The sequence below is a fragment of the Burkholderia sp. Ac-20344 genome (assembly GCF_017104975.1).
Taxonomy (GTDB): domain Bacteria; phylum Pseudomonadota; class Gammaproteobacteria; order Burkholderiales; family Burkholderiaceae; genus Burkholderia.
Genome location: NZ_JAAGPP010000067.1, coordinates 1 through 45,844 on the forward strand (window position 1 = coordinate 1; position 45,844 = coordinate 45,844).

Consider the following 45,844-nt stretch of genomic DNA (forward strand, 5'->3'; position numbering starts at 1 on the left):
TCGAAGCGGCGCTTGCCGCCGAGCTGGCCGAAATCGCCGGCCGCCACCTGAACGGCGCGCCGTTCACCGCGGGCGCGCAGGTGCCGGGCGGCGTCCACTTCAGCGGCGGCTGGGCCGCCGGCATGGCCGCGAACCTCCATTCGCGGATCGCGAGCCGGGTCCTGCTGAAGATCGCGCATCGCGCATACCGCAACGAGCAGGACGTCTACGCGCTCGCGCTCGAGCAGCCGTGGGAGCGCTGGTTCGCGGCCACGCAGACGCTGCGCGTCGACATCACCGCGATCAAGTCGCCGCTGAAGAGCCTCGAATTCGCGACGTTGCGCGTGAAGGACGCGATCTGCGACCGGATGCGCGACAAGACCGGCGCGCGCCCGAGCATCGACACGGGTGCACCGGACGTGCGCGTGTTCGCCTTCCTGACGGCGGGCGAGTGCACGCTGTACCTCGACACGTCGGGCGAGCCGCTGTTCAAGCGCGGCTGGCGGCTCGACAAGGGCGCGGCACCGCTGCGCGAGAACCTCGCGGCCGGCATCCTGCGCCTGACGGGCTGGACGCCCGGCACGGCGCTGTACGACCCGATGTGCGGCAGCGGCACGTTCCTCGCGGAAGCCGCGCAGATCGCGCTCGGCGTGGCGCCGGGCGTCGAGCGCCGGTTCGGCTTCGAGAAACTCAAGCAATACGACATTACCGCGTGGCAGGGGCTGAAGGTCCCGGCACTGGACGCGAAGCGCGCGGCGCGCGGCAAGCGCGGCGAAGCGCTCGGCGTGTACGGCAGCGACATCTCCGGCGACATGCTCGAGAAGGCGCGCGCGAACCTCGAGCGCGCGGGCGTGCCGTCGGTGTGGCTCAAGCAGGTCGACGCCCGCGGAATGACGCCGCCGTGCGACGGCCCGGGCATCATCCTCGCGAACCCGCCGTATGGCGAGCGGATCGAGGTGCGCGGCCGCAGCGCGCGTGGCGAGGTGCGCGAGACGGGCCGCAACCGCGGCAACGACGACGCCTTCCGCCGCACCCACACCGACGCGCCGGACAGCGAGTTCTTCAACGCGCTCGGCGATGCGCTGAAGCAGCGCTTCACGGGCTGGCAGGCGTTCCTGCTGACGTCCGACCGTTCGCTGCCGGGCCAGCTGCGGCTGCGCGAATCGGCGAAGACGCCGCTGTTCAACGGCGCGCTCGAATGCCGGCTGTTCCGCTTCGACCTGATCGCCGGCAGCGTGAAGGCGCGCCCGGCCACGCCCGAAGGCGACGCGTAATCCGCATCATCGTCGCGATGGGGCCGCCGGTGCGGCCCCGCTGCGGCCACCGGAACGCCGCCGTGACCGCACCCGCGGCAACGGCGGCGTTTCGTTTCAGTGCTTCGAGCAGTCCCAGCGCCCCATCGTGAACGACAGCGCCTGCCCCGTCTCGAGCAGCGTCTTGAGGCTCGACAGCACGACCGGCCAGCCGCCGCGAATCCCGCGATCCATCTCCGAGCCCGGCACCAGCCCGTCGTGCGTGACGGTCAGCTTCACGACGCCCTCGTGCGGCTCGACGAGATAGGTCACGCGCGATTCCTCGCCCTCCCCCGACGGCGTGCGCCACGTGACGACCAGCTTGCGTGGCAGATCGTGCTCGACCACTTCGCCGACGATGTCGACCCGCGACGGATCGTCGTAGTCCTGATGTTCCCAGCGCGAGCCCGGCCGCCAGTCGGGCGACGCGTTGCGATGCCGCACCCAGTAGTCCTTCGTCAGCTCGGCGTTGGTCAGCGCGTCGAACACGCGCTCGGGCGTCGATGCAATGAACGTCACGTACACAAAGGCGGGATTACTCATCGTCGTCTCCAGAATCGCCGGCCGCTTCCAGCCCGCGCTTGAGATCCGCCAGCGCCTGCAGGCGCTGGCGCTCGAACTTGCCGATCCAGCGTTCCGCGATGTCGTGGATCGGCACCGGATTCAGGTAATGCAGCTTCTCCCTGCCGCGCCACGTCGTCGCGACGAGATTCGCGGCCTCGAGCAGCGCGAGATGCTTGCTCGCGGCCTGCCGGCTCATCGCGAGCCCGTCGCACAGCTCGGACAGGGTCTGTCCGCTTTTCGCGTACAGCAGGTCAAGCAACTGGCGGCGCGTGGCATCGGCCAGCGCCTTGAAAACGAGATCCATGCCGCTCCCGGGTCGATGACCTTATTATGCAACCAAACAGTTGCATGTCAAGGATGACAACGCTACTGACAATACGGTGTCAGCAGGCCGCGATCACACTGCAATCCCGGCGCAATGCAAGCCTGGTTTCCGCACCGAACCCGAATAACAACGCAACAAGGAGCTCGTCATGACGTCCGCAACTGCCACTGCCACCGCTACCCTGGAACGCGCGATCGCGTGGTTCGACATTCCGTCCCTCGATTTCGACCGGGCGATCCGCTTTTACGAAACCGTGCTGCAAACGACGCTGCAGCGCGCCGTCATCGGCGGCGTGCCGATGGCCACGTTCGACCGCGACGCGTCGAGCACGGGCGGCAGCATCGTGTTCGATCCGCAGCAGATGAAGCCGAGCGCGAACGGCGTGCTCGTCTACCTGAACGCCGGCGAATCGGTCGTCGCGGCGCTCGAACGCGCGAAGCGCGCGGGCGGCGTCGTGCAGGGGGCGGTCGTCGAGCTGCCGAACAACTACGGCTACGTCGGCTACCTGATCGACACCGAAGGCAACCGCGTCGGCCTGCACGCGCCGAAATGCCACTGAGCGCAGCGGCCGGCCGGCTCGCGCGGCGCTATCATCGCGAAGTCCCCACTGCCGCTGGAATCGAGGTGCCGTCATGACGCGCCGTGCCGACCGACTGTTCCAGATCGCCGAGCTGCTGCGCGGGCGTCGCCTCACGACCGCGCAGCAGCTGGCCGACTGGCTGTCGGTGTCGCCGCGCACGGTCTATCGCGACGTGCGCGACCTGCAACTGTCAGGGGTGCCGATCGAAGGCGAAGCCGGCATCGGCTACCGGCTGAACCGCAACGCGAGCCTGCCGCCGCTCACGTTCACGGCCGAGGAGCTCGCGGCGCTCGCCACCGGCGCACGCATGCTCGAAACCTGGGGCGGTGCGCGCTTCGCGAGCGGCGCGCGTTCGGCACTCGCGAAGATCGCGTCGGCCATGCCGGCCGACAAGCGCACGGCGCTCGACCGGCTGCCCGTGTTCGCGCCGTCGTTCCACATCGACGAGACGTTTTGCGCGAAGGTCGACGCGATCCACCAGGCCATCGACACACGCCACGTCGTCAGCTTCGGCTACCGCGACCGGCTCGGCGCGCATTCGCAACGCCGCGTGTGGCCGCTCGGGCTCGTCTACTGGGGCGGGCGCTGGACGATCGGCGCGTGGTGCGAGCTGCGCGACGATTTCCGCACCTTCGACATCGCAAGGATGGGCGACATCACCGTGCACGAGCAGTTTCCGGACATGGAAGGGCGGCGGATCGCCGACTACATGCGGATCGCGGAAGCGCCGATGCGCTGACGCGGCACGACGGCGTGCGCGCTACGCGCCGCCGCCATTCATGTTCCGGGCCGCCGTGCAGCGCCCGGCCCGCGCTTCCTACGCGCCGAACACCACCGTCCGCTTCGGCCGCTCGTCGACGTGCAGCGAGAACACGTCGGGCCGCGCGTAATGCCCGACCACGTCGAAGTCGTAGCGCGCCCGCACGAGTTCGTCGGTATCGATGCGCGCGGTCACGAGCCCGGCTTCGCCGATCAGCGGCTCCGTCAGCAGGTCGCCGAGCGGCCCGACGATCACGCTGCCGCCGCGGATCAGCGGCCGTTCCGGGTCCCAGCCCGGCACGTCGATGCCGAGCGCGCGCGGCGAAGGCTGCACCTGGCACGCACTGACGACGAAGCAGCGCCCCTCGTGCGCAATGTGCCGCATCGAGCTCTGCCAGACGTCGCGCTCGTCGACGGTCGGCGCGCACCAGATCTGCACGCCCTTCGCGTACATCGCGCAGCGCAGCAGCGGCATGTGGTTCTCCCAGCAGATCGCGGCGCCCGCGCGGCCAGCGGCCGTGTCGACGACGGGCAGCGTCGAGCCGTCGCCCTGCCCCCAGATCAGGCGCTCGGTGCCGGTCGGCATCAGCTTGCGGTGCTTCGCGACGAGCCCGTCGCGCGGATCGAAGAACAGCGCCGTGCAGTACAGCGTGCTGCCGCCGCGCTCGATCACGCCGACCACGAGGCTCGCGCCCGAGCGCTGCGACAGCGCGGCCAGTTCGTCGGTTTCCGGCCCCGGCACGTCGATCGCCTGCGCAGCATAGCGCGCATACGCGTCGCGGCCTTCGGGCAGCCGGTAGCCGAGCCGCGTGCCGAAGATCTCGCCTTTCGGATAGCCGCCGAGCACGGCCTCGGGCAGCACGACGAGCGACGCGCCGCTGTCGCGGATCGCGGTTTCGTAGCCGAGGATCGTGTCGAGCGTGGCGCGCGTGCCGGCGGGCGAGGCGCCGATCTGCAGCGCGGCGATGACTGACGTGGACATGAAGGCGTCTCCGGTGAATGGGGTAACGCCATCTTTATCGATATGATGTCATCGATCAAATCGATAGAACGATAAGTGTCATGAATGCAGATGATATCGCCCGCCTCGACCTGAACCTGCTGAAGGTGTTCGAGGCGCTGTACGAGGAAGGCGGCGCGAGCCGCGCGGCGCTGCGGCTCGGCCTCACGCAGTCGGCGGTGAGCGCGGCGCTGGCGCGGCTGCGCGTGATCTATGCCGATCCGCTGTTCGTGCGCACCGGCCGCGGGCTCGCGCCGACGCCACGCGCGGACGAGCTGAAGCCGATCCTGTCCGATGCGCTCGACCGCTGCCGCGAAAGCCTCGCGATCGCGGCCGACGGCGGCGACCGCATCGGCCGCACGATCTCGATCGGGCTGTCGGACGATTTCGAGATCGCGCTCGGCCGCGCGCTCATCGACGCCGTTGCACGGGAAGCCGCCGGCATCCGGCTGATCTTCCGGCAGACGCACAGCGGCATCGCCGGCGACGCGCTGCTGCGCCACGGCGTCGACCTCGCGATCGCGTCGGGCGGCTTCTCGGCGAACGGGCTCAGCCGGCGCGCAGTGGCGACGGGCGGCTATGCGTGCCTGATCGATCCGGCCGCCCGCCCGCGGCCGCCGCGCACGCTGACCCTCGCCGATTTCCTGCGTCGCGACCACCTGCTCGTATCGTCGGGCGGCGTGATCGGGATCGTCGACGAGGCGCTGGCCACGCTCGGCCACAAACGGCGCGTCGCGGCGTCGACCACGCATTTCGCCGCGTTGCCGTACCTGCTCGCCGGCTCCGACGCGGTCGCGACGATTCCCGCGCACGCGGCGCGCGCGATCGCCCAATCCACACCGCTGCGCGCGCTCGCGTGCCCGGTCGACTTGCCTCACTACCCGGTGGAGATCGGCTGGCGCACGAGCACGCAGCGCGACCCGGCGATCGTGCGCGTCCGCGACACGATCGCCGCATGCGTCGCGCACCTCGTCGCACCATGAAAGAAACCCGGCCAGTCGGGCCAGTCCGGTCACGCTGCCCGCGAATCGAAGCAGGCAGCCGCGTTGCCGGCGCGTGTGCTAATCGACCGACTTCACCATGTCCTCGATGACCTTCTTCGCGTCGCCGAACACCATCATCGTCTTGTCCATGTAGAACAGGTCGTTGTCGAGCCCTGCGTAGCCGGCCGCCATCGAGCGCTTGTTGACGATCACCGTGCGCGCCTTGTACGCCTCGATGATCGGCATCCCCGCGATCGGCGATGCCGGATCGTTCTTCGCGGCCGGGTTCACGACGTCGTTCGCGCCGAGCACGAGCACGACGTCGACCTGGCCGAATTCGCCGTTGATGCCCTCCATCTCGTGGACGATCTCGTACGGCACCTCCGCTTCCGCGAGCAGCACGTTCATGTGCCCCGGCATCCGGCCCGCGACCGGATGGATCGCATACTTCACGTCGATGCCCTTCTCGATCAGCTTGTCGGTCAGCTCCTTCAGCGCGTGCTGCGCACGGGCCACGGCGAGCCCGTAGCCCGGCACGATCACGACCGTTTCAGCGTTGCCGAGCATGAACGACGCGTCTTCGGCCGAACCCGACTTCACCGGCCGCTGCTCCTTCGCGCCCGCGGCGCCACCGGCCGCCGCGTCGCCGCCGAAACCGCCGAGGATCACGTTGAAGAACGAGCGGTTCATCGCGTGGCACATGATGTACGACAGGATCGCGCCCGACGAGCCGACGAGGGAGCCTGCGATGATCAACATCGCGTTGTTCAGCGAGAAGCCGATGCCGGCCGCCGCCCACCCGGAGTACGAGTTCAGCATCGACACGACCACCGGCATGTCCGCGCCGCCGATCGGGATGATGATCAGCACGCCGAGCACGAACGCGATCGCCGTCATGATGACGAACGGCAGCCACGACTGCGTGATGAAGAACAGGATGCCGAAGCCGAGCATCGCGAGCGCGAGCATCAGGTTGAGCAGGTGCTGGCCCGCATACACGACCGGCGCGCCCTGGAACAGCCGGAACGTGTACTTGCCCGACAGCTTGCCGAACGCGATCACCGAACCGGAAAACGTGATCGCGCCGACGAACGTGCCGATGAACAGCTCGACGCGGTTGCCGTACGGGATGAAGTTCGACGACACCGCGTCCTGCGGCACGAGCCCGAACGCTTCCGGCTCCGACACCACCGCGTACGCGATGCACACGGCTGCGAGACCGATCAGCGAGTGCATCGCCGCGACGAGTTCCGGCATCTTCGTCATCTCGACGCGCGCGGCGACGAACGCCCCCACGCCGCCGCCGACGATCAGCGCGCCGAGCACCAGCGCGAGGCCGAGCGGCAGGTTCGCGCCGAGCCACGCGGCCTGCTTGACGATCAGCGCAGTCGTCGTGAGGATCGCGATGGCCATCCCGGCCATCCCGAACAGGTTGCCGCGCCGCGCGCTCTTCGGGTTCGACAGGCCTTTCAGCGCCTGGATGAAGCACACCGATGCGACGAGGTACAGCAGCGTGACGACGTTCATGCTCATCGCGCGCCCTCCTTGCCGCCCTCGGCCTGCCTGGGCGCCTTCTTGCGGAACATCTCGAGCATGCGCCTCGTCACGAGGAAGCCGCCGAACACGTTGACGGCCGCGAGCGCGACCGCGAGCGTGCCGAACACCTTGCCGGTCGTGCCGACGGCGAGCGCCGCCGCGAGCATCGCGCCGACGATCACGATCGCCGAGATCGCGTTGGTCACCGCCATCAGCGGCGTATGCAGCGCCGGCGTGACGTTCCACACCACGTGGTAACCGACGTACACCGCCAGCACGAAGATGATCACGTTGATCACCGTGTGATTGATGACTTCCATGGTCTCCTCCTCTCCCCGGTTACTTGCGCGCGACTTCGCCGTCGCGGCACACGAGCGTCGCGGCGATGATGTCATCGGTCAGATCGATGTTGAGCGTGCCTTCCTTCGTGACGATCAGCTTCATGAAGTCGAGCAGGTTGCGCGCATACAGCGCCGACGCGTCCGATGCGACCATCGACGCGAGATTCGTGTAGCCGGCGATCGTCACGCCGTCGTGCACGATCACCTGGTCGGCGACCGTCAGCGGGCAATTGCCGCTCTTGCGGCCGTCGAATTCCGGGCCGCGGCCGGCCGCGAGATCGACGAGCACCGAGCCCGGCTTCATCGACTGCACGGTTTCGACCGAGATCAAGGTCGGTGCCGGGCGCCCGGGAATCAGCGCGGTGGTGATCACGATGTCGGCCTGCTTCGCACGCTCGTGCACGAGCGCCGCCTGGCGGCCGAGCCACGACGGCGGCATCGGGCGCGCGTAACCGCCCACCCCTTGCGCAGCCTCGCGCTCTTCGTCGGTTTCGTACGGGACGTCGAGAAATTTCGCGCCGAGCGACTCGATCTGTTCCTTCACGGCCGGCCGCACGTCGGACGCCTCGATCACCGCGCCGAGGCGCTTCGCGGTCGCGATCGCCTGCAGGCCCGCGACGCCCGCGCCGAGGATCAGCACGCGCGCAGCCTTCACCGTGCCCGCAGCCGTCATCAGCATCGGAAAGAAGCGCGGATACAGCGCCGCAGCTACCAGCACGGCCTTGTAGCCGGCGATGTTCGCCTGCGACGACAGCACGTCGAGACTCTGCGCGCGCGTCGTGCGCGGCGCGGCTTCGAGCGCGAAGCCCGTCACGCCGGCCGCTGCGAGTTTCGCCGCCTGCTCGCCGTTGAACGGCTCGAGCATGCCGACCACCACGGAGCCGCGCTTGAGCAACGGCAGTTCGGCGTCGGTAGGCGCCTGGACCTTCAGCACGATGTCGGCATCGAAAGCGGCCGACTGGCCGGTCAGTTCGGCACCGGCGGCCGCGTAAGCCTGGTCCGGATAACTGGCTGCGATGCCGGCTCCCTTCGCGATACTGACGCGATGGCCGGCCGCCGCGTATTTCTTCACGGTTTCCGGCGTCGCAGCCACACGCGCCTCGTTCGCCCGCGTTTCAGCAGGCACGCCAATATGCATCGTCGGTCCCTCCAGTCGTTGTCAGTAATTCGTTTCTTGCGATTTCTGCTGCACAACGAGCCGGACAGGCTGACTACCGGCTCACGAGCATCGGCACTCATCATCCACTTTAGGCGAAAGCGATGGCCGTACCAGCACGCTCCGCCCGATCGTGCGAGATTGCGACGCCAGCCCGGCCGGCGTCGCCGCGCATCGGCGGGACAGACGAATCTAGAGGGTCGGAATCGTTTAGCGCACCGACCGGCAGCGTTCGGGCGCAACCGGTAAAATGCCGATCCATGAAACCCGAAATCTGGACCCCGCATGTGACGGTCGCCGCGCTCGTCGAGCACGCCGGCCGCTTTCTCGTGATCGAGGAAGAAACCTCGTCGGGCCTGCGCATCAACCAGCCGGCAGGCCATCTCGAAGCCGGCGAAACGCTGGCCGACGCCGTGATCCGAGAGACGCTCGAGGAAACCGCGCACCCGTTCACGCCCGACGCGCTCGTCGGCGTCTATCTCGCGCACTACGACCGTCCCGGCACCGCCGGCGCGACCTACCTGCGCTTCACGTTCTGCGGCACGGCCGGCGAGCCGATGGCGGGCCACGCGCTCGACGACGGTATCGTCCGCACGCTGTGGATGAGCGCCGACGAACTGCGCGCGTGCCACGAGCGCCATCGCTCGCCCGCGGTGATGCGCTGCGTCGACGATTACCTCGCCGGGCGGCGCATTCCGCTCGATTTCGTGCACACGCATTCGGTCGCGCCGCGCCCCGATGCATTCGAACGTCAGGCGGTCAACAAATGAGCAAGCGCCGTGTAGTGGTGGGCATGTCGGGCGGTGTCGATTCGTCGGTGACCGCATGGCTGCTGAAGGAACAGGGCTACGACGTGGTCGGCCTGTTCATGAAGAACTGGGAAGACGACGACGACGGCGAATACTGCTCGACGCGCCAGGACTGGATCGACGTCGTGTCGGTGGCCGACCTGATCGGCATCGACGTGGAAGCGGTCAACTTCGCGGCGGAATACAAGGATCGCGTGTTCGCCGAATTCCTGCGCGAATACTCGGCCGGCCGCACGCCGAACCCCGACGTGCTGTGCAACGCCGAGATCAAGTTCAAGGCGTTCCTCGATCACGCGATGTCGCTCGACGCGGAAATGATCGCGACCGGCCACTACGCGCGCGTGCGCGAGCGCGACGGGCGTTTCGAACTGCTGAAGGCGTTCGATCATACGAAAGACCAGTCGTACTTCCTGCACCGGCTGAACCAGGCGCAACTGTCGAAGACGATGTTCCCGCTCGGCGAGATCCCGAAGACGAAGGTGCGCGAGATCGCCGCGCAGATCGGGCTGCCGAACGCGAAGAAGAAGGATTCGACGGGCATCTGCTTCATCGGCGAACGGCCGTTCCGCGATTTCCTGAACCGCTATCTGCCGACGAAACCCGGCCCGATGAAGACGCCGGACGGCAAGGTCGTCGGCGAGCACATCGGCCTCGCGTTCTACACGTTCGGCCAGCGCAAGGGCATCGGCCTCGGCGGCAGCAAGAGCGGCAACGGCGATCCGTGGTTCGTCGCCGCGAAGGACATCGCGTCGAACACGCTGTATGTCGTGCAGGGTCACGATCATCCGTGGCTGCTGGCGCGCGAACTCGTTGCCGGCAACGTGAGCTGGGTCGCCGGCGAGCCGCCGGCCGAAGGCTTCGCGTGCGGCGCGAAGACCCGCTACCGGCAGGCCGACGCGGCGTGCACGTTCGGCCGGGCCGCGTTCGGCCCGGCAGGCGAAGCGCGCTTCTCGCTCGCGTTCGACGACGCGCAGTGGGCCGTCACGCCCGGCCAGTCGGCCGTGCTGTACGACGGCGAGATCTGCCTCGGCGGCGGGATCATCGAATCCGCGGCCGCCGGCCAGTCCGGCCAGGCCGCCCCGGCGGACGGCCACGCGCGGGCGCTCGCCGAAGCACGCTGACATCTATTCGGTTTAGACTTGCGGCACGCCGCGCCCGGCGGAACTCGATTCCGTCGCGGCCGGCGCGCCGCTGCGCAGCGTACGCATGGCGGCATTTCAAGATTCTTATGGAGTCCCCATGCTTTCAAGACGCTATATCGCGATGTGGTGCGCTGTTCTGCTGCTCATCGCGACAGCCGCGCTCGCGTCGGCCCACGTGCTGTCGTGGCTGTGGCTCGTCATCCCCGCCGCCCTCGTCGCGCTCGGCCTGTACGACCTGAAGCAGGACCGCCACGCGATCCTGCGCAACTATCCGCTCTGGGGCCACTTCCGCTTCCTGTTCGAATTCATCCGACCTGAAATCCGCCAGTATTTCGTCGAGGACGACACCGACGAGAAGCCGTTCTCCCGCGCGCAGCGCAGCCTCGTCTACCAGCGCGCAAAGAACGTCGCCGACAATCGCCCGTACGGCACCGAGCTGAACGTGAAGGCCGTCGCGCACGAATGGATCAGCCACTCGCTCGCGCCGACGAAACTGCCGAACCACGATTTCCGCGTCCGCGTCGGCGCGAATCGCGCGCAACCGTACGACATTTCGATCTTCAACATCTCGGCGATGAGCTTCGGCTCGCTGTCCGCGAACGCGATCCGCTCGCTGAACCTCGGCGCGAAGAAAGGCGGGTTCGCTCACGACACGGGCGAAGGCTCGCTGTCGAAATACCACCGCGAGAACGGCGGCGACATCATCTGGGAAATCGCGTCCGGCTACTTCGGCTGCCGCAACGACGACGGCACCTTCAACCCCGACAAGTTCGCGAAGCAGGCCGCCGATCCGCAGGTCAAGATGATCGAGGTCAAGCTGTCGCAGGGCGCGAAGCCCGGCCACGGCGGCGTGCTGCCGGCCGCGAAGATCACGCCGGAAATCGCCGAGACGCGCGGCGTGCCGATGGGCAAGGACTGCATCTCGCCCGCGACGCACTCGGAGTTCTCGACGCCGCGCGGGCTGCTCGAATTCGTCGAACGGCTGCGCACGCTGTCGGGCGGCAAGCCGACCGGCTTCAAGCTGTGCGTCGGCCATCCGTGGGAATTCTTCGGGATCGCGAAGGCGATGATCGAGACCGGCATCGTGCCGGACTTCATCGTCGTCGACGGCGCGGAAGGCGGCACGGGCGCGGCGCCGCTCGAATTCACCGACCACGTCGGCGTGCCGCTGCAGGAAGGGCTGCTGCTCGTGCACAACACGCTCGTGGGGATCGGCGTGCGCGATCGCGTGAAGCTCGGCGCGAGCGGCAAGATCATCACCGCGTTCGACATCGCCCGCACGCTCGCGATCGGCGCGGACTGGGTGAACTCGGCGCGCGGCTTCATGTTCGCGGTCGGCTGCATCCAGGCGCAGCACTGCCACACCGATCGCTGCCCGACCGGCGTCGCCACGCAGGATCCGGTGCGCCAGCGCGCACTCGTCGTGCCCGACAAGGCCGAGCGCGTGTACAACTTCCACCGCAATACGCTGCATGCGTTGCAGGAACTCGTGCAGGCGGCCGGCCTCGCGCATCCGTCCGAGCTGCGCGCGCATCACATCGTGCAGCGGGTCGCGCCGCATGAAGTGCGGCTGATGTCGCAGTTGCTGAAGTACCTGAAACCCGGTGCGCTGCTCGACGGCCAGACCTGCGGCTTCTCGCTGTACGACAAGTGGTGGCCGATTGCGCGCAGCGATTCGTTCACGCTCGGCGAGGCCGTGTACGCGTCGATCGAATGACGCGTGCGACCGCCCCCGCCACGGGGCGGCCCGGCCAAAAGGAAAGCGCCCCGCGGGGCGCTTTTCTTTCGTCTGCCGAATGCGCGAACGCGTGAATGCGTCGCGTGCGGCTCAGTTCTGCGGCAGCGTGTCGGCGAACGACGGCCGCTGCAGCAGCTTCACGAAGTGCTTGTCGAGGTTCGGGTGGCGATCGCGCCAGTTGAGCTCGGGCATCCGGAAGTCGAGATAGCCGAGCGCGCAGCCAAGTGCGATGTCGGCGAGCGTGTAATGATTACCGACGCACCACGTCTTGCCGCCGAGCCCCTGCGACATCGCGACGAGACCGTCGTCGATCTTGCGTTGCTGGCGTGCGATCCAGGTCGCGCTGCGCTGCGCTTCGTCGCGCATCGTATGTTCGACGCGAATCGCGACTGCCGCATCGATCACGCCGTCGCCCAGCGCTTCCCAGCAGCGAACCTCGAGACGCTCGCGGCCCGACGGCGGAATCAGCTTGCCGACCGGCGACAGCGTGTCGGCGTATTCGCAGATCACGCGGGAATCGAACACCGCGGCACCATCCTCCATCACGAGGCACGGGACCTTGCCGAGCGGATTCGATGCATGAATATCCGTCTCCGGCGCCCACACGTTCTCGAGCTCCAGTTTGTAGTCGATCTTCTTTTCAGCCAGCACGATCCGCGCCTTGCGGACGTACGGGCTGCTGAGCGAACCGATTAATTTCATCATCTGCCTTTTTTTGGGAACCGCCGGGAGTATACGTTGTCGTCGATCATAACCGGCCAGCGTTGCGTGATAGAAAATCGCCCGGCCGGCCTGTGGATGGTTTGCAACAACCGCCACGCGGGCCTTTCGGCGCAGCTTCCCGCCCCGCTCTCACGCGCGGCCTCCCGCGGCGCTACAATCGCACGAATGAACGCGCCCCTCGATACCGCCATCGCCGTCGACGTCTACCGCCAGCGCCGTGAACGCGTGCTCGCCGCACTGCGTGCCGCCGGCGGCGGCGTCGCCATCGTCCCCACCGCGCCCGAAGTGCCGCGCAACCGCGATGCGGACTATCCGTACCGGTTCGACAGCTACTTCCATTACCTGACGGGCTTCAGCGAGCCGGATGCCGTGCTCGTGCTGAACGCGGCCGCACCGCACGGGGCGCCGGAGTCGATCCTGTTCTGCCGCGGCAAGAATGCCGACCGCGAGATCTGGGAAGGCTTCCATTACGGGCCCGAAGCCGCGCGCGACGCGTTCGGCTTCGACGCGGCGTTCGCGGTCGACGTGATCGACACCGAGATGCCGCGCCTGCTCGCCGACTCGGGCACCGTGCACTACCGGTTCGGCGCGTCGGCCGACTTCGACCGCCAGCTCGCAGGCTGGGTCGACGCGGTGCGCGCGCTGGCGCGCACGGGCGTCGCCGCGCCGGACGCGATGCTCGACCTCACGCCGCTGCTCGACGACATGCGGCTCGTGAAGGACGAGCACGAGCTCGCAGTCATGATGCGCGCCGCGCACATCTCCGCGCTCGCGCACCGCCGCGCGATGCAGGCGTGCCGCCCCGGCATCCGCGAATACGAACTCGAAGCCGAGCTGCTGTACGTGTTCCGCAAGCACGGCGCGCAGTCGCCCGCGTACGGCTCGATCGTCGCGGCCGGCGCGAACGCGTGCGTGCTGCACTACCCGGCCGGCAACGCAGCCGCGAAGGACGGCGACCTGATCCTGATCGACGCCGCGTGCGAACTCGACGGCTACGCGTCGGACATCACGCGCACGTTCCCGGCCAACGGGCGCTTCTCGCCCGCGCAGCGCACGCTGTACGACATCGTGCTCGCCGCGCAGCAGGCCGCGATCGACGCGACGCGTGCGGGCGTGCCGTTCGAGGCGCCACACGACGCCGCCGTGCGCGTGCTCGCGCAGGGGCTGCTCGACACCGGCATCATCCCGAAAACGCGCTTCTCGAACGTCGACGACGTGATCGCCGAGCGTGCGTACACGCGCTTCTACATGCATCGCACCGGCCACTGGATCGGCATGGACGTGCACGATTGCGGCGACTACCGCGAGCGGCTCGCCGAGCGCGACGGCAACGGCGCGCTGCCGTGGCGCACGCTGAAGGCCGGCATGACGCTGACGGTCGAACCCGGCCTGTACGTGCGCGCCGCCGACGACGTGCCGCCCGAGTACTGGAACATCGGCATCCGCATCGAGGACGACGCGATCGTGCGCGAGCACGGCTGCGAGCTGATCACGCGCGGCGTGCCCGTTGCGGCGGACGAGATCGAGGCGCTGATGCGCGCGGGCGCATGACCGGCTGCCGCCGACCGTTACCTCCGTTTCACGAATCAAGATGACGACCGCTTCCTCCCCGGCCACGCCGGACTACGACCTCGCCATCGTCGGCGCGGGCCCCGTCGGGCTCGCGCTCGCCGGCTGGCTCGCGCGCCGCAGCGCCACGCAGCATGCATCGATCGTGCTGATCGATGCACGCGAGCCGGCCGCGAGCACGAACGATCCGCGCGCGATCGCGGTGTCGCACGGCAGCCGCGTGCTGCTCGACACGCTCGCGTGGCCCGTCGATGCGACGCCGATCGAACATATCCACGTATCGCAGCGCGGCCATTTCGGCCGCACGCTGATCGACCGCGACGAGCACGACCTCGCCGCGCTCGGCTATGTCGCGCGCTACGGCTCGCTCGTGCAGGCGCTCGCGGGCGCCGTGCGCGGCACGCGCGTCGACTGGCTCACGTCGACCACCGCGCGTGCACCGCAGCAGGATGCCGACGGCGTCGTGCTGACGCTCGACGGCCCGCAAGGCGAGCGCACACTGCGCGCGCGCATCGTCATCAATGCCGAAGGCGGGCTGTTCCACGAACAGCAGGCCGATGCAGCCAAGCATCGCCGCGACTACGGGCAGACCGCGCTCGTCGGCACGGTCACGGTATCGGCGCCACGCCCGAACGTCGCATGGGAACGCTTCACGCACGAAGGCCCGCTCGCGTTGCTGCCGCTCGGCGGGCCGCGCCAGGCCGAGTACGCGCTCGTCTGGTGCTGCACGCCCGACGAAGCGGCGCGCCGCGCCGCGCTACCCGACGACGCGTTCCTGCGTGAGCTCGGCAGCGCGTTCGGCGAGCGCATGGGCGAGTTCGTCGCGATCGCGGGCCGCGCGTCGTTCCCGCTCGGCCTGAACGCCGCGCAGACGCTCGTCAGTGGCCGCGTCGCGATCGTCGGCAATGCCGCGCAAACCCTGCACCCCGTCGCGGGCCAGGGGCTCAACCTCGGGCTGCGCGATGCGCATACGCTCGTCGATACGCTGTCCACGCAAGGCTTCGAAGCAACCGCGCTCGCCGCCTTCAACGCGCGCCGCGCGCTCGACCGGCGCTTCACGATCGGCGCGACCGACACGCTGGCCCGCCTGTTCACGATCGACTCGGGCCCGCTCCCGCTGCTGCGCGGTGCCGCGCTCACCGCGCTCGAGTTCGTGCCGCCGCTCAAGAAGCTGATCGCGCGCCAGATGATGTTCGGCCAGCGCAACTGACGCGCGGCGCGCACAGTCGCGCCACTCAAACCGGGTCAAATCGGCGGGGCATGGGAATACGGTAAAATGCTCGTTTCCGTCTTCCCTTCCCCTGCCCGCGCCAGCCGCGGGCGGCGCCATTGCGATGCCCGTTATCGGCCCTCACGTATTGCGTAACAACCTGTTCGTCGCCCCGATGGCCGGCGTGACGGATCGCCCGTTCCGCCAGCTCTGCAAGCGGCTGGGGGCCGGTTACGCGGTGTCCGAGATGGTCGCGTCCAACGCGCAGCTGTGGAAAAGCGCAAAGACGATGCGGCGCGCGAATCACGAAGGCGAGGTCGAGCCGATCGCGGTCCAGATCGCCGGCGCCGATCCGGCGATGATGGCCGAAGCGGCCCGCTACAACGTCGACAACGGCGCGCAGATCATCGACATCAACATGGGCTGCCCGGCGAAGAAGGTCTGCAACGTCGCGGCCGGCTCCGCGCTGCTGCAGAACGAGCCGCTCGTGCAGCGGATCGTCGAGGCCGTCGTCGCGGCGGTCGGCACGGGGCCCGATGCGGTGCCCGTCACGCTGAAGATCCGCACGGGCTGGGATCGCGAGCACAAGAACGCGATCACGGTCGCGCGCCTGGCCGAAGCCGCCGGCATCTCGATGCTCACCGTGCATGGCCGTACGCGCGCCGACCTGTACCGCGGCGACGCCGAATACGACACCATCGCGGCCGTGAAGGCAGCGGTGCGGATTCCGGTCGTCGCGAACGGCGACATCACGTCGCCCGCGAAGGCGAAGGCCGTGCTCGACGCAACCGGCGCCGACGCCCTGATGATCGGTCGTGCCGCGCAAGGTCGGCCATGGCTGTTCCGCGAAATCGATCATTTCCTGCAAACCGGCGAGCTGCTGCCCCCGCCGCTGATCGACGAGATCCAGCACGTGATGAACGAACACCTGGAAGACCACTACGCTTTCTATGGTGAATTCACGGGAGTCCGTACTGCGCGCAAGCACATCGGCTGGTACACTCGCGGCCTTTCCGGTGCCAACGGGTTCCGGCACAGGATGAACACGCTCGATTCCACCCGCGAGCAGCTCGCCGCCGTCAATGCATTCTTCGAGGCGCAAAAGGCGCTGTCGGACCACCTCGTCTACGTCGATGACGAAGAGGAAAACGGCCAGGGCGAGTCGGACGACCATAACCAGTTAGCAGCATGAGCAAGCACAACATCGAACAATGTGTCCGCGAGAGCCTGGACGTGTATTTCCGGGATCTAGACGGCTCCAATCCGCACGACGTCTATGAAATGGTGATGTCCTGCGTCGAAAAGCCGATGCTCGAGGTCGTGCTCGTACAGGCAGGCGGCAACCAGTCGCTCGCCGCGGAGTACCTCGGCATCAATCGCAATACGCTGCGCAAGAAGCTGCAGCAGCACGGCCTGCTGTAGGCAGCCGTCCCGTCCCCGTTTCCCTGGCTATTGGTGGTTCCATCATGATCAAGCAAGCGCTCATTTCCGTTTCCGACAAGACCGGCATCGTCGACTTCGCGAAGTCGCTGTCCGACCTCGGTGTCAAGCTGCTGTCGACGGGCGGCACCGCGAAACTGCTCGCCGACGCGGGCCTGCCCGTTACCGAAGTGGCTGATTACACGGGCTTCCCGGAAATGCTCGATGGGCGCGTGAAGACGCTCCACCCGAAGGTGCACGGCGGCATCCTGGCCCGCCGCGACCTGCCCGAGCACATGCAGGCGCTGGAGCAGCACGGCATCCCGACGATCGACCTGCTCGTCGTGAACCTGTACCCGTTCGTCGCGACCATCGCGAAGGACGACTGCACGCTCGCCGACGCGATCGAAAACATCGACATCGGCGGCCCGACGATGCTGCGCTCGGCCGCGAAGAACCACCGAGACGTGACAGTCGTCGTCGATCCGGCCGATTACGCGGTCGTGCTCGATGAAATGAAGGCGAACGGCAACGCGGTCGGCTACGCGACCAACTTCCGCCTCGCGACGAAGGTGTTCGCGCACACCGCGCAATACGACGGTGCGATCACGAACTACCTGACGAGCCTGACCGACGAGCTGAAGCACGCCTCGCGCAGCGCGTACCCGGCGACGCTGAACATGGCGTTCGACAAGGTGCAGGACCTGCGCTACGGCGAGAACCCGCACCAGAGCGCCGCGTTCTACCGCGACCTCGCGACGCCGGCCGGCGCGCTCGCGAACTATCGCCAGCTGCAGGGCAAGGAACTGTCGTACAACAACATCGCGGATTCCGACGCGGCGTGGGAATGCGTGAAGACGTTCGACGCCCCGGCCTGCGTGATCATCAAGCATGCGAACCCGTGCGGCGTCGCAGTTGGCAACGATTCGGCCGACGCGTACGCGAAGGCGTTCCAGACGGATCCGACCTCGGCGTTCGGCGGCATCATCGCGTTCAACCGCGAAGTCGACGAAGCGGCTGCCCAGGCCGTCGCGAAGCAGTTCGTCGAAGTGCTGATCGCACCGTCGTTCTCCGATGCCGCGAAGCAGGTGTTCGCCGCGAAGCAGAACGTGCGCCTGCTCGAAATCGCGCTCGGCGACGGCCATAACGCATTCGACCTGAAGCGCGTGGGCGGCGGCCTGCTCGTGCAGTCGCTCGACTCGAAGAACGTGCAGCCGCATGAACTGCGTGTCGTCACGAAGCGCCACCCGACGCCGAAGGAAATGGACGACCTGCTGTTCGCGTGGCGCGTCGCGAAGTACGTGAAGTCGAACGCGATCGTGTTCTGCGGCAACGGCATGACGCTCGGCGTCGGCGCAGGCCAGATGAGCCGCGTCGATTCCGCGCGCATCGCGAGCATCAAGGCACAGAACGCGGGCCTGACGCTGGCCGGCTCGGCAGTGGCATCCGACGCGTTCTTCCCGTTCCGCGACGGCCTCGACGTCGTCGTGGCGGCCGGCGCGACCTGCGTGATCCAGCCGGGCGGCTCGATGCGCGATGACGAAGTGATCGCCGCAGCCGACGAGCACAACATCGCGATGATCCTGACGGGCGTGCGCCACTTCCGTCACTGATCGCATGCGGCCCGCACGGCCGCTGCACGACGACCCGGCGGCATCGCACCCGCCGGGTTTTTTATTGCGCGGCGCCCTCGCATGCGACCGTGCGGCCAGCGCACCGCACCATTCGTTGTAGTATCGCTGCATCAGGCTTTTCTCCTTACCCATGCGAATTCTCGGCATCGACCCCGGCCTGCGCGTCACCGGCTTCGGCATCATCGACGTCAGCGGCCACCGGCTCGCCTACGTCGCGAGCGGCGTGATCCGCACGCCGACCGCCGACCTGGCCACCCGGCTCGGCACGATCTTCCAGGGCGTCTCGACCATCGTGCGCGAGCATGCACCCGACCAGGCCGCGATCGAAAAGGTGTTCGTCAACGTGAACCCGCAGTCGACGCTGCTGCTCGGCCAGGCGCGCGGCGCCGCGATCTGCGGCCTCGTCGCGGGCGGCCTGCCCGTCGCCGAATACACGGCGCTGCAACTCAAGCAGGCCGTGGTCGGCTACGGCCGCGCGACCAAGACGCAGATGCAGGAAATGGTCACGCGGCTGCTCAACCTCTCCGGACAACCGGGCTCCGACGCGGCCGACGCGCTCGGCATGGCGATCTGCCATGCCCACGGCGGCAATACGCTCAGCACGCTCGGCGGCCTCGCGCCGGCGCTCGCGAAGAAAGGGCTGCGCGTGCGGCGCGGGCGGCTGGTCGGCTGACACCGCGCATGCCGATGCGCGGTGCATCGGATCGACCGTTTCGACCGAACGCGGCGCGCCCACGACACCCGTCGCCCCGGCCTGATGGCCGATCCCGTCGGCATTGCGCCGCACGTGCGCTACACTCGCGCTTTCCTCCTCGCATTACGCCATCCATGATCGGTCGCATCGCCGGCATCCTGCTCGAAAAGAACCCGCCTCACCTGCTCGTCGACTGCAACGGCGTCGGCTACGAAATCGACGTGCCGATGAGCACCTTCTACAACCTGCCGCAAACGGGCGAGCGCGTCGTGCTGCTCACGCAGCAGATCGTCCGCGAGGACGCGCACCTGCTGTACGGCTTCCTGACGCCGCAGGAACGCACGACCTTCCGCGAGCTGCTGAAGATCACCGGCATCGGCGCGCGCATGGCGCTCGCCGTGCTGTCCGGCATGAGCGTGCAGGAACTCGCGCAGGCCGTGACGATGCAGGACGCCGCGCGCCTCACGCGCCTGCCCGGCATCGGCAAGAAGACGGCCGAGCGCCTGCTGCTCGAACTGAAGGGCAAGCTCGGCGCCGATCTCGGCGCGCTCGCCGGCGCCGCGTCGCCGTCCGACCACGCGACCGACATCCTCAACGCGCTGCTCGCGCTCGGCTATTCCGAGAAGGAAGGCCTCGCCGCGATCAAGAACGTGCCGGCCGGCACCGGCGTATCCGAAGGCATCAAGCTCGCACTGAAGGCGCTGTCGAAGGCGTAACGCCTGCATGACGCGCCGCCGGACGGCGCGTTGAAGCCAGTGTCGCGCAGCCGCGCGGTGCTCGCCAGTCGGCCGTTCGGCCAGGTGGGCGGGACAGCGGCGCGCGGTACAATGGCCGCATGATTGAAACCGACAAACTCGCCACCGAGCAGCGGATCATCGCCGCCACGCCCGCCTCGTCGCACGAGGAGGTGTTCGAACGTGCGCTGCGGCCGCGCCAGCTCGACGACTACGTCGGCCAGGAAAAGGTGCGCGGCCAGCTCGAGATCTTCATCGAAGCCGCCAAGCGCCGCTCCGAGCCGCTCGACCACGTGCTGCTGTTCGGGCCGCCGGGCCTCGGCAAGACGACGCTCGCGCACATCATCGCGCGGGAAATGGGCGTGAACCTGCGTCAGACGTCGGGCCCCGTGCTCGAGCGCGCGGGCGATCTCGCCGCGCTGCTGACGAACCTCGAAGCGAACGACGTGCTGTTCATCGACGAGATCCACCGGCTGTCGCCGGTCGTCGAGGAAATCCTGTATCCGGCGCTCGAGGATTACCAGATCGACATCATGATCGGCGAAGGCCCGGCCGCGCGCAGCGTGAAGCTCGACCTGCAGCCGTTCACGCTGGTCGGCGCCACCACCCGCGCCGGGATGCTGACCAACCCGCTGCGCGATCGCTTCGGGATCGTCGCGCGCCTCGAGTTCTACGATGCCGATCAACTGTCGCGCATCGTGCGGCGTTCGGCGTCGCTGCTGAACGCGCAGATCGATCCGAACGGTGCGCTGGAAATCGCGAAGCGCTCGCGCGGCACGCCGCGGATTGCAAACCGGCTGCTGCGCCGCGTGCGCGACTTCGCGGAAGTGAAGGCCGACGGCCAGATCACCGCGGCCGTTGCCGATGCCGCGCTCGCGATGCTCGACGTCGATCCGGTCGGCTTCGACCTGATGGACCGCAAGCTGCTCGAGGCGATCCTGTACAAGTTCGACGGCGGCCCGGTCGGCATCGACAACCTCGCGGCGGCTATCGGCGAAGAGCGCGACACGATCGAGGACGTACTCGAGCCGTACCTGATCCAGCAGGGCTTCCTGCAGCGCACGCCGCGCGGGCGCGTCGCGACGCTGCTCACGTATCGCCACTTCGGGCTTTCGGTGCCCGACGCCGGCCGCACCGAACGCGGCGAGTGGGATACCCCCGACGGGAAGTAACCCGTCGCCCGAGCCGCACCTGCCATGACAACGCCGCCCAGCCACCACCCCGCCGCACCGGCACCGGGCCCGCGCTGGGCCGAGCCGATCCGCAAGCGGCTCGTGGCCGGCGTCACGCACCTGACGGCGGGCGGTGGCGGCCCGTCGCTCGACCTCTCTTCGCCGCCGGGAGACCCGGGGCTGTTCGGCCCCGACGCCGTCTGCTGGCGCGTGCATGCCGACTTCACGTCGATGATGACGGGCGGCATCGCCGCGCTGCTGCTGCAGGCGCTCCATCCGCTCGCCCTCGCGGGCGTCTGGGATCACTCGTCGTTCCGCACCGACATCCTGGGCCGCTTGCGGCGCACCGCCACGTTCATCACCGGTACGACGTTCGGCAGTCGCGCGGACGCGCTGGCGCTGATCGAGCGTGTGAAGTCGATCCACGCGCACATATCGGGCACCGCGCCGGACGGCCGGCCGTACCGCGCCGACGATCCGGCGTTGCTGACCTGGGTGCATGTCGCGGAAGTGTCGAGTTTCCTCGCCGCGCATGTGCGCTACGTGAATCCGGCGCTGCCGGGCGAGTTGCAGGATCGCTACTACGCCGAAACGGCATTGATCGCCGAAATGCTCGGCGCACACGAGGTGCCGCGTTCACGCGCCGAGGTGACCGCGTATCTCGCGCGCATGCAGCCCGAGCTCGAGGCCGGGCCGCGCACCTTCGAAGTAATGTCCATCCTGCTGAACGTGCCGGTCGCGAAGCCCGCGCTGCGGCCGGCCGCGTCGCTCATGATGCATGCCGGGATCGACCTGCTGCCGCCGTGGGCGCAGCGCATGCTCGGCGTGTCGACGTTCGCGCCGCTGCGCCGCGCGGTGGTCCGGCCCGGCATACGGGTCGTCGCGCCGGTGCTGCGCTGGGCGCTCGTGAACGGCGCGTCGAAGCGTGCGCGCCGCCGCGCCGCCGCGACACCGCCCGACGGCCCCCCGCCCGCCTGACGATCCGTTTCCTCCTATCATTTCAATTTACTGTCAAATACCTGTGACACGCTGACGGGCTTGCACCCGCGCACGGTCGCACGTGTCGCACGTGTCACACGTCCCGCCTGTCCGTGACCCGCGCGGTGTCCCGCCAACCCGACCGACACCCGATGCCCGCGATGCTACGCCTGCCGATCCGTTTCGCCCTTGCCGCCAGCCTGTCCGCCGTCTTCGCCCTCACCGCCTGCGGAGGCGACGAGGTCGCCGCCGTCGCGCGTTCGGACGCACAAACGCCAGCCGGCGGTACTCCGACCACGCCCGCCCCCACGCCGCCCGCCACCGTCACGCCGCAACCGGGCAAGTGGAAAGCCGCTCGCGCGGGCGACCTGATCGACGTGACGCTCGGCGACCTCCATCCGACGCAGGGCGCGATCGGCTACGACCAGATCTACTACAAGCTCGGCCGCTACGAACTGCAACCCGACAAGAAATTCGACGACTTCTGCGCGGACGAAGGCCTCGGCGGCGTCGCTTCGGGCGGCTACACGGCCAGGTCGGTGCTGCGCGAGCCCGCGAGCTACACGTGCACGACGACCGACGCGAACGCCCGCGACCGCTCGGTGCTGAACCCGGTCGTGATCGGCCCGAACGGCGATGCGCTGTACCTGACCGACGGCCACCACGGCCTGTCGACCTACTACGAGACGCCCGACGGCGGCCCGGCGCTGCACGTGCATGTCGTCGTCAAGGACAACCTCAGCGACTACGCGGGCGACGCGTTCTGGCAGCAGATGCAGAGCCGCGGCTATCTGCGCCTCAAGAACGGCGAAGGCAAGCCGATCACGACCGCCCAACTGCCGACCGGGCTCGGCCTGACACTCGGGATGACGAACGACCGCTACCGCTCGCTCGTCTATTTCACGCGCGACATCGGCTACAGCAAGCCCGCACAAGCGACCGACTACCTCGAGTTCTACTGGGCCGACTGGCTGCGCGCGCAACCGGGCACGTTCTCGCTCGCCGGCTATGACCTGACGCGCGCCGGCGCAACCGACCCCGATCCGGCGAAGGCCGACACGGGCTACCTGAACGCGGTGTGGAATGCATCGACGCGCATGGTCGCGGCCACGGACCCCGTGATCGACGGCAAGACGGGCGCCGACCTCGGGCGCGCGGACGCGATCAACGGCGGGAAGAAATACAACAAGGGGGAATTCGACAAGCTGCGCCAGCCGATCACGGCGGGCAAGCCCGGCAAGATCGCGTACGCACTCGACTACAAGACGCGCCACGCGCTGCCGCAGTAAGCAGCAAACACGACGCAGGAAGGAAAGGAAGGACACCCCGGCCGGCCATGCCGGACGGGGCCTGCCGGCTCAAAGCACCTTGCGGTACCCGTCGTCGTCGCTGGCGGCTTCCAGATGCGACACGTCGGCCCACTGCACGACCTGCGCGCGGCCATCCACGTAATCGACGACGTTGATGCTCGTGTTGAGCAGCTGATAATTGCGCGGCGCCGACAATTCGATGCCGTTCGCCAACCGGTACACGCAATCGAGCACGCCGCCGTGTGCGACGCACGCGATCCGGCCGCCCGGGTGCGCGGCGACGATCGGCTCGAGCGCATGCAGCACGCGGTGATAGAACGCGCGCTGCGACTCGCCGCCTTCCGGCGCGAAGCCCGGATCGCGCGTCTGCCACGCCGCGTATGCGTCCGGAAACAGCGCCTCGATCTCGGTACTGTCATGCCCCTGGAACGCGCCGTACGAGCGCTCGCGCAACCCTTCCCGCAGCAGCAGCGGCAACCCGAGCGCATCGGCGAAGGGCTGCGCGGTCTGCTGCGCGCGCATCAGGTCGCTCGAATAGATCGCGTCGAGCCGTGCACCGTCACGTGCGTCGCGCGCGAGCCTCACGGCAAGCCGCTGCGCCTGCTCGAGGCCCGTTTCTGCCAGCGGGATGTCGATATGACCCTGGATGCGCTTGATGCGATTCCAGGCCGTCTCGCCATGACGGATGAAAAGAATCTGCGTGGTGGCCATCGCGGCGCGTCTCCGGGGAAGAATCAGGGCCGCACTTGCAGCCAGAATGTGACGGGGCCGTCGTTGACGAGCGACACCTGCATGTCGGCGCCGAACTCGCCCGTCTCGACGACCGGATGGCGCGCACGCGCAGCCGCGACGAAATAATCGAACAGCCGCGCGCCTTCGTCGGGCGGCGCGGCCGGCGTGAAGCTCGGACGCAGCCCGCTGTTGGTATCGGCCGCCAGCGTGAACTGCGACACGAGCAGCAGGCCGCCCGCGCGCCCCTCGCCGTCGATATTCGACACCGGCAGGTTCATCTTGCCGGCGGCGTCGCTGAACACGCGGTAGCCGAGCAGCTTCGCGAGCAGCTTGTCGGCCGCTGCGTCGGTGTCGCCGCGCTCCGCGCAGACGAGCGCGAGCAGACCCGCACCGATCTCGCCCGTCGTGCGGTCGCCGACGCGCACATCGGCGCGCGTCACGCGCTGGATCAGCGCGATCATGCGTTCAGCGTGACGCGCGCGAAGCGGCGCTTGCCGACCTGCACGACGAACTCGCCGGCCTCGACCTTCAGGCCCTTGTCCGACACGGTCGCGCCATCGATCTTCACGCCGCCCTGCTCGATGTTGCGCAGTGCCTCGCTCGTCGACGGCACGAGGCCGGCCTGCTTCAGCAGCTGACCGATCGCGAGCGGCGCGCCCGCGAGCGTGACCGACGGAATGTCGTCCGGCACGCCGCCCTTCGCGCGGTGGTTGAAATCTTCGAGCGCACGCTCGGCATCAGCCTGCGAGTGGAACCGCGCGACGATTTCCTGCGCGAGCAGCACCTTGAAATCGCGCGGGTTGCGGCCGTCTTCGATCTCGCGCTTGAAGCCGGCGATCTCGTCCATCGGGCGGAACGACAGCAGTTCGAAGTAACGCCACATCAGCGTGTCCGAGATGCTCATCAGCTTGCCGAACATGTCGGTCGGCTTCTCGCTGATGCCGACGTAGTTGCCCTTCGACTTCGACATCTTCTCGACGCCGTCGAGGCCTTCGAGCAGCGGCATCGTGAGAATGCACTGCTGTTCCTGGCCGTACTGCTTCTGCAGCTCGCGGCCGACCAGCAGGTTGAACTTCTGGTCGGTGCCGCCGAGTTCGAGATCGGCGTTCAGCGCGACCGAATCGTAGCCCTGCATCAGCGGGTACAGGAATTCGTGGATCGAGATCGGCACGCCGCCCTGGAAGCGCTTTGTGAAATCCTCGCGCTCGAGGATCCGCGCGACCGTGTAGCGCGACGCGAGCTTGATCATCCCGTCCGCGCCGAGCGGCATCGACCATTCGCTGTTGTAGCGGATCTCGGTCTTGGCGCGATCGAGCACGAGCGCGGCCTGCTCGAAGTAGGTCTTCGCGTTCGATTCGATCTGCTCGCGCGTGAGCGGCGGGCGCGTCGCGTTGCGTCCCGACGGATCGCCGATCAGCGACGTGAAATCGCCGATCAGGAAGATCACCGTGTGGCCGAGGTCCTGCAGCTGACGCATCTTGTTCAGCACGACCGTATGGCCGATGTGGATGTCAGGTGCGGTCGGGTCGAGGCCGAGCTTGATGCGAAGCGGCGTGCCGGTGGCCGCGCTGCGCGCGAGCTTCTGCGCGAACTCTTCCTCGATCAGCAGTTCGTCGACGCCGCGCTTCGTGACGGCGAGCGCATGCCGGACTTCGTCGGTGATCGGGAAAACGGGCTTGGAACTGGGTTCGGTGCTCATCGGTGCCAGGAAGAATGTCGCAAAAACAGGGATTTTCCCATAACTTGCGCGCGCATCGCTTAACGGCGCGTCACGTTGCGCGGATAATCGGGCGCAAGGCGCGCGGCACCGGCCCGCGCCGCACGATCCAGGAGAACCCAACGTGCCGCAACGACAGCCGCAAAACGCCCATCCGGCCGACGGCATCTACTTCGGGCTGATGTCGGGAACCAGCATGGACGGCGTCGATGGCGTCGCCGTGCGTTTCGAGGCCGGCCGTGCGCCGGTGGTGCTCGCGGAAGCGTTCGTCGGCTTTGCGCAATCGCTGCGCGACGCGCTGTTCGCGCTGCAGCAGCCCGGCGGCGACGAGATCGACCGCGAATCGCTCGCGGCGAACGCGCTCGTCGCGCGCTATGCAGTGTGCTGTCACGAATTGCAGCGTACGGCCGGGCTGTCGCGCGACGAGATCCGCGCGATCGGCGTGCACGGCCAGACGGTGCGCCATCGCCCCGAGCGCGGCTATACGCGGCAGATCAACAACCCGGCGCTGCTCGCCGAGCTGGCCCAGGTCGACGTGATCGCCGATTTCCGCAGCCGCGATGTCGCCGCGGGCGGCCACGGCGCGCCGCTCGCGCCGGCCTTCCATGCCACTGTGTTCGGTGCGCCGGGCGAGACGCGCGTCGTCTGCAATCTCGGCGGGATCAGCAACATCACGATCCTGCCCGGCGATAGGGACGAGAAGCGCGGCGACGTGCGCGGCTTCGACTGCGGCCCCGCGAATGCGCTGCTCGACGAATGGGCAACCCGGCATCTCGGCAAGCCGTACGACGACGGCGGCAAATTCGCCGCGCACGGCACCGTCCATGCGCCGCTGCTCGCCGCGCTGCTCGACGAGCCGTACTTCGCTGCACCGCCGCCGAAAAGCACCGGGCGCGACCTGTTCAATCCCGCGTGGCTCGACGCGAAGCTCGCCGCGTTCGCACAGGTCGCGCCGCAGGACGTGCAGGCGACCCTCACCGCGCTCACCGCCGTGTCGGTTGCACGCGAGATCGCACAGCACGCAGCGGGCTGCAAGGCTGTGTTCGTCTGCGGCGGCGGCGCACGCAATCCGGTGCTGCTCGACGCGCTTCGGAACGCGCTGCGCGAGGCCGGCGTGCCGGCCTCGGTCGATACGACTGCCGCGCTCGGCGTGCCGCCTCAACAGGTCGAGGCGCTCGCGTTCGCATGGCTCGCCTACCGCTTCACCGCGCGCCAGCCCGGCAATCTCGCGACGGTCACCGGTGCAGCCGGCAATCGCGTGCTCGGCGCGCTCTATCCGCGCTGACGCGATGCCGCCTGCCGCGCAGCGGGCGCGTTTTTTGGCATGACATAGGGCATAGGGGCATAAAAAACGGGGCATGAAGCCCCGTTTTTTATCCCGGCGAACCGGATCGGATCTGCCGTGCGCTCAGACCGAGAACGACGAGCCGCACCCGCAGGTGGTGGTCGCGTTCGGGTTCTTGATCACGAACTGGGCGCCGTTGAGGTCGTCCTTGTAGTCGATCTCGGCGCCGACCAAGTACTGGTAGCTCATCGAGTCGATCAGGAGCTGGACGCCGTTCTTGTTCATCACGGTGTCGTCCTCGTTGACGTCCTCGTCGAACGTGAAGCCATACTGGAAGCCGGAGCAGCCGCCGCCCTGCACGAACACGCGCAGCTTCAGGTCGGGATTGCCCTCTTCGTCGATCAGTTGCTTGACCTTGTCGGCCGCGGCGTCGGTGAAGACGAACGGAACCGGCATTTCGGCCGTCGTTGCTGCGGATTCGGTAACAGCGTTCATTGCGAACTCTCCAAAAAGCTTTAGCCGCTATTGTAGGGCCGATCAGAAGATCGTGCTGAAGTCCATGAAATCAATAGGTTCTTGTCGATTTCATCAAACGCGCCCGCGCGGGCCGCGGCAGCACGCGCCTGAAAGCGGACATAAAAAAACCGCCAGCGCGAAAGCTGGCGGTTTTTCCGGCGGACGCCGCCCGGGAGCGGCGAGGCCATGAAGCGGAATTAACGCTTCGAGAACTGCTTGGCGCGGCGTGCCTTGCGCAGACCGACCTTCTTACGCTCGACTTCACGTGCATCGCGCGTGACGAAGCCTGCGCTCGACAGCGACGGCTTCAGCGTCGCATCGTAGTCGATCAGTGCACGGGTGATGCCGTGGCGCACTGCACCTGCCTGACCCGTTTCGCCGCCGCCGTTGACGTTGACCTTGATGTCGAACGTCTGGCCGTGGTTCGTGAGTTCCAGCGGTTGACGCACGATCATCAGCGACGTTTCGCGCGAGAAGTAGTCAGCGATGGGCTTGCCGTTGACGATGATGTCGCCCTTGCCAGCCTTGATGAAGACACGTGCGACAGCGCTCTTGCGGCGGCCCGTACCGTAGTTCCAGTTACCGATCATGTGGGCTCCCCTTAGATCTCGAGCGCCTTCGGCTGTTGCGCCGAATGCGGATGCGTAGCTTCAGCGTAGACCTTCAGCTTCTTGATCATTGCGTAGCCGAGCGGGCCCTTCGGCAGCATGCCCTTGACCGCCTTCTCGAGCGCGCGGCCCGGGAAGCGTTCTTGCATCTTGCCGAACGTCGTTTCATAGATACCGCCCGGGTAGCCCGAGTGACGGTAGTACTTCTTGTCCAGCGTCTTGTTGCCCGTGACCTTCAACTTGCTTGCGTTGATGATGATGATGAAATCACCAGTGTCGACGTGCGGGGTGAACTCAGGCTTGTGCTTGCCGCGCAGACGGCGTGCCACTTCGCTGGCAACACGGCCGAGAACCTTATCCGTCGCGTCAATCACGTACCATTCGCGCGTCACCTCATGGGCTTTTGCGGAAAACGTCTTCATGATCGATCCAAAAAAATTGCTTTGCCCGATGTGTTCTTCCTGCTTGTCTGTGTGCGCTTCGAGGCGCGGTGCAGGCTCTCCCTGTTCTTTTTCCGTGGGCATGAATGCGGAAAAGCCCTGAATTATAAAGGAAATACGGACAGGCGGTCAAAGAGAATCCACGTCCCGTGTTCACGGCGGCCGAAATGGGCCAAAATTCGTTCGTGCCCCGACAAGCCAGGCGAACCGAGCGCCCGGGGAGGCACCCATCGACGCGCGGCACATGACCTTGCCGCGCCAGACCGGCCGAATCTGGAAAACAACAAACAAGCATGATGAATCAACGACTTACGCCCTTCCTTGCGGCCGCACTGCTGGCCGCCGCGGCGCCTGCCGTCGCCGCCCGCACCGACTGCGAAGCCAAGCTCGACGCGCTCGATATACGCGTTGCCGAAGCCCGCGCCGCCCATGCCGAGGATCGTGTCGCCCGCCTACGCGCGGTGCGCGAACGCGTCCGCCACTTCTGCGCACGCGGCCACGGCCATGCGTCCGCCGTCCGCGCGCCGGCACCCGAGGCACGCTCGCCCGGCACGCCGCCGGCCGCGACGTCGCAGCCGGCCGCAAGGCAGCCCGCCTGACGATGCCGGGGCGTGCAAGCCGCATGCCGATGTTTGCATGAGACGAAAAAAAGCCCGAACGGCTGGTTCGGGCTTAATCCACCATTGGAGGAGGGTGGAGGAGACATTCGGAGGTTGCCGCAGCGCGACAACCAATGAGGCTCATTATATGAACGTGCCGCCAACTTCACAAGAAAATTTGCATCGCGAAATCAAAAACCATAATGCGAAATTTTGGGCGACATGTTTGAAAAAATTGCTTTTCCTTTGAAATCAATCACATGCCATCGACCAGCACGATCGCAAACCGCCCGCCTCTAGAGCAAAACCCCTAAATCCGAAGGGTAATTGGCCGTCCTGCGCGCCGCTCGCGCGGTGCCTCCATCGTGCGTCGTGCAGCGCATCAGCCGACCGTTGCGCAGCGGGCTACAATGCCGGATCGAATCCGAATCAGGCAAAGCTGGAGTGCAAGCATGGAATGCAAAGTAAGCTGGATGGGCCAGGACGGCATGGCGTTTTCCGCCGAGACCGGCAGCGGCCACCTCGTCACGATGGATGGCGCGCCCGAAGGCGGCGGCCACAATCTCGCGCCGCGCCCGATGGAAATGGTGCTGCTCGGCACCGGCGGCTGCACGGCCTATGACGTCGTGCTGATCCTGAAGAAGAGCCGCCAGGAAGTCAGCGGCTGCTCGGTCACGCTGAAGGCCGAGCGCGCGAGCGAAGACCCGAAGGTGTTCACGAAGGTGCACTTCCACTTCACCGTCACCGGCCGCAACCTGAACCCGGCCACGGTCGAACGCGCGATCAACCTGTCGCACGACAAGTATTGCTCCGCGTCGATCATGATCGCGAAGACGGCCGAACTCACGCATTCGTTCGACATCGTCGCTGCCTGAACGCACGGCGAGCACGCATGAAAAAAGGGCCGGCGCTCCGTGAGGAGACGCCGGCCCTTTCGCATTCGAGCGGCAAAGCAGGCCGATAAGCCGGATTCTGTGCACGCTGCGCGCCGAAGCACGCAACGCGTGGCAGCCATTCCTCTAGGCGCGCCATTGCTGACGCGCTCAAGCTTCCTACCCGCAGACGAGACGGGGGCCCCGTCCTGCATCCGAAAATGCGCGCCTGCCTACTTGGAATTGCTCCGGGTGGAGGTTACCGTGCCGGCGAACGTCGCCGTCGCCGCGGTGCGCTCTTACCGCACCGTTTCACCCTTACCTGATCCCGGCTTGCGCCGGGCCATCGGCGGTTTGCTTTCTGTTGCCCTGTTCCGCGTGTCGCCACGGATGGCCGTTAGCCATCACCCTGCCCTGTGGAGTCCGGACTTTCCTCGCCCCCGCGCGCCCGAAGGCGGCGAGGCCGCGACTGCCTAGCCTGCTTTGCGACGCGCATTCTAGCACTGCGCGCCGCCGTCGGCAGCACGTGCGCGGCGGCCACTGCGGAATACGGCCGGATCGTCGTAGAACGCGGCCTTGGCATTCGCATCGCACCAGCCCGGCACGCCGAGCACCGGGAGCGGTGCGAAAGCGCGGCTCGTCAGGTCGCGCGTCGCGAGTTCGGCGGCGACACGCGCGTCGACATGCGCGATGCGTTGCGCGTCGGGCCACGAAAAATAGTCGGCGCTCACTTCGACGATCCACGTATGCGCGGTGCAGGACTTGTAGGGCGCGACGAGCTTCTCGAGCAGCGCATGGCCGACGAGCCGCGCCTCGCAGCGCGTGCCCCACGCATCGCGCGCGGCGACCAGCAGCCGCGGCCAGTCGAATCTGCGCAGTGCGTCGGCGAGTGCGCGGTCGGCCGTCACGAACAGCGCGGCGTTCTCGTCGAACAGCGTAAGTGCGTCGCGCAGCGTGCCGCGCACGGGGCCGACACCGCCCGCCGCGCCGATCGCCGCGGCCTGGCGCGCATTCAGCGCGGCCTTGATGCTCGGATACGCGAACCAGACGAGTGCGTTGAAGAAGTCGTGCAGATTGTGGCGGGTCGGGACGCCGCCCGTCTCCGCGATATGGGTCTCGTACGCGACGCCGGGCGGCAACGCGGCCTGCGGCACGAACCGCAGCGGCCGGCCGCGGCCGCTGACGCGCGGGCCATCGGGCCCGGTGTCGCTCAACACGCCGTTCAGCGCGTCAAGCAGCGCGGCCTCGCCCGCCCGCGCAGCCGCCTGTGCGACACGGCCGGGCCCCACGTAGGGCGTGAGCCACGGCACGGACCAGTCGATCCGCGCAAAATAAGCCGCCCCGCTGCCGGCCGTGTGGCCAGGTTCGCGCGGCGGCGCGACCGTCACGCCAGTTTCCAGCCGATCGTCTCGCCGCCACGCAGCGGCACGACCGGCGTATCGCCTGCGAAGATCTCGCGCGGCAGTTCCCATGCCTCGCGACGCAGCGTGACCGTCTCGGCGCTGCGCGGCAGCCCGTAGAAATCGGCGCCGAAGAAGCTCGCGAAGCCTTCCAGCTTGTCGAGCGCGCCGGCGTGGTCGAACGCTTCCGCATACAGCTCGAGCGCGTGCAGCGCCGTGTAGCAGCCCGCGCAGCCGCACGCGGTTTCCTTCGCGTCGCGCGCATGCGGCGCGCTGTCGGTACCGAGGAAGAAGCGCGGGTTGCCCGACGTCGCGGCCTCGACCAGCGCGACGCGATGCGTCTCGCGCTTCAGCACCGGCAGGCAGTAGTAATGCGGGCGAATCCCGCCGACGAACAGTGCATTGCGGTTGTACAGCAGGTGATGCGCGGTGATCGTCGCGCCGAGCAGGCCGGGTGCCGCGTCGGCGTCGCGCACGTAGTCGGCCGCGTCCTTCGTCGTGATGTGCTCGAACACGACCTTCAGGCCCGGGAAATCGCGGCGAAGCGGCGTCATCACGCGATCGATGAAGACCTTCTCGCGGTCGAACAGGTCGATCGACGCATCGGTCACCTCGCCGTGCACGAGCAGCGGCATGCCGGTTTCCTGCATCGCCTCGAGCGTCTTCGCGCATTTCGCGAGATCGGTGACGCCGTGGTCGGAATTCGTCGTCGCGCCGGCCGGATACAGCTTCACGCCGTGCACGAAGCCGCTTTCGCGCGCGCGGCGGATCTCGTCGGGCGGCGTGTTGTCGGTCAGATACAGCGTCATCAGCGGTTCGAACGTCATCCCGGCCGGCAGCGCGGCGAGGATGCGCTCGCGATAAGCCTGCGCCTGCGCGGTGGTCGTCACCGGCGGCTTCAGGTTCGGCATGACGATCGCGCGACCGAACTGGCGCGCGGTGTGCGGCAGCACGGCGGCCAGCATGTCGCCGTCTCGCAGGTGCAGGTGCCAGTCGTCGGGACGGGCGAGCGAGAGCGTCGCCGGGGAGGAAGCGTTCGAGGCAGTCATAGGAGGCGTCGTGAGGAACGGCCGGGCCATCGGCGGGGCCGGAACGCGCGTGCGCGGGCCGACTGACGGCAAACCGCAACACGGGGCCTTCGGCCGGCGGAATCCGCTTTTTACCGCTCAGGGCTCGGTGATATGCTAGAAGCCGCATTGTACCGGGGTTCGCCCGGTTCGTTACCCCCCGCCTCAGCCTGCTGCCCCACGTAAAATGTGCCAACTCTTAGGAATGAACTGCGCCGCGCCGACGGACGTCACATTCTCCTTCACAGGTTTTGCGGCCCGGGGCGGGCTCACCGATCACCATGCCGACGGCTGGGGCATCGCGTTCTTCGAAGATAAAGCCTGCCGCCTGTTCATCGATCACCAGGCATCGGCCACATCGCCGATCGCCGAAATGGTGAAGCGCTACCCGATCAAGTCCAAGAACACGATCGCGCACATCCGCAAGGCCACGCAAGGCCACATCCTGCTCGAGAACAGCCATCCGTTCATGCGCGAGCTGTGGGGCCGGCACTGGATCTTCGCGCATAACGGCGACCTGCAGGACTACGCACCGGACATGGACGGCAGCGTCTACCATCCGGTCGGCACGACCGACAGCGAACAGGCGTTCTGCGTGCTGATGCAGGGGCTGCGCGAAGCGTTCCCCGGCGCGCAGCCGCCGCTGCCCGAACTGTTCGAGCGCGTCGGCGAGCTCACGCGCGGCATCACCGATCACGGCGTATTCAATTTCCTGATGTCGAACGGCCAGGCGCTGTTCGCGCACTGCTCGACGCGGCTGCACTACCTCGTGCGGCGCTGGCCGTTCTCGACCGCGCACCTTGTCGACGAAGACCTGTCGATCGACTTCGCGAAATACACGACGCCCGAGGATCGCGTCGCGGTGATCGCGACGCAGCCGCTCACCGACAACGAGGTGTGGACCGCGTTCGAGCCGGGCGAGCTGATCATGTTCCAGTGCGGCGACGTCGCCGCGCGGATGCGGATTCCGGTGCCCGAGCGCGTGCTCGAGAAACTGCGCAATCCGGCGCTCGACGCATCGGCGTCGGCGCCGCGCGACGCACGCGAGGCGCTCGCCACCGCGGCCGACGTCGACTCCGACGACGCGATCGACTTCTGAGCGCGGCGGGCTGTTTCACGCACACGATTCCGTGACGCTTGCCGCCGGAACATATCGCTCGCCCCACGCCGATTCCGTTTCATCCGGGCCGCATCGCGGTATCTCGGAGCGACGTCACGCAGCATTCGCTTGATTTAATTCATTTCCAATCGAAAACGATTAAAGCAAGAAATAAATAAATCGCAAAACCAGAATACATACAATCCGGAAACCGCATTTTAACGCATCAACCTGACTCAAACCGTGCGCCACCCTACCGATCCGGCGATCACGATGTCACACGGATAAAATCGGCAAAATCCTTATCCACCAAGGCTTTCAGTTCGATTCGTCACACAATCTAAAAATATCAAACGAAAACGGCGTGATTGCCGCATTTGTTAGCTTCCCGACAATCAACCACCTCCCGATCAGTAGACTCCGCTCATCCTCGGTGTAACGAATCGCGATGGGTGGAGAAACGGCCACGACCGCCGCACACCCATTCACGCCATTCTCCACCGCGGATTGCGATTTCACTGCACCGCAGTGAAAACCACATCAAAACAAGAGAGAGGGGCTTGTCGTGAATCATTCATTTCGATCGATATGGAGCGAAACCACCGGCTGCTGGGTCGCGGCTGCGGAAACGGCACGGGCGCGCGGCAAGCGTTCGGGTAGCTCATCCTGCACGAGCCGCCGCGCCGCACACGCGGCAACACGCCGGGTCTCGCCTCGCATCGCGGCAGTCGGCGCGTTGCTGGCCGCGCTGTCGGCCGGCTCCGCGCATGCATCGACCTGCGGCGGCGGCACGGCCGTCGCGAACGGCGGCACTTGCACGCCCGGCAGTTTCAGCCCGACCGTCAACGACAACCTGGCAGGCTCCGCCACCGTCTCGGGCGGCGACATCATCGGTGTGTCGGGCGCGTGGACCGGCGCCGGCGGCGACCCGGGCTACACGCTCACGCCGATCGGCAGCACGACCATCGTGTCGGGCAGCCCGAACCAGCCGCTGCTGTCGCTCGGCGGCAAGACGCACAGCGTCAGCACGCCCGACTCGATCACCGGCACCCACACGTCGGTCGCGACCTACGACTCGTCCGCGTTCTCCGCGTCGACGGCCAGCGCGACCGCGGTGCCCGTCTATCACGATGTAAACGGCGATCAGTATGTGAACACGCGCATCGGCACCGTCACCGCCACCGGCGGTACGCTCAACGTGTCGATCGGCAATGCGGCGAACGCGCCCGATGCAGCCGGCAACGCGATCTCGATGGCCGCGAAGGGGACCGACCTGACCTTCGCGGACGGCACGGGCGCCACGACAAGCACCGTCAACTGGAACTCGCGCAACCAGATCCGGTTCACCACCGGCGACTACCTTGCGGACGGCGGCGCCATCGGCAGCCGCCAGCTCGACGTCCCGGCCTACGCGGACACCTTCACCGCGTTCGACGGCAGCACGTGGAAGGTCACCGACGCCGCATCGCTCGCCGCGTACAACGACTTTCTCGTGCGCTCGGTGCAAAGCGGCGCGCTCGGCTCGCAGGCCGCCTACGACAGCGCGCTCAGCCAGGCCGTCACGTTCTCGCAGCAAACCTTCCAATATCGGAACAACGTGTCCTCAGGCGACAAGAACACGCTGCCGATCGATTTCCTGTCGGCGATGCACGGCACGGGCGCGAACGCGACACTGCAGATCGGCAAGGACGGCCAGATCGACTTCCGCGGCACCAACACGGTCGTCTCGAGCTCGGCCGTCCTCGCGGAAAACGGCGCGCACTTCATCAACGACGGGCGCCTGTCGGGCGACTTCACGCTGGTGCGCCTGCTGAGCGGTGCAAGCGGCGTCAACAACGGCGCGATCTCGTCCGGGTACGCGTCCGGCGACGACTTCGACACGAGCGGCAGCACGCCGCCGAACAACTTCAACTACCACGCGTACACCGAAGGCAACGGCGTGTTTGCGAACGGCGCGGGCACGTCGTTCGTCAACAACGGCGTGATGAACGTCGGCGCGTGGACGCTCGACGGCAACCAGCCGGACCTGCGGAACTACGCGGTGGCCGCGACCGACGGCGCGACCGCATCGAACGCCGGCACGATCAACGTCGGCGTCAACGCGACGACGCTCGACAGCCAGGTGATCGGCGGCCTCGTCGCCGGCGGCCGCTTCACGAACGAAGCCGGCGGCACGATCACCCTCGGCCGCGCAGCCCAGTACGATGCCGGCGCGCCGGAAGCCGCGAACGACGTCGCGCTGTCCGCGCACGCGTACGGCATCCTGCTCGGCGCATCGGGCACCGCGAGCAACCTCGGCACGATCGTGATCGGCTCGCAGACGCAGAATGGCGCCGCGCTGGCGAGCATCGGCTCGTCGTCCGGCACGCTGAACAACACGGGGGCGATCGTCGTCAACGGCGCGGCTTCCGGCACGCCGCTCGCCAACGCCGGCATGCTCGCGGCCGACACGGCCGCGACCGTGACCAACACCGGCACCATCACGCTGAATGGCGTCAACGGCATCGGCATCATGGTCGTCGGGACCGGCGCGACCGCGACGGCCGCAACCTCGAGCGGCACGATCAACGTGGCCGGCGGCCTCGATCCCGCATCGGGCACGCGCAACTACGGCGTGTGGGCCGAGGGGCCGCTCGCTAAAGCCACGCTCGACGGTGCGCTCAACCTGACGGGCACCGGCGCGATCGGCGTGCACGCACGCTCGGGCGCGACGATCGACGTCGGCGCCAATGCGGTGCCTGCGTTCATGTCGGGCACCAACCAGATCGGCTTCTACGCGTATGGCGCGGGCTCGAAGATCAACGTTGCCGCGCAGCACCTCCGCGTCGACACCGACGATTCGACGCTGTTCCGCGTCGCGGGCGGTGCGGCCTACACGGGCGCGTCGACGGCCGGCACGCTGACGACCGACGTCAACGGCCAGCGCGCGCACGGCGTGCTCGCGACCGACGCCGGCACCGTGCTGTCGACCGGCAACGCGACCTACAACGTCAACGGCGCGAACGGTATCGCAATCGCGGTCGAAGGCGGCGCGCAAGGCACGATCGACGCGGGTGCGACGATCAACCTGAATGCGTCCGGTGCGATCGCCGGCGTCGTCGACGGCCAGGCGCACGACCTCGCAGGCGCCCATGCCGGCGCACCGGTCGCGACGACGCTCACCAACCACGCCGCCGTCACGTCGTCGACTGCCGGCGTGACGGGCTTCGTCGCGCAAAACCTCGGCACGCTCGAGAACCGCGACACGGTGCTGCTGACGGGCGCCGGCTCGACGGGCGTCGTGATCGGCGCGCACGGCACGGTGAACAACGCGTCGACGATTCGCGTATCCGACGGCACCGGCGCGCTCGTCCAGGGTGCGTCGGCGACGCTCGCCAACGCGGGTTCGATCGAAGCCGACGACGGCATCGCCGGCGTGCACCTGACGGGTGCCGGCGCCTCGGTCGCGCTGTCGGGCGCCGGCACCGTGATCGCGAACGGCAGCGCCGACGGCGTGCTGATCGACTCGACCGTGACGGGCGGCGGGCTCGCGGCCGGCACGACGTCGATCGCGGTCGGCGGCTCGGGCAAGGGGATCGACAACCAGGGGGCGAACGCGACGATCGCGCTGGCCGGCACGCAGATCGGTACGACCGGCGATGGCGCCGACGGCCTGTCGTCAACGGGGGCCGGCGCACGCATCGGGACCGATGCGGCGACCGCCGTCCGGACCACCGGCGACAACGCGCGCGGCTTCTTCGTGTCGGGCGCCGAGTCGACGCTGACGGCCAACGGCACGCTGGTCTCGACGACCGGCGCGGGTTCGTCCGCGATCGTGGCAGACGGCGGCGCGGCCGCGCTGCTGTCGGGCGCGAAGATCGACACGGCCGGCACGGCGGCCGACGGCCTCGTCGCGCAGAACGGCGGGCGCATCGGCGACACGGGTTCGACGATCGCCAGCGCGGCCGGCAACGGCGCGACCGCGAACAGCGGCGGCGTGCTCGCGTTGACCGGCACGACGCTCAAGGGCGCGACGGCCGGCGTGCTGACGTCGGACACGCTCACCAACGGCGCGACGAGTTCGGTGCTCGTCGACGGCGGCAGCGTCATGTCCGCCAGCGGTCCGGCCTTCGCCGCGCGCGGCGGCACGGCCGACATCGCCGTGCGCAACGGCACGGTCGTGACGGCCGGCAACGGCACGCTGCTCGACCTGTCGAACGGCAGCAACACCACCTTCACCGCATCGGCCGTAAACCTGGCCGGCGACATCGGCTCCGACGCATCGAGCACCGGCAACGTGTTCCTCGCGAACGGCACGACGCTGACCGGCAAGATCGACCCGGTCGCACTGACCGTCGACGGCACGAGCACGTGGCGCATGACGGGCAGCTCGGTCCTGAGCAGCCTGAACAACGCGGGCCTCGTCGCATTCGCCGCACCGGCCGGTTCGCCGACGCTCGCGGGCAGCTACAAGACGCTCACGACCGGCAGCTACGTCGGCAACGGCGGCACGATCGCGCTCAACACGTTCCTCGGCGCCGACGCATCGCCGACCGATCGGGTGATCGTGAACGGCGGCGCCGCGAGCGGCACGACGGGCCTGAAGATCGCCAACACGGCCGGCACCGGCGCGCAGACGAAGGGCGACGGGATTCCGGTGGTCGTCACGACCAACGGCGGCACGACCACGGCATCGGCGTTCCAGCTCGCGGGCCCCGTGCAGGCGGGCGCGTACGAATACCGGCTCTATCGCGGCGGCCAGGGCGACGCGAACGGCTGGTACCTGCGGTCGCAACTCGATCCGTCGGACCCCGGCGACCCGATCCACCCGTCCGGTGGCGGTGACGGCGGCGGCAACGGGAACGGCGGCACGCTCGCGTATCGCCCGGGCGTCTCGGGCTACGCCCTCACGCCGCTGCTCAACGCCGACTACGGCTTCTCGACGCTCGGCAAGCTGCACGAGCGCGTCGGCGACATCTACAACCTCGAAAAGCAGCAGCCCGGCAATCGCGACGGCGTGTGGGGGCGTATCGGCGGCCAGAGCCTCGACGCGAACGCAGGCCGCTTCGCGGCCGACGAGCGCACGTTCTTCGCGCAGTTCGGCAAGGACTGGACGCTCGACCAGGCACCGAACGGCGGCGGCAGCACGCATGCGGGCGTGACGGCCAGCATCGGCGTGTCGAACGCGAGCTTCAGCGACATCGCGCGTGCCGATACGGCCAACCTGTCGACATCGACGGGCTCGGTCGAGATGCACGCGCAGAGCGTTGGCGGCTACTGGACGAAGTACCTGTCCGATGGCACGTACTTCGACAGCGTCGGGCAGGTCACGCACTACGGTAACCGCTATCGCGACAGCTACGGCAACGAGGCGTCGCAGAACGGCTTCGGCATCGCACTGTCGCAGGAGGTCGGCAAGCCGTTCGCGATCGGCGGCCTGCCCGTCGCGGTCGAACCGCAGGCGCAGCTGATGGTTCAGTACCTGAAGCTGAACGGGTTCAATGACAACGTCTCGGCGGTATCGGGCACGGCGACGAACGCGCTGCGCGGCCGCGTCGGCGTGCGCATCTTCCGGCCGAACCTCCAGTCGGATTCGGGCGGTGGCGCCGCGACGCCGTACTTCACGGCCGACGTGCTGCACGACTTCCTGTCACCGGGACAGACTGTCGTCGGCGGCACGCCGTTCGCGACGCATCTGGGCCGCACGTGGTACGAACTCGGCGTCGGCGTGACCGCAAGCTTCGGCAAGTCGGGCGAGCTGTATGCGAACGCGAAGATCGCGCGCAACATCGGCGGCGATTACCGGCGCGGCATCGTCGGGCAGGTCGGCTACCGCTACAGCTGGTAACGCCCGCAAGCAGCGGACGAAAAAAAACCGCCCGGCGCTCGGCCGGGCGGTTTTTGCATCGACGCACATGCAGCGCCGACGAGCGCGCACGCTCAGTGCAGGATCTTCGCGAGGAAGTCCTTCGCGCGTTCCGATTTCGGATTCGAGAAGAAATCGTCCTTGCGGTCGTCCTCGACGATCGCGCCCTTGTCCATGAAGATCACGCGATGGGCCACCTTCTTCGCGAAGCCCATTTCGTGCGTGACGACCATCATCGTCATCCCTTCCTGCGCGAGTTCGACCATCACGTCGAGCACTTCGTTGATCATCTCGGGATCGAGCGCGGACGTCGGTTCGTCGAACAGCATCGCGATCGGATCCATCGACAGCGCGCGCGCGATCGCGACCCGCTGCTGCTGGCCGCCCGACAGCTGGCCCGGGAACTTGTGCGCATGCGCCTTCAGGCCGACGCGGTCGAGCAGCTTCATGCCCTTCTCGTTCGCCTCGTCCTTGCCGCGCCCGAGCACCTTGACCTGCGCGAGCGTCAGGTTTTCGGTGATCGACAGGTGCGGGAACAGCTCGAAATGCTGGAACACCATCCCGACCTTCGAGCGCAGCTTCGACAGGTTCGTCTTCTTGTCGCCGACCGACTGGCCGTTCACGAGGATCTCGCCCTGCTGGAACGGCTCGAGGCCGTTCACGGTCTTGATCAGCGTCGACTTGCCCGAGCCCGACGGGCCGCACACGACGACCACTTCGCCTTTCTTGACCTCGGTCGTGCAGTCGGCGAGGACCTGAAACTGGCCGTACCACTTCGAAACGTTCTTGATGGAAATCATCTTGTGACCTTTTTCTGGAGACCCTTGACGAGAGCAGACGCCAACGAGCAAATCACGAAATAGCATGCGCCGGCGAACAGGACCATCTCGACGGTCGTGCCGTCGCGATCGCCGATGTTGGCCGCCGTGCGGAAGAAGTCCGCGAGACTGATCACGTACACGAGCGACGTATCCTGAAACAGGACGATCGCCTGCGTAAGCAGCAGCGGCACCATCGCGCGGAACGCCTGCGGCAGGATCACGAGGCGCATCGCCTGCGCATAGTTCATGCCGAGCGCGAACGCGGCGTTCACCTGCCCGCGCGGCACCGCCTGGATGCCGGCGCGGATGATCTCGGAATAATACGCGGCTTCGAACAGCGAGAACGCGACCATCGCCGACGCGAGGCGGATGTCGATCGTCGGCGACAACCCGAGCACGCCCTGCAGCACCTGCGGCACGATCAGGAAGAACCACAGCAGCACCATCACGAGCGGGATCGAGCGGAACACCGTCACGTACGCTTTCGCGAACCACGCGAGCGGCTTCACGCCGGACAGCCGCAGCAGCGCCAGCAGCGTGCCCCAGACGATGCCGACGACGATCGCGATCAGCGTGATCTTGAACGTGACGATCGCCCCCGTCCACAGCGTCGGTATCGCGCCGGGAATACTACTCCAGTCGAACTGATGCATCACTTGCCTCCGATATAGCCGGGCAGCCGCGTACGGCCTTCGATCCAGCGCATGAACGCCATCACGACGAGGTTGATGATCACGTACGCGAGCGTCACCGCGATGAACGATTCATAGGTCTGCGCGGTGTAGTCGACGAGCTGGCGCGCCTGCGCGGACAGGTCGAGCAGGCCGATCGTCGACGCGACGGCGGAGTTCTTGAAGATGTTCAGGAATTCCGACGTGAGCGGCGGCACGATGATCCGGTACGCGACGGGCAGCAGCACGTAGCGGTACGTCTGCCATTGCGTGAAGCCCATCGCGAGGCCGGCGGCGCGCTGGCCCTTCGGCAGCGCGTTGATCCCCGAGCGCACCTGTTCGCACACGCGCGCGCCCGTGAACAGGCCGAGACAGATGATCGACGCGGTAAAGAACTGCGTGGTGGGCGGCAACTGCTTGATCCAGGTGCCGATCGACGCAGGCAGCAGCTCCGGTATCACGAGATACCAGACGAAGAACTGCACGATCAGCGGAATGTTCCGGAAGAGCGACACGTACACGGTGCCGATCGCGGACAGCCATTTGTTCGGCACGGTGCGCAGCACGCCGAACAGCGAACCGACGATCAGCGCGATGACCCAGGCGACGAGCGACACTTCGATCGTCACCCAGAAGCCGGACATCAGCCATCCGAAATAAGTCGTCGGCTCGCCGGTCGACACGGGGCTCAGGAAGATGCCCCAGTTCCAGTGGTAAGACATGGGCAAGACTCCAGCAAAAAGAGACGGAAGAAGCGTGGCCTCTTCCGTCTCATTAGCGTCATTTCTGCATCAACGGCCGTGCGGTCAGTCGAGCGCCTTGTCGTTCGGGTTCGCGTACAGCTTCTTCATCGAATCGGACAGCGGGAAGTTCAGGTTCAGCCCCTTCGGCGGGATCGGGTTCTCGAACCACTTCGCGTAGATCTTCGCGGCTTCGCCCGACTTCTCGACCTGCGAGATCGCGTCGTCGACGACCTTCTTGAAGTCCGTGTCGCCCTTGCGCATCATGCAGCCGTAAGCTTCTTCCGATTGCGGCGTGCCGACGATCACCCACTCGCCCGGCTGCTTCGCCTTCGCACGCTCGCCCGCGAGCAGCGCGTCATCCATCATGAACGCGACCGCGCGGCCCGATTCCAGCGTGTTGAAGGAATCGCCGTGATCCTTCGCGCTGATGATGTTCATGCCCAGCTGCTTGTCGTTGTTCATCTTGCGCAGCAGGCGCTCCGACGTCGTGCCGGCGGTGGTCACGACCGTCTTGCCCTTCAGGTCGGCGAAATCCTTGACGCCCGAATCCTTCTTCGTCATCAGGCGCGTGCCGATCACGAAGATCGTGTCGGAGAACGCAGCCTGCTGCTGGCGTTCGGTGTTGTTGGTCGTCGAACCGCACTCGATGTCGACCGTGCCGTTCTGCACCAGCGGAATGCGGTTCTGCGACGTGACGGGGATGTTCTTCACCTGCAGGTTCGGCAGGTTCAGCTTCTTCTTCACCGCGTCGACCACCTTCAGCTGGAATTCGCGCGAATAGCCGACCACCTGCTGGTTCTGGTCATAGTAGGAGAAGGGGATCGACGACTCGCGGTGTCCCAGTGCGATCACGCCCGTGTCCTTGATCTTCTTCAGCGTGCCCGTCTCCTGAGCGTGCGCGCCGCTTGCGAACGCGCAAAGCGCCGCGACCATCAGGACTGCCTTTTGGTATTTCATTTTGGTCATCTCCTTGGCTAAAACCCGCGCCAGTGTATCAAAGTAATATTTTTGAAAGTACTGGTTGTTTACCGCACTACGAATCGCCCCGTACGAAGCCTTCCTCCCGGCTCCGGGCGCCCCGAATGCGCGCGCGGGCGATGCCGGATCCGGCACCGCCCGCGAGGGTTCATATCCGCAATCGGGTGGATTGCGTCATGAATTGATCATAGTCAACGATCAGGGGTAGAGGCCACGCATTTCGCGCGCCATCAGGATGCGCTTGCAAGCAACGATGAACGCCGCCGTACGCACCGACACCTTGTGCTCTTCCGCGACCGCCCACACGCCGGAGAACGCTTCGCGCATCACGCGCTCGAGACGGTGGTTGATCTCGTCTTCCGTCCAGAAGAAGCTCGAGAAATCCTGCACCCATTCGAAGTACGACACGGTCACGCCGCCCGCGTTCGCGATCACGTCCGGGATCACGAGCACGCCGTTCGCGGTCAGGATGTCGTCGGCCGCCGTCGTCGTCGGGCCGTTCGCGCCTTCGACGATGATCTTCGTGCGGATCTTCGCTGCGTTCTTCTCGGTGATCTGGTTTTCCAGTGCCGCCGGGATCAGGATGTCGGTTTCGACCGTCCAGAACTCGTCATTCGGCATCGGCTCCGCGCCTTCGAAGCCCGCGACGCCGCCCGTGCGTGCGACGTGGTCGAGCAGCTTGTTCGAATCGAGGCCGGCCGGCCGGTAGATCGTGCCCGTGTGATCCTGCACCGCGATCACCTTCGAACCCGCTTCCTGGAACAGCTTCGCCGCGATGCCGCCGACGTTGCCGAAGCCCTGCACCGCGATGCGTGCGCCTTCGATCTCGAGGCCCTTCTTCTTCGCCGCTTCGCAGCCGACGACGAACACGCCGCGGCCCGTCGCTTCCTTGCGGCCGAGCGAACCGCCGAGCGCGATCGGCTTGCCGGTCACGACGCCGGTCGACGTCTGGCCCTGGTTCATCGAGTATGTGTCCATCATCCACGCCATCACCTGTTCGTTGGTGTTGACGTCCGGCGCCGGAATGTCGGTGTTCGGGCCGATGATGATGCCGATTTCGCTGGTGTAGCGGCGCGTCACGCGCTCGAGCTCACCACGCGACAGCTTGCGCGGGTCGACGCGGATACCGCCCTTCGCGCCGCCGTACGGCACGTTCACGGCCGCGTTCTTGACCGACATCCATGCGGACAGTGCCATCACTTCCGACAGCGTCACGTCCTGGTGGTAGCGCACGCCGCCCTTGCCCGGGCCGCGCGACACGTTGTGCTGCACGCGATAGCCTTCGAAATGCGCGACGGTGCCGTTGTCGAGCTCGATCGGCACATCGACGATCAGGATGCGCTTCGGGCGCTTCAGCGTTTCGAGCCAGCGCGACAGCGAGCCGAGGTACGGCGCGACGCGATCGACTTGCTGAAGGTAGTTGCCCCACGGGCCGAGATCGTCGGCGTGCAGGTAGGACGGGATGGACTGCAATTGCGAAGACATGGATGCTCCAACGGTCAACAGGTGCGCACATTGTCGAAAAACCCGTTTTTTTTATCCAATGCCGTTTGCTTATTCGATTATGCGTTTCTTGCATGATCGCGATTTTTCGCAAATCTGCGGTCGAATTGCGCAAGAACGCACGCGATCGATCGTGCATCGCGTGCGTGAAAAATCGTGCTTTCCCGGATGCGGGACGGCCGCCGGACAGCCGCCCGACAGGCGCCGCAAGCCCGACGACAGCCGGCCGGGCCGCCCGCTCGACGGTTAACCGCCCACGGTTAACCTGCGGTTTCGCGCAGTTCGTCGCGCACGACGTCCCACAGCGCACGCACGAGTTTCTGCCGCGGATCGTCGCCCTGCAGCACGAGCTTGTCGCAGTACAGCCGGATCTCCATCGTCAGCGTGAACGGGTATGCGCCGCCGCGCACCGACCGGTCGAGCCGGATCAGGCGGCCGCTCGCGACCGCATCCTCGACCGCGCTGTGCGGCAGGAACGCGACGCCGTGGCCCGCGAGCGCCATTGCCTTCAACCCTTCGGCCATGTCGGTTTCATAGACGCGATCGAGGAACAGCGGCGTCGTCGCATTCGCGATGATGACCTCCGTCATCCGGCCGAGATACGCGTTCGGCGTATATGACAGGTACGGCACGCGCGCGTCGGCCGTGCCGGGCAGCGTATAGCGCGGCCGCCCCGCGCGGCCCGGCGCCGAGAACGGGCTGATCGGCTCGCTGCCGAGGATCAGCATGTCGTAGCGCGCCGGGTCGAGCGCGACCGGATGGCTCGGATGGTGGTAGCCCATCACGAGATCGCAGCCGCCCTCGACGAGCGACAGCACCGCATCGTGCACGTTCAACGCGCGCAGCCGCGTGTGGACCTGGCCCATCTTCGCCTCGATCCGCTGCAGCCAGCGCGGGAAATACGTGAGCGACAGCGTGTGCGGCACCGCGAACTCGATCGTCGGCACCGGCGCACCGACGTGGCCGCGCAGCAGCGTGCGCGCCTCGTGCGCCTGCGACAGCATCGTCAGCGCCTGTTCGTAGAAGATCTGCCCGGCCTGCGTGAGCCGCGTCGGATAAACCGAACGATCGATCAGTTCGGTCGCGAGCCATGCCTCCAGCGCCTGGATGCGCCGCGAAAACGCCGGCTGCGACACGTGCCGCAGCTCCGCGGACCGGCTAAAGCTGCGCGTTTCCGCGAGCGAAACGAAGTCTTCGAGCCATTTCAGTTCCATGCAGGCGGGCGCGGCGGGCGGCGGTCGGGAAGAAGCCTGCATTCTACCGGCGGGCGGGCCCGGCCGGCGGCCCGGCGCCCCGCCGCG

44 protein-coding genes and 1 other RNA gene are annotated in these 45,844 nt (G+C 67.3%); 22 read left to right on the forward strand and 23 right to left on the reverse strand.

Annotated features, from left to right (window positions below; all coding sequences use genetic code 11):
- On the forward strand, positions 1–1,253 hold a 1,253-nt coding region (locus G3N64_RS20720), incomplete at its 5' end, for a class I SAM-dependent RNA methyltransferase (RefSeq protein WP_205785597.1).
- Between the two features lie 96 nt (positions 1,254–1,349).
- On the opposite strand, the gene G3N64_RS20725 is transcribed toward G3N64_RS20720, so the two are convergent.
- Together G3N64_RS20725 and G3N64_RS20730 are read right to left on the reverse strand one after the other, a co-directional pair.
- Positions 1,350–1,814, reverse strand: a complete 465-nt coding sequence (locus G3N64_RS20725) for an SRPBCC family protein (RefSeq protein ID WP_205785598.1) — start codon at positions 1,812–1,814, stop codon at positions 1,350–1,352.
- Positions 1,807–2,139 (reverse strand): winged helix-turn-helix domain-containing protein, encoded by a 333-nt coding sequence (locus tag G3N64_RS20730; protein ID WP_205785599.1) that lies wholly within the window; start codon positions 2,137–2,139, stop codon positions 1,807–1,809. The genes G3N64_RS20725 and G3N64_RS20730 overlap by 8 nt, the downstream gene beginning before the upstream one ends.
- Positions 2,140–2,308: 169 nt before the next feature.
- Here G3N64_RS20730 and G3N64_RS20735 point away from each other — a divergent pair, with 169 nt between their 5' ends.
- Both G3N64_RS20735 and G3N64_RS20740 read left to right on the forward strand, forming a co-directional pair.
- Positions 2,309–2,719 (forward strand): VOC family protein, encoded by a 411-nt coding sequence (locus G3N64_RS20735; protein WP_205785600.1) that lies wholly within the window; start codon positions 2,309–2,311, stop codon positions 2,717–2,719.
- Positions 2,720–2,792: 73 nt separating this feature from the next.
- Positions 2,793–3,479, forward strand: coding sequence for a YafY family protein (locus G3N64_RS20740; protein ID WP_069746174.1), 687 nt, complete (start codon positions 2,793–2,795; stop codon positions 3,477–3,479).
- A 78-nt stretch (positions 3,480–3,557) separates the two neighbouring features.
- Here the strand turns inward: G3N64_RS20740 and G3N64_RS20745 are convergent, their stop codons facing one another.
- Positions 3,558–4,481, reverse strand: a complete 924-nt coding sequence (locus tag G3N64_RS20745) for a carbon-nitrogen hydrolase family protein (RefSeq protein ID WP_205785601.1) — start codon at positions 4,479–4,481, stop codon at positions 3,558–3,560.
- 80 nt (positions 4,482–4,561) lie between these two features.
- Here G3N64_RS20745 and G3N64_RS20750 point away from each other — a divergent pair, with 80 nt between their 5' ends.
- On the forward strand, positions 4,562–5,482 hold the full coding sequence (locus G3N64_RS20750; protein ID WP_205785602.1) for a LysR family transcriptional regulator: 921 nt from the start codon (positions 4,562–4,564) through the stop codon (positions 5,480–5,482).
- Positions 5,483–5,560: 78 nt separating this feature from the next.
- Here G3N64_RS20750 and G3N64_RS20755 read toward each other — a convergent pair whose 3' ends face one another.
- Genes G3N64_RS20755 through G3N64_RS20765 form a run of 3 tightly spaced genes read right to left on the reverse strand, consistent with a single transcriptional unit; the run spans position 5,561 to position 8,497 of the window.
- Positions 5,561–7,015 carry an NAD(P)(+) transhydrogenase (Re/Si-specific) subunit beta gene (locus G3N64_RS20755; RefSeq protein ID WP_205785603.1) on the reverse strand — a complete coding sequence of 485 codons (1,455 nt, stop codon included), beginning with the start codon at positions 7,013–7,015 and terminating at the stop codon, positions 5,561–5,563.
- Positions 7,012–7,338 (reverse strand): NAD(P) transhydrogenase subunit alpha, encoded by a 327-nt coding sequence (locus G3N64_RS20760; protein ID WP_205785604.1) that lies wholly within the window; start codon positions 7,336–7,338, stop codon positions 7,012–7,014. The genes G3N64_RS20755 and G3N64_RS20760 overlap by 4 nt, the downstream gene beginning before the upstream one ends.
- A gap of 19 nt (positions 7,339–7,357) precedes the next feature.
- The gene (locus G3N64_RS20765; protein WP_205785605.1) at positions 7,358–8,497 is read right to left on the reverse strand and encodes a Re/Si-specific NAD(P)(+) transhydrogenase subunit alpha; all 1,140 of its coding nucleotides are present in this window, start codon (positions 8,495–8,497) and stop codon (positions 7,358–7,360) included.
- A gap of 278 nt (positions 8,498–8,775) precedes the next feature.
- Here G3N64_RS20765 and G3N64_RS20770 point away from each other — a divergent pair, with 278 nt between their 5' ends.
- From G3N64_RS20770 to G3N64_RS20780, 3 genes are all read left to right on the forward strand, one after another.
- Complete coding sequence (locus tag G3N64_RS20770) at positions 8,776–9,285, forward strand: NUDIX hydrolase (protein ID WP_205785606.1); 510 nt, start codon at positions 8,776–8,778, stop codon at positions 9,283–9,285.
- Positions 9,282–10,445, forward strand: a complete 1,164-nt coding sequence (mnmA, locus tag G3N64_RS20775; RefSeq protein WP_205785607.1) for a tRNA 2-thiouridine(34) synthase MnmA — start codon at positions 9,282–9,284, stop codon at positions 10,443–10,445. Before G3N64_RS20770 ends, mnmA begins: the two co-directional genes overlap by 4 nt.
- Positions 10,446–10,563: 118 nt before the next feature.
- The gene (locus G3N64_RS20780) at positions 10,564–12,183 is read left to right on the forward strand and encodes an FMN-binding glutamate synthase family protein (RefSeq protein ID WP_205785608.1); all 1,620 of its coding nucleotides are present in this window, start codon (positions 10,564–10,566) and stop codon (positions 12,181–12,183) included.
- Between the two features lie 111 nt (positions 12,184–12,294).
- Here the strand turns inward: G3N64_RS20780 and G3N64_RS20785 are convergent, their stop codons facing one another.
- On the reverse strand, positions 12,295–12,909 hold the full coding sequence (locus G3N64_RS20785; protein WP_205785609.1) for a glutathione S-transferase N-terminal domain-containing protein: 615 nt from the start codon (positions 12,907–12,909) through the stop codon (positions 12,295–12,297).
- Positions 12,910–13,092: 183 nt separating this feature from the next.
- Between G3N64_RS20785 and G3N64_RS20790 the strand changes: the two genes are divergently transcribed.
- The 10 genes from G3N64_RS20790 (at position 13,093) to G3N64_RS20835 (ending at position 23,626) form a co-directional block, all read left to right on the forward strand.
- A complete protein-coding gene (locus tag G3N64_RS20790; RefSeq protein ID WP_205785610.1) occupies positions 13,093–14,478 on the forward strand; it encodes an aminopeptidase P N-terminal domain-containing protein in 1,386 nt (461 codons plus the stop codon).
- 40 nt (positions 14,479–14,518) lie between these two features.
- Positions 14,519–15,706, forward strand: coding sequence for a UbiH/UbiF/VisC/COQ6 family ubiquinone biosynthesis hydroxylase (locus tag G3N64_RS20795; RefSeq protein ID WP_205785611.1), 1,188 nt, complete (start codon positions 14,519–14,521; stop codon positions 15,704–15,706).
- A 124-nt stretch (positions 15,707–15,830) separates the two neighbouring features.
- Positions 15,831–16,898, forward strand: coding sequence for a tRNA dihydrouridine synthase DusB (gene dusB, locus G3N64_RS20800; protein WP_174946190.1), 1,068 nt, complete (start codon positions 15,831–15,833; stop codon positions 16,896–16,898).
- Entirely contained in the window at positions 16,895–17,128 is a 234-nt protein-coding gene (locus tag G3N64_RS20805; RefSeq protein WP_006476892.1) for a Fis family transcriptional regulator, read from the forward strand. Before dusB ends, G3N64_RS20805 begins: the two co-directional genes overlap by 4 nt.
- Positions 17,129–17,172: 44 nt before the next feature.
- The gene (gene purH / locus G3N64_RS20810) at positions 17,173–18,738 is read left to right on the forward strand and encodes a bifunctional phosphoribosylaminoimidazolecarboxamide formyltransferase/IMP cyclohydrolase (RefSeq protein WP_175955731.1); all 1,566 of its coding nucleotides are present in this window, start codon (positions 17,173–17,175) and stop codon (positions 18,736–18,738) included.
- 151 nt (positions 18,739–18,889) lie between these two features.
- The gene (gene ruvC, locus G3N64_RS20815) at positions 18,890–19,432 is read left to right on the forward strand and encodes a crossover junction endodeoxyribonuclease RuvC (protein WP_085041738.1); all 543 of its coding nucleotides are present in this window, start codon (positions 18,890–18,892) and stop codon (positions 19,430–19,432) included.
- A 155-nt stretch (positions 19,433–19,587) separates the two neighbouring features.
- Complete coding sequence (ruvA, locus tag G3N64_RS20820; RefSeq protein ID WP_021162490.1) at positions 19,588–20,169, forward strand: Holliday junction branch migration protein RuvA; 582 nt, start codon at positions 19,588–19,590, stop codon at positions 20,167–20,169.
- Positions 20,170–20,288: 119 nt separating this feature from the next.
- A complete protein-coding gene (ruvB, locus tag G3N64_RS20825) occupies positions 20,289–21,359 on the forward strand; it encodes a Holliday junction branch migration DNA helicase RuvB (protein WP_021162489.1) in 1,071 nt (356 codons plus the stop codon).
- A gap of 24 nt (positions 21,360–21,383) precedes the next feature.
- A complete protein-coding gene (locus tag G3N64_RS20830) occupies positions 21,384–22,337 on the forward strand; it encodes an oxygenase MpaB family protein (protein ID WP_205785612.1) in 954 nt (317 codons plus the stop codon).
- A 161-nt stretch (positions 22,338–22,498) separates the two neighbouring features.
- The gene (locus G3N64_RS20835) at positions 22,499–23,626 is read left to right on the forward strand and encodes a ParB/Srx family N-terminal domain-containing protein (RefSeq protein WP_205785625.1); all 1,128 of its coding nucleotides are present in this window, start codon (positions 22,499–22,501) and stop codon (positions 23,624–23,626) included.
- A 69-nt stretch (positions 23,627–23,695) separates the two neighbouring features.
- On the opposite strand, the gene G3N64_RS20840 is transcribed toward G3N64_RS20835, so the two are convergent.
- The 3 genes from G3N64_RS20840 to tyrS are packed head-to-tail and all read right to left on the reverse strand — an operon-like array spanning position 23,696 to position 26,078.
- Positions 23,696–24,358, reverse strand: coding sequence for a histidine phosphatase family protein (locus G3N64_RS20840; protein ID WP_205785613.1), 663 nt, complete (start codon positions 24,356–24,358; stop codon positions 23,696–23,698).
- A 23-nt stretch (positions 24,359–24,381) separates the two neighbouring features.
- Entirely contained in the window at positions 24,382–24,840 is a 459-nt protein-coding gene (gene dtd / locus G3N64_RS20845) for a D-aminoacyl-tRNA deacylase (RefSeq protein WP_205785614.1), read from the reverse strand.
- Positions 24,837–26,078 (reverse strand): tyrosine--tRNA ligase, encoded by a 1,242-nt coding sequence (tyrS, locus tag G3N64_RS20850; protein ID WP_205785615.1) that lies wholly within the window; start codon positions 26,076–26,078, stop codon positions 24,837–24,839. Before tyrS ends, dtd begins: the two co-directional genes overlap by 4 nt.
- Positions 26,079–26,220: 142 nt before the next feature.
- Here tyrS and G3N64_RS20855 point away from each other — a divergent pair, with 142 nt between their 5' ends.
- Complete coding sequence (locus tag G3N64_RS20855) at positions 26,221–27,381, forward strand: anhydro-N-acetylmuramic acid kinase (RefSeq protein WP_205785616.1); 1,161 nt, start codon at positions 26,221–26,223, stop codon at positions 27,379–27,381.
- Between the two features lie 123 nt (positions 27,382–27,504).
- On the opposite strand, the gene erpA is transcribed toward G3N64_RS20855, so the two are convergent.
- Genes erpA through rplM form a run of 4 tightly spaced genes read right to left on the reverse strand, consistent with a single transcriptional unit; the run spans position 27,505 to position 28,927 of the window.
- On the reverse strand, positions 27,505–27,876 hold the full coding sequence (erpA, locus tag G3N64_RS20860; RefSeq protein ID WP_205785617.1) for an iron-sulfur cluster insertion protein ErpA: 372 nt from the start codon (positions 27,874–27,876) through the stop codon (positions 27,505–27,507).
- A 20-nt stretch (positions 27,877–27,896) separates the two neighbouring features.
- Positions 27,897–28,085 carry a hypothetical protein gene (locus tag G3N64_RS20865; protein ID WP_175031082.1) on the reverse strand — a complete coding sequence of 63 codons (189 nt, stop codon included), beginning with the start codon at positions 28,083–28,085 and terminating at the stop codon, positions 27,897–27,899.
- 9 nt (positions 28,086–28,094) lie between these two features.
- Positions 28,095–28,487: a 30S ribosomal protein S9 gene (gene rpsI, locus G3N64_RS20870; RefSeq protein ID WP_006476904.1), complete on the reverse strand. Its 393-nt coding sequence runs from the start codon at positions 28,485–28,487 to the stop codon at positions 28,095–28,097.
- Between the two features lie 11 nt (positions 28,488–28,498).
- Positions 28,499–28,927, reverse strand: coding sequence for a 50S ribosomal protein L13 (rplM, locus tag G3N64_RS20875; RefSeq protein WP_009687896.1), 429 nt, complete (start codon positions 28,925–28,927; stop codon positions 28,499–28,501).
- A gap of 311 nt (positions 28,928–29,238) precedes the next feature.
- Here rplM and G3N64_RS20880 point away from each other — a divergent pair, with 311 nt between their 5' ends.
- Both G3N64_RS20880 and G3N64_RS20885 read left to right on the forward strand, forming a co-directional pair.
- The gene (locus G3N64_RS20880) at positions 29,239–29,544 is read left to right on the forward strand and encodes a DUF1090 family protein (protein WP_205785618.1); all 306 of its coding nucleotides are present in this window, start codon (positions 29,239–29,241) and stop codon (positions 29,542–29,544) included.
- Positions 29,545–29,954: 410 nt separating this feature from the next.
- Entirely contained in the window at positions 29,955–30,419 is a 465-nt protein-coding gene (locus G3N64_RS20885) for an OsmC family protein (RefSeq protein ID WP_205785619.1), read from the forward strand.
- 70 nt (positions 30,420–30,489) lie between these two features.
- Here G3N64_RS20885 and rnpB read toward each other — a convergent pair.
- The 3 genes from rnpB to pyrC all read right to left on the reverse strand — a co-directional run bounded on the left by rnpB (position 30,490) and on the right by pyrC (position 32,865).
- Positions 30,490–30,901, reverse strand: an RNA gene (gene rnpB / locus G3N64_RS20890) — RNase P RNA component class A.
- Between the two features lie 12 nt (positions 30,902–30,913).
- On the reverse strand, positions 30,914–31,804 hold the full coding sequence (locus G3N64_RS20895; RefSeq protein ID WP_205785620.1) for a DUF3025 domain-containing protein: 891 nt from the start codon (positions 31,802–31,804) through the stop codon (positions 30,914–30,916).
- On the reverse strand, positions 31,801–32,865 hold the full coding sequence (pyrC, locus tag G3N64_RS20900) for a dihydroorotase (RefSeq protein ID WP_027788369.1): 1,065 nt from the start codon (positions 32,863–32,865) through the stop codon (positions 31,801–31,803). Before pyrC ends, G3N64_RS20895 begins: the two co-directional genes overlap by 4 nt.
- 205 nt (positions 32,866–33,070) lie before the next feature.
- Here pyrC and G3N64_RS20905 point away from each other — a divergent pair, with 205 nt between their 5' ends.
- Both G3N64_RS20905 and G3N64_RS20910 read left to right on the forward strand, forming a co-directional pair.
- Positions 33,071–33,982 carry a class II glutamine amidotransferase gene (locus tag G3N64_RS20905; protein WP_122944479.1) on the forward strand — a complete coding sequence of 304 codons (912 nt, stop codon included), beginning with the start codon at positions 33,071–33,073 and terminating at the stop codon, positions 33,980–33,982.
- A 565-nt stretch (positions 33,983–34,547) separates the two neighbouring features.
- Positions 34,548–39,809, forward strand: a complete 5,262-nt coding sequence (locus G3N64_RS20910) for an autotransporter outer membrane beta-barrel domain-containing protein (protein ID WP_205785621.1) — start codon at positions 34,548–34,550, stop codon at positions 39,807–39,809.
- A 92-nt stretch (positions 39,810–39,901) separates the two neighbouring features.
- Here the strand turns inward: G3N64_RS20910 and G3N64_RS20915 are convergent, their stop codons facing one another.
- From G3N64_RS20915 to G3N64_RS20940, 6 genes are all read right to left on the reverse strand, one after another.
- The gene (locus G3N64_RS20915) at positions 39,902–40,627 is read right to left on the reverse strand and encodes an amino acid ABC transporter ATP-binding protein (RefSeq protein ID WP_205785622.1); all 726 of its coding nucleotides are present in this window, start codon (positions 40,625–40,627) and stop codon (positions 39,902–39,904) included.
- Entirely contained in the window at positions 40,624–41,301 is a 678-nt protein-coding gene (gltK, locus tag G3N64_RS20920; protein WP_027788373.1) for a glutamate/aspartate ABC transporter permease GltK, read from the reverse strand. The genes G3N64_RS20915 and gltK overlap by 4 nt, the downstream gene beginning before the upstream one ends.
- Positions 41,301–42,041 carry an amino acid ABC transporter permease gene (locus G3N64_RS20925; RefSeq protein ID WP_205785623.1) on the reverse strand — a complete coding sequence of 247 codons (741 nt, stop codon included), beginning with the start codon at positions 42,039–42,041 and terminating at the stop codon, positions 41,301–41,303. The genes gltK and G3N64_RS20925 overlap by 1 nt, the downstream gene beginning before the upstream one ends.
- Before the next feature lie 84 nt (positions 42,042–42,125).
- A complete protein-coding gene (locus G3N64_RS20930) occupies positions 42,126–43,019 on the reverse strand; it encodes a glutamate/aspartate ABC transporter substrate-binding protein (RefSeq protein WP_048026334.1) in 894 nt (297 codons plus the stop codon).
- A 219-nt stretch (positions 43,020–43,238) separates the two neighbouring features.
- Positions 43,239–44,525 carry a Glu/Leu/Phe/Val dehydrogenase gene (locus tag G3N64_RS20935; protein WP_205785624.1) on the reverse strand — a complete coding sequence of 429 codons (1,287 nt, stop codon included), beginning with the start codon at positions 44,523–44,525 and terminating at the stop codon, positions 43,239–43,241.
- A 278-nt stretch (positions 44,526–44,803) separates the two neighbouring features.
- Positions 44,804–45,757 carry a LysR substrate-binding domain-containing protein gene (locus G3N64_RS20940; RefSeq protein ID WP_205785626.1) on the reverse strand — a complete coding sequence of 318 codons (954 nt, stop codon included), beginning with the start codon at positions 45,755–45,757 and terminating at the stop codon, positions 44,804–44,806.
- Between the last annotated feature and the right edge of the window lie 87 nt (positions 45,758–45,844).

What these genes read in the sequence shown, in the direction of transcription:
- G3N64_RS20805 (WP_006476892.1), top strand. Translation starts at nt 16,895, where the DNA reads ATGAGCAAGCACAACATCGAACAATGTGTCCGCGAGAGCCTGGACGTG.
- G3N64_RS20865 (WP_175031082.1), bottom strand. Translation starts at nt 28,085, where the DNA reads ATGGCCTCGCCGCTCCCGGGCGGCGTCCGCCGGAAAAACCGCCAGCTT.
- G3N64_RS20765 (WP_205785605.1), bottom strand. Translation starts at nt 8,497, where the DNA reads ATGCATATTGGCGTGCCTGCTGAAACGCGGGCGAACGAGGCGCGTGTG.
- tyrS (WP_205785615.1), bottom strand. Translation starts at nt 26,078, where the DNA reads ATGAGCACCGAACCCAGTTCCAAGCCCGTTTTCCCGATCACCGACGAA.
- purH (WP_175955731.1), top strand. Translation starts at nt 17,173, where the DNA reads ATGATCAAGCAAGCGCTCATTTCCGTTTCCGACAAGACCGGCATCGTC.
- G3N64_RS20730 (WP_205785599.1), bottom strand. Translation starts at nt 2,139, where the DNA reads ATGGATCTCGTTTTCAAGGCGCTGGCCGATGCCACGCGCCGCCAGTTG.
- dtd (WP_205785614.1), bottom strand. Translation starts at nt 24,840, where the DNA reads ATGATCGCGCTGATCCAGCGCGTGACGCGCGCCGATGTGCGCGTCGGC.
- G3N64_RS20830 (WP_205785612.1), top strand. Translation starts at nt 21,384, where the DNA reads ATGACAACGCCGCCCAGCCACCACCCCGCCGCACCGGCACCGGGCCCG.
- G3N64_RS20760 (WP_205785604.1), bottom strand. Translation starts at nt 7,338, where the DNA reads ATGGAAGTCATCAATCACACGGTGATCAACGTGATCATCTTCGTGCTG.
- G3N64_RS20925 (WP_205785623.1), bottom strand. Translation starts at nt 42,041, where the DNA reads ATGTCTTACCACTGGAACTGGGGCATCTTCCTGAGCCCCGTGTCGACC.
- ruvB (WP_021162489.1), top strand. Translation starts at nt 20,289, where the DNA reads ATGATTGAAACCGACAAACTCGCCACCGAGCAGCGGATCATCGCCGCC.
- rpsI (WP_006476904.1), bottom strand. Translation starts at nt 28,487, where the DNA reads ATGATCGGTAACTGGAACTACGGTACGGGCCGCCGCAAGAGCGCTGTC.
- G3N64_RS20835 (WP_205785625.1), top strand. Translation starts at nt 22,499, where the DNA reads ATGCTACGCCTGCCGATCCGTTTCGCCCTTGCCGCCAGCCTGTCCGCC.
- G3N64_RS20780 (WP_205785608.1), top strand. Translation starts at nt 10,564, where the DNA reads ATGCTTTCAAGACGCTATATCGCGATGTGGTGCGCTGTTCTGCTGCTC.
- G3N64_RS20880 (WP_205785618.1), top strand. Translation starts at nt 29,239, where the DNA reads ATGATGAATCAACGACTTACGCCCTTCCTTGCGGCCGCACTGCTGGCC.
- G3N64_RS20790 (WP_205785610.1), top strand. Translation starts at nt 13,093, where the DNA reads ATGAACGCGCCCCTCGATACCGCCATCGCCGTCGACGTCTACCGCCAG.
- mnmA (WP_205785607.1), top strand. Translation starts at nt 9,282, where the DNA reads ATGAGCAAGCGCCGTGTAGTGGTGGGCATGTCGGGCGGTGTCGATTCG.
- G3N64_RS20725 (WP_205785598.1), bottom strand. Translation starts at nt 1,814, where the DNA reads ATGAGTAATCCCGCCTTTGTGTACGTGACGTTCATTGCATCGACGCCC.
- G3N64_RS20840 (WP_205785613.1), bottom strand. Translation starts at nt 24,358, where the DNA reads ATGGCCACCACGCAGATTCTTTTCATCCGTCATGGCGAGACGGCCTGG.
- G3N64_RS20935 (WP_205785624.1), bottom strand. Translation starts at nt 44,525, where the DNA reads ATGTCTTCGCAATTGCAGTCCATCCCGTCCTACCTGCACGCCGACGAT.
- G3N64_RS20750 (WP_205785602.1), top strand. Translation starts at nt 4,562, where the DNA reads ATGAATGCAGATGATATCGCCCGCCTCGACCTGAACCTGCTGAAGGTG.
- G3N64_RS20795 (WP_205785611.1), top strand. Translation starts at nt 14,519, where the DNA reads ATGACGACCGCTTCCTCCCCGGCCACGCCGGACTACGACCTCGCCATC.
- rplM (WP_009687896.1), bottom strand. Translation starts at nt 28,927, where the DNA reads ATGAAGACGTTTTCCGCAAAAGCCCATGAGGTGACGCGCGAATGGTAC.
- G3N64_RS20770 (WP_205785606.1), top strand. Translation starts at nt 8,776, where the DNA reads ATGAAACCCGAAATCTGGACCCCGCATGTGACGGTCGCCGCGCTCGTC.
- G3N64_RS20735 (WP_205785600.1), top strand. Translation starts at nt 2,309, where the DNA reads ATGACGTCCGCAACTGCCACTGCCACCGCTACCCTGGAACGCGCGATC.
- G3N64_RS20755 (WP_205785603.1), bottom strand. Translation starts at nt 7,015, where the DNA reads ATGAGCATGAACGTCGTCACGCTGCTGTACCTCGTCGCATCGGTGTGC.
- G3N64_RS20940 (WP_205785626.1), bottom strand. Translation starts at nt 45,757, where the DNA reads ATGGAACTGAAATGGCTCGAAGACTTCGTTTCGCTCGCGGAAACGCGC.
- G3N64_RS20745 (WP_205785601.1), bottom strand. Translation starts at nt 4,481, where the DNA reads ATGTCCACGTCAGTCATCGCCGCGCTGCAGATCGGCGCCTCGCCCGCC.
- G3N64_RS20740 (WP_069746174.1), top strand. Translation starts at nt 2,793, where the DNA reads ATGACGCGCCGTGCCGACCGACTGTTCCAGATCGCCGAGCTGCTGCGC.
- G3N64_RS20930 (WP_048026334.1), bottom strand. Translation starts at nt 43,019, where the DNA reads ATGAAATACCAAAAGGCAGTCCTGATGGTCGCGGCGCTTTGCGCGTTC.
- gltK (WP_027788373.1), bottom strand. Translation starts at nt 41,301, where the DNA reads ATGCATCAGTTCGACTGGAGTAGTATTCCCGGCGCGATACCGACGCTG.
- ruvC (WP_085041738.1), top strand. Translation starts at nt 18,890, where the DNA reads ATGCGAATTCTCGGCATCGACCCCGGCCTGCGCGTCACCGGCTTCGGC.
- G3N64_RS20905 (WP_122944479.1), top strand. Translation starts at nt 33,071, where the DNA reads ATGTGCCAACTCTTAGGAATGAACTGCGCCGCGCCGACGGACGTCACA.
- dusB (WP_174946190.1), top strand. Translation starts at nt 15,831, where the DNA reads ATGCCCGTTATCGGCCCTCACGTATTGCGTAACAACCTGTTCGTCGCC.
- ruvA (WP_021162490.1), top strand. Translation starts at nt 19,588, where the DNA reads ATGATCGGTCGCATCGCCGGCATCCTGCTCGAAAAGAACCCGCCTCAC.
- G3N64_RS20885 (WP_205785619.1), top strand. Translation starts at nt 29,955, where the DNA reads ATGCCGGATCGAATCCGAATCAGGCAAAGCTGGAGTGCAAGCATGGAA.
- erpA (WP_205785617.1), bottom strand. Translation starts at nt 27,876, where the DNA reads ATGAACGCTGTTACCGAATCCGCAGCAACGACGGCCGAAATGCCGGTT.
- G3N64_RS20785 (WP_205785609.1), bottom strand. Translation starts at nt 12,909, where the DNA reads ATGATGAAATTAATCGGTTCGCTCAGCAGCCCGTACGTCCGCAAGGCG.
- pyrC (WP_027788369.1), bottom strand. Translation starts at nt 32,865, where the DNA reads ATGACTGCCTCGAACGCTTCCTCCCCGGCGACGCTCTCGCTCGCCCGT.
- G3N64_RS20915 (WP_205785622.1), bottom strand. Translation starts at nt 40,627, where the DNA reads ATGATTTCCATCAAGAACGTTTCGAAGTGGTACGGCCAGTTTCAGGTC.